The organism is Natronomonas sp. CBA1123 (assembly GCF_009741925.1).
GTDB lineage: Archaea > Halobacteriota > Halobacteria > Halobacteriales > Haloarculaceae > Natronomonas.
In genome coordinates, this window is the sequence record NZ_WPCC01000004.1 from 54,293 (window position 1) to 109,562 (window position 55,270).

57 protein-coding genes and 2 pseudogenes (2 of these 59 cut by a window edge) are annotated in these 55,270 nt (G+C 64.9%); 36 read left to right on the forward strand and 23 right to left on the reverse strand.

Annotated elements, in window-relative coordinates:
- Nucleotides 1–487, reverse strand: partial view of an electron transfer flavoprotein subunit beta/FixA family protein gene (locus tag GJ631_RS03450; RefSeq protein WP_156707803.1) — the 5' portion only. The gene continues 308 nt to the left of window position 1, outside the view; 487 of the gene's 795 nt are visible here — the first part of the coding sequence; its start codon is at nt 485–487; the stop codon falls past the left edge of the window.
- A gap of 116 nt (nt 488–603) precedes the next feature.
- Complete coding sequence (locus tag GJ631_RS03455) at nt 604–1,776, reverse strand: hypothetical protein (RefSeq protein WP_156707804.1); 1,173 nt, start codon at nt 1,774–1,776, stop codon at nt 604–606.
- Between the two features lie 154 nt (nt 1,777–1,930).
- Between GJ631_RS03455 and GJ631_RS03460 the strand changes: the two genes are divergently transcribed.
- Nucleotides 1,931–3,133, forward strand: a complete 1,203-nt coding sequence (locus tag GJ631_RS03460) for a hypothetical protein (RefSeq protein ID WP_156707805.1) — start codon at nt 1,931–1,933, stop codon at nt 3,131–3,133.
- Nucleotides 3,134–3,169: 36 nt separating this feature from the next.
- Entirely contained in the window at nt 3,170–3,703 is a 534-nt protein-coding gene (locus GJ631_RS03465; RefSeq protein ID WP_156707806.1) for a type IV pilin, read from the forward strand.
- On the opposite strand, the gene GJ631_RS03470 is transcribed toward GJ631_RS03465, so the two are convergent.
- The gene (locus GJ631_RS03470) at nt 3,622–4,308 is read right to left on the reverse strand and encodes a methyltransferase domain-containing protein (RefSeq protein WP_156707807.1); all 687 of its coding nucleotides are present in this window, start codon (nt 4,306–4,308) and stop codon (nt 3,622–3,624) included. The two genes, GJ631_RS03465 and GJ631_RS03470, sit on opposite strands and share 82 nt — an antisense overlap.
- 153 nt (nt 4,309–4,461) lie before the next feature.
- On the opposite strand from GJ631_RS03470, the gene ahaH reads away from it, so the two are divergent.
- The 12 genes from ahaH (at nt 4,462) to GJ631_RS03530 (ending at nt 15,927) form a co-directional block, all read left to right on the forward strand.
- Nucleotides 4,462–4,794 (forward strand): ATP synthase archaeal subunit H, encoded by a 333-nt coding sequence (gene ahaH / locus GJ631_RS03475; protein ID WP_156707808.1) that lies wholly within the window; start codon nt 4,462–4,464, stop codon nt 4,792–4,794.
- A complete protein-coding gene (locus tag GJ631_RS03480; protein ID WP_156707809.1) occupies nt 4,781–7,030 on the forward strand; it encodes a V-type ATP synthase subunit I in 2,250 nt (749 codons plus the stop codon). The genes ahaH and GJ631_RS03480 overlap by 14 nt, the downstream gene beginning before the upstream one ends.
- A 177-nt stretch (nt 7,031–7,207) precedes the next feature.
- Nucleotides 7,208–7,480, forward strand: a complete 273-nt coding sequence (locus GJ631_RS03485; protein ID WP_156707810.1) for a F0F1 ATP synthase subunit C — start codon at nt 7,208–7,210, stop codon at nt 7,478–7,480.
- A 22-nt stretch (nt 7,481–7,502) separates the two neighbouring features.
- Entirely contained in the window at nt 7,503–8,084 is a 582-nt protein-coding gene (locus GJ631_RS03490; RefSeq protein ID WP_156707811.1) for a V-type ATP synthase subunit E, read from the forward strand.
- A complete protein-coding gene (locus GJ631_RS03495) occupies nt 8,081–9,142 on the forward strand; it encodes a V-type ATP synthase subunit C (RefSeq protein WP_156707812.1) in 1,062 nt (353 codons plus the stop codon). Before GJ631_RS03490 ends, GJ631_RS03495 begins: the two co-directional genes overlap by 4 nt.
- Nucleotides 9,139–9,459: a V-type ATP synthase subunit F gene (locus GJ631_RS03500; protein ID WP_156707813.1), complete on the forward strand. Its 321-nt coding sequence runs from the start codon at nt 9,139–9,141 to the stop codon at nt 9,457–9,459. Before GJ631_RS03495 ends, GJ631_RS03500 begins: the two co-directional genes overlap by 4 nt.
- Nucleotide 9,460: 1 nt before the next feature.
- Entirely contained in the window at nt 9,461–11,218 is a 1,758-nt protein-coding gene (locus tag GJ631_RS03505) for an ATP synthase subunit A (protein ID WP_156707814.1), read from the forward strand.
- Nucleotides 11,219–11,220: 2 nt separating this feature from the next.
- On the forward strand, nt 11,221–12,633 hold the full coding sequence (locus GJ631_RS03510; RefSeq protein ID WP_156707815.1) for an ATP synthase subunit B: 1,413 nt from the start codon (nt 11,221–11,223) through the stop codon (nt 12,631–12,633).
- Between the two features lie 45 nt (nt 12,634–12,678).
- Nucleotides 12,679–13,206 (forward strand): hypothetical protein, encoded by a 528-nt coding sequence (locus tag GJ631_RS03515; protein ID WP_156707816.1) that lies wholly within the window; start codon nt 12,679–12,681, stop codon nt 13,204–13,206.
- A 29-nt stretch (nt 13,207–13,235) separates the two neighbouring features.
- Nucleotides 13,236–13,925 (forward strand): V-type ATP synthase subunit D, encoded by a 690-nt coding sequence (locus GJ631_RS03520; protein WP_156707817.1) that lies wholly within the window; start codon nt 13,236–13,238, stop codon nt 13,923–13,925.
- Between the two features lie 170 nt (nt 13,926–14,095).
- The gene (locus GJ631_RS03525; protein WP_156707818.1) at nt 14,096–15,499 is read left to right on the forward strand and encodes a wax ester/triacylglycerol synthase family O-acyltransferase; all 1,404 of its coding nucleotides are present in this window, start codon (nt 14,096–14,098) and stop codon (nt 15,497–15,499) included.
- A 38-nt stretch (nt 15,500–15,537) separates the two neighbouring features.
- Nucleotides 15,538–15,927 carry a DUF6276 family protein gene (locus GJ631_RS03530; RefSeq protein ID WP_156707819.1) on the forward strand — a complete coding sequence of 130 codons (390 nt, stop codon included), beginning with the start codon at nt 15,538–15,540 and terminating at the stop codon, nt 15,925–15,927.
- A 174-nt stretch (nt 15,928–16,101) separates the two neighbouring features.
- Here the strand turns inward: GJ631_RS03530 and prf1 are convergent, their stop codons facing one another.
- Complete coding sequence (gene prf1 / locus GJ631_RS03535; protein WP_156707820.1) at nt 16,102–17,343, reverse strand: peptide chain release factor aRF-1; 1,242 nt, start codon at nt 17,341–17,343, stop codon at nt 16,102–16,104.
- Between the two features lie 90 nt (nt 17,344–17,433).
- Here prf1 and GJ631_RS19150 point away from each other — a divergent pair, with 90 nt between their 5' ends.
- Nucleotides 17,434–17,568, forward strand: a complete 135-nt coding sequence (locus GJ631_RS19150; protein WP_255453895.1) for a hypothetical protein — start codon at nt 17,434–17,436, stop codon at nt 17,566–17,568.
- Nucleotides 17,569–17,750: 182 nt separating this feature from the next.
- On the opposite strand, the gene argS is transcribed toward GJ631_RS19150, so the two are convergent.
- The 3 genes from argS to GJ631_RS03550 all read right to left on the reverse strand — a co-directional run bounded on the left by argS (nt 17,751) and on the right by GJ631_RS03550 (nt 20,816).
- Nucleotides 17,751–19,544 (reverse strand): arginine--tRNA ligase, encoded by a 1,794-nt coding sequence (gene argS, locus GJ631_RS03540; protein ID WP_156707821.1) that lies wholly within the window; start codon nt 19,542–19,544, stop codon nt 17,751–17,753.
- A 51-nt stretch (nt 19,545–19,595) separates the two neighbouring features.
- Nucleotides 19,596–20,093: an HTH domain-containing protein gene (locus tag GJ631_RS03545; RefSeq protein WP_156707822.1), complete on the reverse strand. Its 498-nt coding sequence runs from the start codon at nt 20,091–20,093 to the stop codon at nt 19,596–19,598.
- Nucleotides 20,094–20,318: 225 nt separating this feature from the next.
- Complete coding sequence (locus GJ631_RS03550) at nt 20,319–20,816, reverse strand: HTH domain-containing protein (RefSeq protein ID WP_156707823.1); 498 nt, start codon at nt 20,814–20,816, stop codon at nt 20,319–20,321.
- A 201-nt stretch (nt 20,817–21,017) separates the two neighbouring features.
- Between GJ631_RS03550 and twy1 the strand changes: the two genes are divergently transcribed.
- From twy1 to rnz, 6 genes are all read left to right on the forward strand, one after another.
- A complete protein-coding gene (twy1, locus tag GJ631_RS03555; protein WP_156707824.1) occupies nt 21,018–21,989 on the forward strand; it encodes a 4-demethylwyosine synthase TYW1 in 972 nt (323 codons plus the stop codon).
- A 146-nt stretch (nt 21,990–22,135) separates the two neighbouring features.
- The gene (locus tag GJ631_RS03560; RefSeq protein ID WP_156707825.1) at nt 22,136–22,837 is read left to right on the forward strand and encodes a DUF120 domain-containing protein; all 702 of its coding nucleotides are present in this window, start codon (nt 22,136–22,138) and stop codon (nt 22,835–22,837) included.
- A complete protein-coding gene (gene ribB, locus GJ631_RS03565; protein ID WP_156707826.1) occupies nt 22,821–23,546 on the forward strand; it encodes a 3,4-dihydroxy-2-butanone-4-phosphate synthase in 726 nt (241 codons plus the stop codon). The genes GJ631_RS03560 and ribB overlap by 17 nt, the downstream gene beginning before the upstream one ends.
- A gap of 331 nt (nt 23,547–23,877) precedes the next feature.
- Complete coding sequence (locus GJ631_RS03570; RefSeq protein ID WP_156707827.1) at nt 23,878–24,807, forward strand: branched-chain amino acid transaminase; 930 nt, start codon at nt 23,878–23,880, stop codon at nt 24,805–24,807.
- A 9-nt stretch (nt 24,808–24,816) separates the two neighbouring features.
- Nucleotides 24,817–25,296 carry a cupin domain-containing protein gene (locus GJ631_RS03575; protein WP_156707828.1) on the forward strand — a complete coding sequence of 160 codons (480 nt, stop codon included), beginning with the start codon at nt 24,817–24,819 and terminating at the stop codon, nt 25,294–25,296.
- 45 nt (nt 25,297–25,341) lie between these two features.
- Nucleotides 25,342–26,271 carry a ribonuclease Z gene (gene rnz / locus GJ631_RS03580; protein WP_156707829.1) on the forward strand — a complete coding sequence of 310 codons (930 nt, stop codon included), beginning with the start codon at nt 25,342–25,344 and terminating at the stop codon, nt 26,269–26,271.
- A 6-nt stretch (nt 26,272–26,277) separates the two neighbouring features.
- Here the strand turns inward: rnz and GJ631_RS03585 are convergent, their stop codons facing one another.
- Nucleotides 26,278–26,733, reverse strand: a complete 456-nt coding sequence (locus tag GJ631_RS03585) for a MaoC family dehydratase (protein WP_156707830.1) — start codon at nt 26,731–26,733, stop codon at nt 26,278–26,280.
- A gap of 109 nt (nt 26,734–26,842) precedes the next feature.
- Here GJ631_RS03585 and GJ631_RS03590 point away from each other — a divergent pair, with 109 nt between their 5' ends.
- On the forward strand, nt 26,843–28,831 hold the full coding sequence (locus GJ631_RS03590) for a DUF460 domain-containing protein (protein WP_370518546.1): 1,989 nt from the start codon (nt 26,843–26,845) through the stop codon (nt 28,829–28,831).
- A gap of 38 nt (nt 28,832–28,869) precedes the next feature.
- Here the strand turns inward: GJ631_RS03590 and GJ631_RS03595 are convergent, their stop codons facing one another.
- The 3 genes from GJ631_RS03595 to GJ631_RS03605 all read right to left on the reverse strand — a co-directional run bounded on the left by GJ631_RS03595 (nt 28,870) and on the right by GJ631_RS03605 (nt 30,673).
- The gene (locus GJ631_RS03595; protein ID WP_156707832.1) at nt 28,870–29,076 is read right to left on the reverse strand and encodes a hypothetical protein; all 207 of its coding nucleotides are present in this window, start codon (nt 29,074–29,076) and stop codon (nt 28,870–28,872) included.
- Nucleotides 29,077–29,130: 54 nt separating this feature from the next.
- A complete protein-coding gene (locus GJ631_RS03600; RefSeq protein ID WP_156707833.1) occupies nt 29,131–29,478 on the reverse strand; it encodes a hypothetical protein in 348 nt (115 codons plus the stop codon).
- A gap of 127 nt (nt 29,479–29,605) precedes the next feature.
- Nucleotides 29,606–30,673 (reverse strand): zinc-dependent alcohol dehydrogenase family protein, encoded by a 1,068-nt coding sequence (locus GJ631_RS03605; protein ID WP_156707878.1) that lies wholly within the window; start codon nt 30,671–30,673, stop codon nt 29,606–29,608.
- Nucleotides 30,674–30,938: 265 nt separating this feature from the next.
- Between GJ631_RS03605 and eif1A the strand changes: the two genes are divergently transcribed.
- On the forward strand, nt 30,939–31,232 hold the full coding sequence (gene eif1A / locus GJ631_RS03610; protein WP_156707834.1) for a translation initiation factor eIF-1A: 294 nt from the start codon (nt 30,939–30,941) through the stop codon (nt 31,230–31,232).
- 52 nt (nt 31,233–31,284) lie between these two features.
- The gene (locus tag GJ631_RS03615; protein WP_156707835.1) at nt 31,285–31,671 is read left to right on the forward strand and encodes a DUF2237 family protein; all 387 of its coding nucleotides are present in this window, start codon (nt 31,285–31,287) and stop codon (nt 31,669–31,671) included.
- 18 nt (nt 31,672–31,689) lie between these two features.
- Here GJ631_RS03615 and rio1 read toward each other — a convergent pair whose 3' ends face one another.
- Nucleotides 31,690–32,559: a serine/threonine-protein kinase Rio1 gene (gene rio1 / locus GJ631_RS03620; protein ID WP_156707836.1), complete on the reverse strand. Its 870-nt coding sequence runs from the start codon at nt 32,557–32,559 to the stop codon at nt 31,690–31,692.
- A gap of 119 nt (nt 32,560–32,678) precedes the next feature.
- On the opposite strand from rio1, the pseudogene GJ631_RS19415 reads away from it, so the two are divergent.
- Both GJ631_RS19415 and GJ631_RS03630 read left to right on the forward strand, forming a co-directional pair.
- Nucleotides 32,679–33,190: pseudogene (locus GJ631_RS19415) on the forward strand (metallophosphoesterase).
- Nucleotides 33,187–33,687 carry a GNAT family N-acetyltransferase gene (locus tag GJ631_RS03630; protein WP_156707837.1) on the forward strand — a complete coding sequence of 167 codons (501 nt, stop codon included), beginning with the start codon at nt 33,187–33,189 and terminating at the stop codon, nt 33,685–33,687. Before GJ631_RS19415 ends, GJ631_RS03630 begins: the two are co-directional and overlap by 4 nt.
- Before the next feature lie 10 nt (nt 33,688–33,697).
- Here GJ631_RS03630 and glmM read toward each other — a convergent pair whose 3' ends face one another.
- The 3 genes from glmM to GJ631_RS18450 are packed head-to-tail and all read right to left on the reverse strand — an operon-like array spanning nt 33,698 to nt 36,826.
- Complete coding sequence (glmM, locus tag GJ631_RS03635) at nt 33,698–35,041, reverse strand: phosphoglucosamine mutase (protein ID WP_156707838.1); 1,344 nt, start codon at nt 35,039–35,041, stop codon at nt 33,698–33,700.
- Between the two features lie 46 nt (nt 35,042–35,087).
- Complete coding sequence (locus GJ631_RS03640; protein WP_197424808.1) at nt 35,088–36,353, reverse strand: RuBisCO large subunit C-terminal-like domain-containing protein; 1,266 nt, start codon at nt 36,351–36,353, stop codon at nt 35,088–35,090.
- Entirely contained in the window at nt 36,350–36,826 is a 477-nt protein-coding gene (locus tag GJ631_RS18450) for a hypothetical protein (RefSeq protein ID WP_197424810.1), read from the reverse strand. The genes GJ631_RS03640 and GJ631_RS18450 overlap by 4 nt, the downstream gene beginning before the upstream one ends.
- 98 nt (nt 36,827–36,924) lie before the next feature.
- On the opposite strand from GJ631_RS18450, the gene GJ631_RS03645 reads away from it, so the two are divergent.
- A complete protein-coding gene (locus tag GJ631_RS03645) occupies nt 36,925–37,473 on the forward strand; it encodes a pre-rRNA-processing protein PNO1 (protein ID WP_156707840.1) in 549 nt (182 codons plus the stop codon).
- A 14-nt stretch (nt 37,474–37,487) separates the two neighbouring features.
- Here GJ631_RS03645 and GJ631_RS03650 read toward each other — a convergent pair whose 3' ends face one another.
- Nucleotides 37,488–39,074 carry a GMC family oxidoreductase gene (locus GJ631_RS03650; RefSeq protein ID WP_156707841.1) on the reverse strand — a complete coding sequence of 529 codons (1,587 nt, stop codon included), beginning with the start codon at nt 39,072–39,074 and terminating at the stop codon, nt 37,488–37,490.
- Between the two features lie 198 nt (nt 39,075–39,272).
- Between GJ631_RS03650 and thsA the strand changes: the two are divergent.
- Nucleotides 39,273–40,951: pseudogene (thsA, locus tag GJ631_RS03655) on the forward strand (thermosome subunit alpha).
- A gap of 309 nt (nt 40,952–41,260) precedes the next feature.
- Here the strand turns inward: thsA and GJ631_RS03660 are convergent.
- Genes GJ631_RS03660 through GJ631_RS03670 form a run of 3 tightly spaced genes read right to left on the reverse strand, consistent with a single transcriptional unit; the run spans nt 41,261 to nt 44,220 of the window.
- A complete protein-coding gene (locus GJ631_RS03660) occupies nt 41,261–42,505 on the reverse strand; it encodes a hemolysin family protein (protein ID WP_156707842.1) in 1,245 nt (414 codons plus the stop codon).
- A 42-nt stretch (nt 42,506–42,547) separates the two neighbouring features.
- A complete protein-coding gene (locus GJ631_RS03665; RefSeq protein ID WP_156707843.1) occupies nt 42,548–43,645 on the reverse strand; it encodes a DUF2157 domain-containing protein in 1,098 nt (365 codons plus the stop codon).
- A 41-nt stretch (nt 43,646–43,686) separates the two neighbouring features.
- Nucleotides 43,687–44,220: a CDP-2,3-bis-(O-geranylgeranyl)-sn-glycerol synthase gene (locus GJ631_RS03670; RefSeq protein ID WP_156707844.1), complete on the reverse strand. Its 534-nt coding sequence runs from the start codon at nt 44,218–44,220 to the stop codon at nt 43,687–43,689.
- Between the two features lie 87 nt (nt 44,221–44,307).
- Here GJ631_RS03670 and GJ631_RS03675 point away from each other — a divergent pair, with 87 nt between their 5' ends.
- Nucleotides 44,308–45,144 carry a proline dehydrogenase family protein gene (locus GJ631_RS03675; protein WP_156707845.1) on the forward strand — a complete coding sequence of 279 codons (837 nt, stop codon included), beginning with the start codon at nt 44,308–44,310 and terminating at the stop codon, nt 45,142–45,144.
- Here GJ631_RS03675 and GJ631_RS03680 read toward each other — a convergent pair whose 3' ends face one another.
- Nucleotides 45,145–45,783: a DUF502 domain-containing protein gene (locus tag GJ631_RS03680; protein ID WP_156707846.1), complete on the reverse strand. Its 639-nt coding sequence runs from the start codon at nt 45,781–45,783 to the stop codon at nt 45,145–45,147.
- Nucleotides 45,784–46,032: 249 nt separating this feature from the next.
- Complete coding sequence (locus GJ631_RS03685) at nt 46,033–46,626, reverse strand: conditioned medium-induced protein 4 (RefSeq protein WP_156707847.1); 594 nt, start codon at nt 46,624–46,626, stop codon at nt 46,033–46,035.
- A gap of 96 nt (nt 46,627–46,722) precedes the next feature.
- Here GJ631_RS03685 and GJ631_RS03690 point away from each other — a divergent pair, with 96 nt between their 5' ends.
- The 5 genes from GJ631_RS03690 to GJ631_RS03710 all read left to right on the forward strand — a co-directional run bounded on the left by GJ631_RS03690 (nt 46,723) and on the right by GJ631_RS03710 (nt 51,606).
- Nucleotides 46,723–47,310 carry a biotin transporter BioY gene (locus GJ631_RS03690; RefSeq protein WP_156707848.1) on the forward strand — a complete coding sequence of 196 codons (588 nt, stop codon included), beginning with the start codon at nt 46,723–46,725 and terminating at the stop codon, nt 47,308–47,310.
- Nucleotides 47,307–48,005: an energy-coupling factor ABC transporter ATP-binding protein gene (locus GJ631_RS03695; RefSeq protein ID WP_156707849.1), complete on the forward strand. Its 699-nt coding sequence runs from the start codon at nt 47,307–47,309 to the stop codon at nt 48,003–48,005. The genes GJ631_RS03690 and GJ631_RS03695 overlap by 4 nt, the downstream gene beginning before the upstream one ends.
- Nucleotides 47,999–48,712: an energy-coupling factor transporter transmembrane protein EcfT gene (locus tag GJ631_RS03700; protein WP_370518547.1), complete on the forward strand. Its 714-nt coding sequence runs from the start codon at nt 47,999–48,001 to the stop codon at nt 48,710–48,712. The genes GJ631_RS03695 and GJ631_RS03700 overlap by 7 nt, the downstream gene beginning before the upstream one ends.
- A 99-nt stretch (nt 48,713–48,811) precedes the next feature.
- Nucleotides 48,812–50,983, forward strand: coding sequence for a heterodisulfide reductase-related iron-sulfur binding cluster (locus tag GJ631_RS03705; RefSeq protein ID WP_156707880.1), 2,172 nt, complete (start codon nt 48,812–48,814; stop codon nt 50,981–50,983).
- Nucleotides 50,984–51,066: 83 nt separating this feature from the next.
- A complete protein-coding gene (locus GJ631_RS03710) occupies nt 51,067–51,606 on the forward strand; it encodes a hypothetical protein (protein ID WP_156707850.1) in 540 nt (179 codons plus the stop codon).
- A gap of 14 nt (nt 51,607–51,620) precedes the next feature.
- Here GJ631_RS03710 and GJ631_RS03715 read toward each other — a convergent pair whose 3' ends face one another.
- Complete coding sequence (locus tag GJ631_RS03715) at nt 51,621–52,925, reverse strand: hypothetical protein (protein ID WP_156707851.1); 1,305 nt, start codon at nt 52,923–52,925, stop codon at nt 51,621–51,623.
- Nucleotides 52,926–53,079: 154 nt separating this feature from the next.
- On the opposite strand from GJ631_RS03715, the gene GJ631_RS03720 reads away from it, so the two are divergent.
- Nucleotides 53,080–54,312, forward strand: a complete 1,233-nt coding sequence (locus GJ631_RS03720) for a digeranylgeranylglycerophospholipid reductase (protein ID WP_156707852.1) — start codon at nt 53,080–53,082, stop codon at nt 54,310–54,312.
- Between the two features lie 45 nt (nt 54,313–54,357).
- Nucleotides 54,358–55,011 (forward strand): hypothetical protein, encoded by a 654-nt coding sequence (locus GJ631_RS03725; RefSeq protein ID WP_370518548.1) that lies wholly within the window; start codon nt 54,358–54,360, stop codon nt 55,009–55,011.
- Here GJ631_RS03725 and GJ631_RS03730 read toward each other — a convergent pair.
- Nucleotides 55,006–55,270, reverse strand: partial view of an L-threonylcarbamoyladenylate synthase gene (locus GJ631_RS03730; protein ID WP_370518549.1) — the final stretch only. It continues 323 nt past the right edge of the window; 265 of the gene's 588 nt are visible here — the last part of the coding sequence; its start codon lies beyond the right edge, outside the window; it ends in the stop codon at nt 55,006–55,008. The two genes, GJ631_RS03725 and GJ631_RS03730, sit on opposite strands and share 6 nt — an antisense overlap.

Consider the following 55,270-nt stretch of genomic DNA (forward strand, 5'->3'; position numbering starts at 1 on the left):
CGCGGTGGACGGAGGCGACGCCTGCCTCGATGTCGAGGTCGAGGGCGTTGACGACGGCGGCCCACTCGAAGCCGATGCGGTCGGCCAGTGCGACGCCGGTCGCGCCGTTTGCGTCGTCGCCGGCCTGGACGCCGGTGAGGACGAAGTCGGGGTCCTCCTCTTCGACGACGGCGGCGAGGATGTCGGCTTTCGACTCGACGTCGAGGAACTGGGCGTTCTCGAGGGAGTCGTCCCACACGCGGAGCGCGCGGTCTGCGCCCTTCGCCAGCGCCATCCGAACGGTCTCCTCGGCGCGTTCGGGGCCGATGGTGACGGTGACGACCTCCACGTCGTCGTTCTCCTCCGAAATCTGTACGGCTTCCTCAACGGCGTAGTCGTCCCACTCGTTGAGATCATACTCGAGGGAGCCCTCGTCGATGTCGAGTCCCGAAATCTGGAACTCGTCGTCGACCTCGGCCACCTCTTTGACGGTGACGAGTATTTTCATAGCGGCTAGTCACCGGATATGACGACTGTCCGTGGTTAAACGTTTCCGAATCGTACGGCGTTTGTCACAGGTTAAGAATCCGTTGAACAGTGTTTAACCGCCCGACAACGTGGCGGTCACGCTTCGTCGTCGTCGAACTCGCCGAGCTGTTCGTCGGGGAAACTGATGAGGTTCTCCCGCCCGATTCGGAGCTTCTCGATGCGGCCGGCCTCGTCCATCGACGACAGCAGCTGTGACACCTTCGCGTTCGACCAGCCGGTCTCCTTGACGATGTTGGCCTGCTTCATCCGCCCGCCGTTCCGTTCGAGCAGTTGTTCGACCCGCTCCTCGTCGGAGAGGAGTTCCGGGTCGGTTGGCGGCTCGGGTTCGTCGCCTTCGTCGGTCGCGGTCTCGTCGTCGGTGCTGGTACCGACACCTGCCGTTTCGTCGCTTTCGGTGGTCGTCGTCGCCGATGGGCCGTCGGTCGCTGACGGCGTCGCCTCGACGCCGCCGTCGGTTTCACCGTCCCGACGTTGCCACAGCAGGTACAGTCCCAGCAGCAACGCGGCGGCGCTCAACACCACGGCGCCGAAGAGCAGCAGCGTCGAGAGCTGGATTCCGCCCGGTCCTACTGGCGTCTCGGTGTCGGTACCTCCGGGGCCGCCGTTTCCGGGCTCGTAGACGATATCGAAGTACCCCGGCTCGAACGTTTGCGGGCCGTCCCACCGAAGCTCCCCGGCCCGCGGGGCAATCGGGGAGGTACTCGGGCCGCCGTACCCCGGCGGGGATTTCAACACGAGCGTCTGTCCGTCGCTCAGGCCCGGGAGCCACGTCCCGTTTGTGGTGTTGAACGAGTCCTGGAGGTACAGCGTCCCGCTCGTGTCCTGTCGAGCGAACGATGTCCAAGTAAACGATAGCCGGAACTCACCGCGCTGGCTGATGACTTCTCCGTCCTCGGTTTCGTTGACGATGACTGCGTTCCGGTCGGTGGAGTCCTGCGGAATCCGCATCTCCCGGCCGGTCGCCGCCGACGTCTCTTCGGCGGCGCGTCGGAAGGTCTCGACGCCGAGGTCGAAGTCGCGTTCGCCGCTCTCGAAGGCGTTGGCGAACGATTGGAACTCCTCTATGTCCTCCTCGTCTTCCAGCGGGACGACTGCAACGACGGTCCAGCGGGCGTCGCCGTCGTCCTGTAGTTGCACCTCCAGACGGGTCTCCTCGGTCGTGGCCGGCTGTGCGGCTGCCGGTGTGGCACCGACCACGAGCGCGGTCACGAGGAGGGCACACAGCAGGACGGGAACCCGGCACCGCATATTAGGTTCGATGCACGCCCACGCGGGAAAACGCTTTCCATCACGAGATAAAACGTCTCCGCGGCGTATGAAGCGTTTCGAGGGCTCTGCGCTCCGTACAGCCGTCGGTGTCGAGTGGGCTGGATTTTTACTCGCCGGCGCCGAGAGCCCGAGTATGAACGGTTCCCGCGCCGTCGTGTTCGCCCTCCTCTGCTGTCTCGCCCTGGCGTCCGGCGTCGCCGTTCACGCCCAAACAGAAGGTGAGTCGACGATGTCTGTCACCGGCGACAACGGCACCGCGGAGTATCTGGCACCGTCGCCGTCTGCTGTCGACCGAAGCGAGAGTTCGACGGCGACGCTGGACGTTGCGGGTGCGGTCGGCGGCAACGCCATGGAACTCCAGACGACCTACCAGCGTGTCAATTTCCAGCGGGCGTATCGGAACGCCGAATCGGACACCGAACGTCGCATGGTCCTCCGGAACGCTGCCGAGTGGTATTCCGAGCGGACCGACCGACTGGAACGACGACAGCGAACCGCGATACGGCAGTACGGTAACGGTGCAATCGATTCCCAGGAGCTGTTCCGAACGCTGGCCGCCGTCGACCGGGGCGCTACTGCGATGGAGTCGAACGTCGGCTGGTTCGAAAACAACGCCGACGACCTCGGAATGAGCAGCGTCCAGACGCAACTGAACACCGACCGCGTTCGGCTGCTTACGCTCCAGGGCCCGCTCGGGGGCGCCCTCGAGTCGGCGTTCAAAGGCGAGCGAACCTTCGTCGTTCACACCGAAGTGAGCGGCAACGCGACCGTCCTTTCGACGGTCGACCCCGACGCGACCGGAGGCCAAACGTACGTCCGGGAGGCGCACGACCCCTCGGCGCGGTCCATCGGCGTCCCCGACACCTACGACGGTGACCTCTCGCCGGCACTCGACCGCGTCGAGACGCTGTACCCGTGGGTGACCGACAACGGGTCGCCGACGGTCGATTTCCTCGGCCCCGACCGCGCCCGACTCTATCGCTTCGAGTACGACCACCCACACGGAACGCTCCGGACGTACCTCGACGGCGGTTCGGAAAACATCGTCACGGAAATCCAGCGCATCGACCCCGAAGCGGTGCCGACCGACACCGTCGAAACCGTCGACGGTGACCTCCTGCTTCGGGTCAACACGACCCGCGCCGGCGGCCCCTTCGGCGTGACGGTGTTGAACGAGACGAGCGGTGAACCGGTCCCCGCAGCGGTCGAAATAAACGGCCGACAGGTGGGCGGCACCGACGGTGAGCGGGTCTGGACCGTCGGCCCGCGGGGCACCGTGACGGTCAACGCCACCCACGACGGCCGGTCGCTGTCCGTCACGACGACTCTCGAGTAGCGAACGTTCTTATCGGAAGCCGAGGGAACGGGCGGTATGACCGACCGCGCCGCCGCTCCCGTCGTCGGAGTCGTCCTCCTGGTCGCGGTGACCGTCCTCGCGGCGACGGTCGTCGGAACGGCACTTCCCTCGGAACTCTCGACGCCCGCCCGAACGGCAGCTTTCGATGTCGAGGCCGACGACACCGGCCGAGTGACCGTCACCCACCTCGGTGGCGATGCCATCGACCCCACCGAGCTTCGGGTCCGAATCCGCGTCGACGGCGAACGGCTTTCCGAACAGCCGCCGGTCCCGTTCTTTTCGGCGCGTGGATTCGAAAGCGGGCCGACGGGGCCGTTCAACAGCGCCACGCACGGCACGTGGCGTGCCGGCGAATCCGCGAGTCTCCGCGTGGCAGGGACGAATTCGCCGACGTTGGGAGTCGGTGCGACCGTAGAGGTACGCCTCTACGTCGACGGGACGCGAATCGCCGTCGAGACGGCGACCGTTCAGGCTGCTTCGACCGGGTCGCTGTCGACGGTCGCCTCCTCTTCGGTTTCGGGGGCGTCCTCGTCGTCGTCAGGCACGTAGGCGACGGTCGTAATCGCCCGCGGAGTTCCCGGTGCGCGCTGTTGGATGTGGTGTTCGAACTCCTCGAAGCCGGCTTCGGCGAACATCCGGTCGGCCTCCGCCTCGTCGTAAAACAGCATGATGGTGTCGGCGAGTTTCTGGAACAGCGTCGAGTTGGGGTAGTCGGGGCCGACGACGAGCACCGGCTGGCCGGGCTTGGTGACGCGGCGGGCCTCCCGCAGCGCCGCGACGGGGTCGGGCCAGTACTCGATGGAGCCGGAGGACCAGTAGGCGTCGAAGCTGTCGTCGGCGAAGGGGAGTCGTTCGGCGTCGCCGCGGTGGAACTTCACGCCACCGCGCTTGCCGAACTTCGCGAAGGCCTTCTCCAGTTGGTGGGCCGACTGGTCGAGTCCCCACACGTCGTCGGTGTACCCCAGCAGTCCCTCGGTGGCGAAGCCGGTGCCACAGCCGACGTCGAGGACGCGGTCCCCCGAATCGAGGTCGAGCCACTCCAGGGCCTCGTCGCGCATCTCCTCGTTCCAGATGAACGGGTTGATGGTGTCGTACACCTGCGAGAGGTACTTGTAGAAGAGCCGCGCACGCGCTTTGTCTTCGAGGAGTCCCATTGACCGCCCTTTGGGGCGGTTCGGTCATAATTCCCCTGTTTCCGGCCGGTCGTGGTCCACGAGCGCTCGAAGAGACAGTTGGCATCGAACCGCGCGAAAAGCCGTTTCGCAACTACCAAATAGGCGCTTTCCGAAGCATCCGATGATATAATCATGGCCAGGCCAGAGGTTCTTGACCGAATCAAGGAGGCCGAGCGGGAGGCTGACGAAATCGTCGCCGACGCGAAGGATGCGCGAGAGGAGCGCATCGCGGAGGCGCGCGAGGAAGCCGACCGCATTCGCGAGCAAGCCCGCGAGGACGCCGCCGACCACAAGGAGGCGGAACTCGCCGAGGCGCGTGAGGAAATCGAGGCCGAACGCGAGGAACTCCTCGCCGAAGGCGAGTCCGACCGTGAGGCCCTCGAAGCGCGCGCCGACGAACAGCGCGACGAGGTGGTCGAATACACCGTGGAGTTGTTCACGGAGGCGGTGAATGCTCAGACCTAAGCAGATGAGTCGGGTCTCGGTGACGGGATCCAAGCGCGTGATGGACGAAGCCGTCGAGGCCGTCCACGACCTGAACCTGTTGCACGTCACCGAGTACGACGGCGGCTGGGAGGGGTTCGAACCCGGTGACCCAGTCGAGGGCGCCGAAGACGCCGCCGAGAAACTCGTCACCGTCCGCTCGCTGGAGAGCATCCTCGACATCACCGAGGAGGACGCCGGTCGGACGCGAATCATCGAAGACGACGAACTCGACGAGGAACTCGAGGCGACCCGGAATCGGGTCAACGAACTCGACGACCGCCGCTCGGAGTTGGAGGACGAACTGCGGGATATCGACGAGAAAGTCGACGCAGCACGTCCTTTCGCCGAGTTAGGTATCGACCTCGACTTGCTCGCCGGCTACGACTCGCTGACGGCCACCGTCGGCGAGGGCGACACCGAGACCATCCGTCGGACGCTCATCGACGCCGACGAGGTCGACGGCTTCGAGCTGTTCGAGGAGAGCGGCTACGTCGCCGTCTTCGTCTATCCCGATGTCGACCTCGAGGACGTGCTGGTCGGTGCGGCGTTCACCCGATACGAGGTACCGGAGTTGGGCGACGGCGACGAGGCGACGAGTCCCGAGAAGTACATCGACGACCTCGAACACCGTCGGCAGAAGGTCGAGTCGAAGCTCGAAACCGTCGAGAACGAACTCGAAGACACCAAACACGAGGTCGCTGGCTTCCTGCTGGCCGCCGAGGAGAAGCTCTCCATCGAGGTCCAAAAGCGGGAGGCACCGCTGACCTTCGCGACGACGGAGAACGCCTTCGTCGCCGAGGGGTGGATTCCGAGTGACCGATACGCCGACCTCGCCGAGACGCTGCAGTCGGCCGTCGGCGACCACGTCGATGTTGAGGAACTCGAACAGGCGAAGTACGACGACGACGGCCACGCCCACGAACGCGAGAGCGTCGGCGGCTCCGGCTCTGCGGGCTCCGAAAGCGGCGAGGCGGTCGCGGCCGACGGCGGCACCGCGATGAGCGGTGGCGAACCGCCGGTCGTCCAGGACAACAGCGGGGCGGTGAAACCGTTCGAAGCGCTCATCGAAGTCATCAATCGACCGAAGTACTCCGAGCTCGACCCGACGTTCATCCTGTTCCTGACGTTCCCGCTGTTCTTCGGGTTCATGATTGGCGACCTCGGCTACGGGTTGCTGTACGCCGGAATGGGCTATCTGCTGATGAGTCGATTCGAGTCGGAGACGATTCGCTCGCTCGGTGGCGTCGGCATCTACGCTGGTGTGTTCACGGCCATCTTCGGCATCCTGTACGGGGAGTTCTTCGGGCTTCACCAGCTCGGTGGAATCCTGTGGGACGGCCACCCGCCGATTCACAAGGGGCTCCAGCCGCACTACATCTACTACGCTTACGCGTGGCTGTTGGCCAGCGTCATCGCCGGCGTACTCCACCTCGTCGTGGGTCGCGTGTTCGACTTCGTCAACAACCTCGAACACGGCTTCGGCGAGGCGTTCATGGAGAGCGGGTCGTGGATTATCCTCACCCTCGGCGTCTGGTGGTGGGTGTTCAGTACGTCCGCGCTCGGCCCGAAACCGAACTTCATGTTCAGCGTCTTCGCCGCCGAAGGGATGACCAACCCCGCAACGGGTGAGGTTATCACCGAGGGCGTCGCGTTGCCGCTCGGCTTCAACGGCTTTGCGCCAATCGAACTCGTGACGCTGCCGGTCGTCGGAACGCTGACGCTGCAGGTCCTCGCCATCCTCGTCGGGTTGGCGATGGTGTTGAAAGTCGAGGGCGGTATCGGCCTCGTGGAGTCGATTACCCAGGCGTTCGGGCACGTCGTCTCCTATACGCGTATCGCCGCTGTCCTGCTGGCGAAGGCCGGTATGGCGCTTGCGGTGAACCTGCTCGTCTTCGGCGCGTACCTCCACGACGGTGAGTTCCACCTCATCTTCTTCGCGGAGGCGGCCGAAGTCGCGGAGGCAGAAGCCGCAGGGGAGGTCATCTTCGGTGGGCTCCTCAACGCCGAAGGCGGTGCGATGCTCGTTCTCGGCATCATCTTCGGTATCGTCGTGCTCGTTCTCGGACACCTGCTGGTGTTGATTCTGGGCATCACGTCCGCAGGCCTGCAGGCGGTCCGTCTCGAGTACGTCGAGTTCTTCGGGAAGTTCTACGAGGGCGGCGGCAAGAAGTACACGCCGTTCGGCTACGACCGGACCTACACGACCGAGGACTGAGGCCTCGGTCGTCGCCGCGGTCGCTGCGCTGAGACATCGCATAGCGTTCAGGTTGAGTACTGTTCTCACACGTGAGTGAGGGGCGCTCTCCGTGTCGTTTGGGAAGTTTTATGAACTCAGTGCGAACATATCCGTCTGTTCGGATAGCAGTCAATCCACCCGACGGAAAATCAAACCATGTTTGAACTTGCTACGGTCCTGGGCAGTGTTGCACCGGTTCTTCAGAGTGGAGCAGAAGCAGGCGGTCCTGCGCTCGACGCGACGGGGGCGGCGGCCCTCGCAGTAGGGCTCGCGGCGCTCGGTGCCGGTATCGCCGAGCGAGGTATCGGCGCGGCGGCGATGGGCGCCATCGCGGAGAACGAGGACCTGTTCGGTCGCGGGCTCATCCTGACGGTGCTGCCCGAGACGCTCGTCATCCTGGCGCTGGTCGTCGTGTTCCTCACGCTGTAAACCGCACCCGATTTTTAAACCAATGAGCCTTGATACGGTCGTAGAGGACATCCGAGACGAAGCCCGCGCGCGTGCGGAGGACATCCGTTCGGAGGGCGAAGAGCGTGCCGAGGAGATAATCTCCGAGGCCGAGCGCGACGCCGAGGAAATCCGAGAGGAGGCCGAACGCGATGTCGAACGCACTATCGAACAGGAGCGCGAGCAGAAGCTCTCTAGTGCGAAACTCGAGGCCAAACAGAAGCGCCTCGAAGCCCGCCGCGAGGTTCTCGAGGAGGTCCGCGACGACGTAGAAGCACAGATCGCCGCCATCGACGGTGACGAACGCGAAGAACTGACGCGGGCGTTGCTGGACGCCGCGGCCGAGGAGTTCGAGGACGCCGACACCGTCGTCGTTCACGGCCGTGCCGACGACGAGGAACTGCTCGAGACGGTCGTCGAAGACTACGATGGCTTCGACGTGGGCGAACCGACCGACTGTCTCGGTGGCGTCGTCGTCGATGCCGAGGAGTCCCGCGTTCGCGTGAACAACACGTTCGACTCCGTCCTCGAAGAGGTCTGGGACGACAACCTGCGTGATATCAGCGCACGGCTCTTCGAAGAATGAGCGTCAAAACCGAAGGGAGCTCGAACTACGAATACGTCACGGCACGAGTGCGCGCTCGCCGGGCGAAACTGTTCGGCGACGACGACTACCGGAAACTGGTCCGGATGGGGCCCGGCGAGATAGCCCGCTTCATGGAGGAGACGGAGTACGAAACCGAGATGAACGCCCTCGGTGCACGGCACTCGGGCGTCGACTTGGTCGAGTACGCGCTGAACCGGAACCTCGCGAAGCACTTCGAGGACCTGCTGCGGTGGTCCGAGGGGAGTCTGTACGGCTACATCGCCCGCTATCTCCGGAAGTTCGACGCGTGGAACATCAAGACGGTCATCCGTGGCATCTACACGGACTCCGACCGGAGCGACATCGAGGACGACCTCATTCGCACCGGCGAGTTCTCCGAGCGCCTGCTCGACCGCCTCGTCGACGCATCGAGCATCGAGGAGGCCATCGAACTGCTGGACTCCACCATCTTCGGCGGGCCGCTCGAAGACGCCTACAGCGACTTCGAGCGTGACGGCGTGTTGGTGCCGTTGGAGAACGCGGTCGACCGCGCCTTCTACGGACACCTGCTCGACGATTTGCCGAGCGCCGAACCGGACTCCCCGACGGCGCTGGTCCGTGAGTTCCTCGAAGCCGAAATCGACTTCCGGAACCTCCGGAACGGCCTGCGTATCGCACGCAGCGGCGCCGACATCGACCCCGCCGCGTACTTCATCGACGGCGGTCGACTGTTCGACCCCGAGGAGCTCCGGCAGTTGGCGAGCAACGACGAGGAACTCGTCGCCCGCATCCGGGAGGGCCCCTACGGGGACGACCTCGACGTGGCCCTCGAGGAACTGGAGGACGCGGACAGTCTCATCCAGTTCGAACACGCCCTCGACGCGGCGCTGCTGGAGTACTCCGGGAAACTCTCGAACCGCTATCCGCTGTCGGTGTGTCCGGTGCTCTCGTACATCCTCGCCAAGGAGCGCGAGGTCGAGAACATCCGCGCCGTCGCCCGCGGTCGGGAGGCCGGTCTCTCCGTCGAGGAAATCGAGGAGGAACTGGTGATACAATGAGTCAGGAAATCGCCGTCGTCGGCAGTCCGGACTTCACGACGGGGTTCCGACTGGCCGGCGTTCGTCGCTTCGAGAGCATCACCGACGACGAGAAAGACGAGCGTCTCGACGACGCCGTCGAGGAGGTACTCGACGACGAAGACGTCGGCATCGTCGTGATGCACGACGAAGACGTTGCGGACCTCTCACGTACAGTTCGACAGCGAGTCGAAACGAGTGTCGAACCGGTCGTGGTCACCTTGGGTGGCGGCACCGGTTCGGGCAATCTGCGGGAGCAGATCAAACGCGCCATCGGCATCGACCTGATGGAAGAATAACATGAGCCAAGCTACTGCAACTGAAACCACGAGTGAGGGCGTCATCGAGAGCGTCAGCGGTCCGGTCGTGACCGCCGTCGACCTCGACGCCCGCATGAACGACGTCGTCTACGTCGGCGAAGAGGGCCTGATGGGCGAGGTCATCGAAATCGAGGGGAACCTCACCACCATCCAGGTGTACGAGGAGACCTCCGACGTCGCCCCCGGCGAACCGGTCGCCAACACGGGCGAACCGCTGTCCGTCGACCTCGGACCCGGCATGATGGACAGTATCTACGACGGTGTCCAGCGTCCGCTGGACGTCCTCGAAGAGCAGATGGGGGCGTTCCTCGACCGCGGCGTCGACGCACCCGGCATCGACCTCGAGAAGACCTGGGAGTTCAACCCCGAGGTCGAGGAAGGTGACGAGGTGTCGGCCGGCGACGTCGTCGGCATCGTTCCCGAAACCGAGAGCATCGACCACAAGGTCCTCGTCCCGCCGGACTACGAAGGCGGCGAGGTCACCAGCGTCGAGTCGGGTAACTTCAACGTCGACGAGACGGTCGTCGAACTCGACAACGGCGAGGAGATTCAGATGCGACAGCAGTGGCCGGTTCGGGAACCGCGCCCCACCGTCGAGAAGGAGACGCCGACGACCCCGCTGGTTTCGGGTCAGCGCGTCCTCGACGGCCTGTTCCCCATCGCGAAAGGTGGGACGGCCGCCATTCCGGGCCCGTTCGGCTCCGGGAAGACGGTCACCCAGCACCAACTCGCCAAGTGGGCCGACGCCGACATCGTCGTCTACGTCGGCTGTGGCGAGCGCGGCAACGAGATGACGGAAGTCATCGAGGACTTCCCGGAACTGGAAGACCCCAAGACCGGCAAGCCGCTCATGTCTCGGACGTGTCTCATTGCGAACACGTCCAACATGCCCGTCGCGGCGCGTGAGTCCTGTGTGTACACGGGCATCACCATTGCCGAGTACTACCGCGACATGGGCTATGACGTCGCGCTGATGGCCGACTCCACCTCGCGGTGGGCCGAGGCCATGCGTGAAATCTCCTCCCGACTGGAGGAGATGCCCGGCGAGGAGGGCTACCCTGCCTATCTCGCCGCGCGCCTCTCGGAGTTCTACGAGCGGGCCGGCAAGTTCCAGAACATCAACGGCAGCGAGGGTTCGATTTCCGTTATCGGCGCCGTCTCGCCGCCGGGCGGTGACTTCTCGGAGCCGGTCACCCAGAACACGCTTCGTATCGTGAAGTGCTTCTGGGCGCTGGACGCCGACCTCGCAGAGCGTCGGCACTTCCCCTCGATTAACTGGAACGAGTCGTACTCGCTGTACAAGGAACAGCTCGACCCATGGTGGCGGGAGAACGTCCACGAGGAGTTCCCCGAAGTGCGCCAGTGGGCCGTCGACGTTCTCGACGAGGAGGCCGAACTGCAGGAAATCGTCCAGCTCGTCGGGAAGGACGCCCTGCCGGAGGACCAACAGCTCACGCTTGAGGTCGCCCGCTACATCCGGGAGGGGTGGCTCCAGCAGAACGCCTTCCACGACGTGGACACCTACTGTGAGCCGGAGAAGACCTATCTCATGCTGACGGCGATTCAGCACTTCAGCGAGGAGGCCTTCGACGCGCTCGAAGCCGGCGTTCCCGTCGAGGAAATCATCGACGTCGACGCCGTGCCGCAGTTGAACCGCATGAACACCCAAGAGGACTTCGAAGCCTACATCAGCGAGCTGAAAGACGACCTCAGCGACCAGCTTCGGGAGAAGTACTGACAATGCAGAAGGAATACAAAACTATCACGGAGATTAGCGGCCCGCTGGTGTTCGCCGAAATCGACGAGCCCGTCGGCTACGACGAAATCGTCGAAATCGAGACGCCGAGCGGCGAGACGCGACGCGGCCAGGTCCTCGAGACCACCTCCGAATACGTCGCGATTCAGGTGTTCGAGGGAACCTCGGGCATCGACCGCAATTCGTCGGTTCGGTTCCTCGGCGAGACCCTGCAGATGCCGCTGACCGAGGAACTGCTCGGTCGCGTGCTGTCGGGCTCCGGCGAACCTATCGACGGCGGTCCCGAAATCGAACCCGACGAGGAACGACCCATCGTCGGCGCCGCAATCAACCCGACGGCTCGGGAGTACCCCGAGGAGTTCATCCAGACGGGTGTCTCCGCCGTCGACGGCATGAACACTCTGGTGCGCGGCCAGAAGCTCCCCATCTTCTCTGGGTCCGGGCTGCCGCACAACGACCTCGCACTCCAGATTGCCCGACAGGCGACCGTCCCCGAAGAGGAAGACGGTGGCGACGACGAGGGCTCGGAGTTCGCAGTCATCTTCGGCGCGATGGGTATCACCGCCGAGGAGGCAAACGAGTTCATGGACGACTTCGAGCGCACGGGCGCACTCGAGCGGTCGGTCGTCTTCATGAACCTCGCGGACGACCCCGCAGTCGAGCGGACGGTCACGCCGCGACTGGCACTGACGACCGCCGAGTACCTCGCCTTCGATAAGGGGTATCACGTGCTCGTCATCCTGACGGACATGACCAACTACTGTGAGGCGCTGCGAGAAATCGGTGCCGCACGTGAGGAGGTTCCGGGTCGACGTGGCTACCCCGGCTACATGTACACCGACCTCGCGACGCTGTACGAACGCGCCGGCCGTATCGAGGGTCGGGAGGGCTCTGTCACCCAGATTCCCATCCTCACGATGCCGGGCGACGACGACACCCACCCGATTCCGGACCTCACCGGATACATCACCGAGGGCCAGATTTACATCGACCGTGACTTGAACAGTCAGGGTATCGAGCCGCCGGTGAACGTCCTGCCCAGCCTCTCTCGGCTGATGGACGACGGTATCGGCGAGGGCCTCACTCGCGAGGACCACGCCGACGTTTCCGACCAGCTGTACGCCGCCTACGCGGAGGGTGAGGACCTTCGTGACCTCGTGAACATCGTCGGTCGCGAGGCACTCAGCGAGCGTGACAACAAGTACCTCGACTTCGCGGACGCCTTCGAGACGGAGTTCGTCCAGCAGGGGTACGACACGAACCGCGACATCGACGAGACGCTCGACCTCGGCTGGGAGCTCCTCAGCGAACTGCCGAAAGAGGAACTCAACCGTATCGACGAGGAACTCATCGAGGAGTACTACGTCGAGACGGAAGCAGCCCAGACCGCGGACTGACTCCGCAGTCAACGACTTCTTTACAGGGTGGGGTGAAGGATTGGTATGTCGGAGAGCCTCCTCCAGCGGGTGCCCGAAGACGCCTCGACGGTTCTCGTTCGGTCGCCCGCCATAGAGGGGGTCACGCCGGTCTGTGCGGGACTGTCGGAGCGGTCCGAACGCGTTCTACTCGTGGGGTATGCCGGGTCGAACGTCGAGTCGCTTCGAACCCGACTGGCCGAACGCAGCACCGACCCGCCGCCAGTTCGGGAACTCGACGTCGGAACCGATGTCGAACCGAGTGATTTGACGGGACTAGGCATCGCCGTCGCCGAGTCGCTGCGGCCGGACACTGCGGTGTGTTTCGACTCACTGACGGCGATGTTGCAGTACGCCGACCGCGAGCGGGCGTTTCAGTTCCTGCACGCCCTCGGCGAGCGGTGTGCATCGGCCGAGGCGACGGCACACTTCCATCTCGACCCCGAGGCGGCCGACGAGACGACCACGGCGGCGCTGTCGACGCTCGTGGACGTGGTCGTCGACACCGAGGACGAAACGGTCTCGGTTCGGCCCGAACTAACTGAAAAAGATTAACCCGGTCGGGACACAAGCCCTCGACAAGAATGGCCAAGGACGTCAAACCGACGCGGAAGAACCTCATGGCTATCGAGGACCGCATCGAACTCTCCGAGCGGGGCCACGACACCCTCGAGAAGAAGCGAGACGGCCTCATCATGGAGTTCATGGACATCCTCGACCAGGCACAGGACGTCCGGTCGGACCTCGACGACAACTACGAGCGCGCCCAGCGGAACATCAACATGGCGCGGGCGATGGAGGGGGACGTGGCGGTTCGCGGCGCCGCCGCGGCGCTGAAGGAACACCCCGAAATCACCTCTCAGTCGAAGAACATCATGGGCGTCGTCGTCCCGCAAATCGAGTCGACGAAGGTGAAGAAATCCCTCGACCAGCGCGGCTACGGACTCGTCGGCACGTCGGCGCGCATCGACGAGGCCGCCGACGCCTACGAGGAACTGCTGGAGACGATTATCCTCGCTGCCGAGGTCGAGACGGCGATGAAGAAGATGCTCGACGAAATCGAGAAGACCAAACGCCGTGTCAACGCCCTCGAGTTCAAACTCCTCCCCGAGCTGCACGGTGCCCAGGAGTACATCGAGCAGAAACTCGAAGAGCAGGAGCGTGAGGAAATCTTCCGGATGAAGAAAATCAAGGCGAAGAAGGAAGAAAACGAGGCCGAGGAGGCCGCCGAAGCGGCCGAAGCCGAGGCCGAACCGGTCACCGCAGACGACTGACGCAACCGTTTTCGTCTCCGTTCTCGGGTGTGGTAGCGACGCCGACGTTCGGCGGCAGATTCATTGACCCCCTCTCCGAAGCCCGTTTCAGATGACACGTTCGAGGCTCGCTATCGACGGCCCACGAGTGACGAACCGAGCGGGAACGACTGGGGGGTTCGGCGGTATCGATGACTGAACGGGAACCGATTTCGGGTGCGGACAACGCGTGGCGGCGCATCGGGTCGGTGAACAACCTGACGACGATAACGGGGGTGCTGTGGTTCGACGACGCGATTACCTACGAGGAACTGGCCGACCGCCTCGAGGAGCGACTGCTCCGGTTCGACCGGTTTACCCAACGCGTCGCAGGCACCGACCGCCCGATGCGACGGCCCTACTGGGAATCCGTCGAGAACTTCGACATCGAGACACACATCACCCACATCGCGCTTCCGGAGCCACAGGACAAGGCGGTGTTTCAGCGCTTCGTCAGTTGTCTGATGAGCCAGCCGCTGGAGGAGTCCCGGCCGCTGTGGGAGGCGTATCTCATCGACGGGGCCGGTGGCGACGACGGCAACGCCGTCGCGTTCCGAATCAATCACAGCATCGGCGACGGCTTCGCGCTGATGTACGTGCTGTTCGGGTTGGTCGACGACCCCGACTCGGTCGAGATGCCGATGGGTATCATGCCCGACCCGCCGAGTGCGGACGCGTTCTCCGACGACTCCGGCGACGCAATCGGGAACGACTCGGCTGGAGGCTCGTCCGTGGAGGCGGGAAGCGATGAGGGAGGCGACGGGTCGGGACTCTCCCTCGGTCCCGACGGCCCCTTGGAGGCGGCCCGTCTCGCGGGGAAAGCCGTCAAGACCGGCTGGAATCTGCTGACACAGGACGACGAGGCCGAGACCTCACTTCGGGGTGACATCGGGACGGCCAAGCGAGCGGGGTGGACCGAGGAAATCGACCTCGAGACGGTCCGTGCCATCGGCCGAGCCAACGACGCGACCATCAACGACGTGCTGTTGGCCGCTCTCGCCGGAGCGTTCCGTCGGCTTTTGCAGGAACGCGGTGAGGGGGTCGACGGACTCGAACTCCGGACGACGGTGCCGGTCAACCTCAAACCGTTGGACCAGCGGGATGCCTCGCTGGGGAACTACTTCGGACTCGCCTTCGTCCCGATTCCGGTCGGTACTGCCGACCTGAACGAGCGAATTCGCATCATCCACGAGCGGATGGACGCCCAGAAGGCGGGTCTCGAGGCGCTCATGATGTACCTGACACTGTCGGTCGGCGGACACTCGCCGGACCCCGTGTTGGACTGGCTGATGGAGCAGTTCGAGAACCGCGCGACTGGCGTGGTGACGAACGTGCCGGGCCCGACCGAAACCGTCGAATTCGCCGGCAAGGAGGTGACCGACGTGATGTTCTGGGTGCCACAGGCCAACGACCAGGGCATCGGTATCAGCATCTTCAGTTACGATGGCGGCGTCCGAGTCGGCATCGCGGCCGACGAGAACCTCCTCCCGGAGCCGTCGAAACTCGGAGACGCTTTCGAGCGGGAAATCGAGGCGTTGGCCGCCGACATCGAGTAAACCGGCACACACTACTGTGCTTTCCTCCTACGTCGGGTATGGAGTGTCCTGCATGCCGAGCGCGGATGGTGTCGTTCGCCGTCCCCCTGGAGTATCGCGAACACGTTCCGGAGTCCTCGGACTGTGCGGCGCTGTGTCCCGAGTGTCTGACGCTCGTGGCGGCAAACAGCGCCAGTGACGACCCACGATTCGACCGCATTTCGAGTGCCTTCCCCGACAACGAAGCGGCGGTTCCACTGGCGCTGGCGGTCGGATTGCTCGACTCGCTGGCGCTTCACCGGACGGCGTTACAGGAGTTGCTCCCGGCGGTCGAAGCCGCGGGCGTCGACCCGCTTCTGGTTCTCGACCGACTGGACGCACAGGGTGGTGTCCAACCGGAGTTCGACATCAGCAGACGCAGGCATCAACTTCAGCAACTGCTGGATTGAGAGAAATATTCAAATACTAGTTTTCACTTTGTGATGGGATGCGTCACGCAGTGACGTAATAAATGCGAACGACTAACCTTCGAGGGGGTGGGTTGCACCCTCACTTCGGGGCGGGGGAGTCGGCCGACGCGTGGGTAGTCATGGGGGACGGCTGTCCGCGTCGGCTGTCGGGCCTTAGACGCCCGTCGAGTAGCGGAGAATGCCGGCGATACCACCGAACGCCGTGAGCAGTTGCTCGCCCTTCTCGAAGTCGGTGGAGATGAACTTCGCATCCGACCCGCGCTGTTCGGCGAGGTCCATCAGGTGGTCGATGACGTCCTCACGTTCTTGGACCTCTCCCTCGGTTCCGTCCTCGCAGGTGTGACTCGGCGTGTCGGCCCGCCGGTCGACGACTTCGAACTCCTCGCGGCCGCCGCAGTCGTAGACGACCACGTCCTTCCGGAGGTCTTCGCTGATGAGCAGGCGGTCGACGGCACCCATCATGAGGTTCTGTCGGGTGGCCTCGAAGCCGTAGGTGGCCTTTTGGCCGTCGTGGAGTTGCTCGAAGAACTCCTCCATCTCGGATTTGTCCTTCATCACCTCGGTTTCGGCCAGCACGTCCTGGGCGGCGTCGACGAGGTCGTACAATCCGGATTCGTCCGTGTAGGAGACGTCGAACTTCCCCAACACCATGTCCTGCAGTTCGTGGTGGAGGTAGTCGCCGTCGAGGAACTCGTCTTTCGTCGGCGAAGGACCGCCCACGAGGATGCCGTCCATCTCGTGGCGCTTGGGGACGAAGAGGTCGTCGGCCATGCCGGCGACCTCCTGATAGAAGTTGTCGATGGCTTCTAGCCGCAGACGGGCGAATCGCTGGGCTGACTGGCCACCTTTTCGCTGCTTGCCGGGGACCAGCGACGAGGCCGATTTGACGGGTTCGACGCGTTTGCCCTTCAGCCACCCGACGTTGGCTTCCCGTCGGTCCAACACGACGAGGCCGTACAGGCCCTTGTCGCCGAGCATCTCCGCCAGCGGTTCGGTGAGGAAGTGCGAGTCACAGTGATACCGGAACGACTCGATGGGGTCCGGTGGCGATTCGAGCACCTCGGTGACCATGTCGGTCTGGCCGCCCCCGGCGTCGACGGCGCCCGAGAAGATGACCATCCCGTTTTCGGGAGGATGGACATCGTAGTACTTCAGACGGTCTTTGATGCTGGTGAGGGCGTCCTGTACTGCCGTTCGAGTCTGTTTGGACTTGATGTTGGACGCTTCGCTGTGCTCTTGGGTGACGTGGGCGACCACGTCGCTAATTAGCCTGTCTTCGGGGATGTAGATGGAGACGAGTTGGGTTCCGGAACCCGAGTAGTCGTCGAGTTCCTCGATTACCTTCTGAAACTCGTATTTCTGCTTGTCCGAGGGGTCCCCCTCGCTTTCGCTCATTGCAGTTGGTTTGCGCCCCCGGAAATAAAACTCCGTCCTTTGTGGGAGCAGAGAGTAAGGCCTATCAGGCCACTCCGCACACATCCCGATATGTCACAGAGCGAGGAGAGTTCGGTTCGACTGTCGTGGATCGCCATCTTCCTGCTGCTCGCGCTCGGCCTCGGGGCGGCCGCCGTCCTCGCCGTCGGGGGCAGCATCCTGCCGACGGTCGCACCGCTGGTGTGAGGAGACATCTGCCGTACTGATTGCGGAGTGCGGCATACTCCCAATGTTGCCGTAGCATACGGCGCGCGAAGCGCGCCGTTTCACCGGACGCGAACGTAGTGAGCGTCCGGCCTTTTTTCATCGAAGTTTTTTCGAGGAGAGGTTCGCGCGGAGCGCGAACCCGACGATGAAAAAAGTTCGGGTTACATTGATTCGGGCGCTTCCACACCCAGAATATCGAGCGCGTTGGCGACGGCGTGTTTCGAGGCGGCGACGAGCGCGAGTCGTGCGGCCCGCGTTTCGGCGTCGTCGGCAGTGAGGACGGGACACTCCCGGTAGAAGGCGTTGAACCGGTCGGCGAGTTCGCGGGTGTAGGTGGCGACCTGGTGGGGTTCGAGGTCCGAAGCGGCCGACTCGACGACGCCGGGGAACCGCGCCAGCGAGCGGATGAGGTCGCGTTCGGAGTCGGTGGTGAGAACCGAGGTGTCGGCGACCGGTTCGAGTTCGTCGGCTTCGTCTGCTCGCGGCTCGTCGCCGCTCGCACTTTCCGAGGCGCGTCGCGCCTCGTCCAGAATCCCACAACAGCGCGCGTGGACGTACTGGACGTAGGGCGCCGACTGGGCCTCGAAGTCCAGGGCGCGTTCCCACTCGAAGGTGATGCCCTTCGTCGGCTGTTTCGAGACGATGTCGTAGCGGACGGCGCCGATGCCGACCTGTCGGGCGATGCGTTCGACGTCGGCTTCGTCGAGGTCGTCGTCGCGGAGGCGGTCGTCCATGCGGTCTTCGACCTCCTCGCGCGCGCGGTCGATGGCCTCGTCCAGCAGGTCGTCCAACTGGACGCCGGTCCCACGGCGGGTCGACATCTTCCCTTCGGGGAGGTTGACGTAGGAGTAGATGACGTTCGACAGTCGGTCCGTGTCGTTGCCGAGCAACTCCAGTGTCTCCCCGAGCTGTTCGGCCTGTAGCTTGTGGTCCTCGCCCAACACGGTGACGGCGCGGTCGTAGTTGTCGAACTTCCACTCGTGGTGGGCCAAATCGCGGGTCGTGTACAGCGAGGTGTCGTCGGCCCGGAGGAAGACGAGGTTCTTCTCGATGTCGTCGAAGGTGAGTTGCCAGGCGTCGTCCTCGTAGACGGCGCCGTCGAGTTCCTTCAGGCGGGCGACGACGTCGTCGGTCGAACCGTCGCGCATGAATCTGGTCTCCTTGACGAACTCGTCGAAATCAGCGGGGAGGCGTGCGAGACACTCCTTCATCCCGCCGAGGACGGTGTCGACGACTTCGCCGACGCGCTCGTAGGTCTCCTCGTCGCCGGCTTCCAGTCCCTGAAGGATGGCCTCGATTTCGGCTTCGGCTTCCTCGACTTCTTCGGGGTCGGCTTCTTCGAGGAAGGCGTTGCCCTTCCGGTAGTAGCGAACCATCCGGTACTCCGCGCGGTCCCGTGCCGGTTCGGGGAGGTCCTCCTCGTCGAAGCGCTCGTAGGCCCACGTGAAGACGGCCATCTGTCGGCCGGCGTCGTTGACGTAGTAGTGACGCTCGACGTCGTAGCCGGCGTAATCGAGGGCGTTGGCGACGGCGTCGCCGATGATGGGGTTGCGCGCGCGCCCGACGTGGACGGGTCCGGTCGGGTTCGCGGAGGTGTGTTCGACGACGACGGAGGTGTCGCGGTCGGGGAGTCGGCCGAAGGCGGCGTCTCCGCCGGCCTCCAGCGTGTCGGCGAAGTACGACTCGTCGGGCAGGAAGTTCAGATACGGCCCCTGAACGTCGACGCGGTCGAGGTAGTCGTAGTCGTCGGGGTCGATGGCGTCGGCGAGTTCGGCCGCCACCTTCGGCGGCGGTGCTTCGGCCCGCTCGGCCAGTCGGAAGGCGACGCTGGAGGCGAAGACCGCCTCGACGTCTTCCGGTGGCTCCTCGATACCGAGGTCGTCGGTCGGGTAGTCGTTGGCCGCGAGCGCCGTCTCCAGCGCCGTCGCGACCGACTCCCGGAACGCAAGGAACATACCCGACGGTTGACGAGCGGCCGATAAAGGGGTTTCCGAACGGACCCGCGGTCAGGGTCGGACGTTCTCGACGCTGTCGCCGGCAGCTAGTGCGTTCAAACAGTCCTCGATGCTCTCGTGGGTGCCGTCGTTCCAGCGGGGGTACAGTCCAGTCAACTCGCCGTCTTCGCGGATGGCGACACAGACCGGTGGGAACGTGACCACGCGGTCGACGCCGTCGGTTCCCCGTTGTGTTTTGAAAAACGGGTCCAGCGATTCCCAGCCGACCGACTCGACGAACTCGTCGTAGGCGGCGGTGGGTTCGAGTCCGGTAGTGTCGCCCCCCGGCGACCGCTCGGGCACCGTCTCGACCCGTCGGTCGGTCACGACGCCCGCCTGCTCCAGCAGGTCGAACCCCTCGAGGGCGCTCGACACCCTGTCGGAGGCAGCGTCCGGAACGGTCTCGCGGACGTAGAGGGTCAGCTCCGCCGACAGTGGCTCCCGGTCGACCATCCTGATTATTGTTGGCTCACCGCCGGATTTTCCACCCATATCGAGTCCTCTGAGCATATCTCTACATCAGCCGACCAATGGAAAAGCATTCTTAACCAAGAACTAAAGAAATAAGCGGGAATAACGATTCAAACGTTTCTAAATGGCTCTCAGATGTTGTGAGTGGGCTCTGTTCAACATCAGAAATAAACGTTCGAATCCGAAGATGTGGACTGAACGTCGGAGCCTACTGGCGCAATCGGAACGAACGAAAAGGTACGTCGGGGCTCGAAACGGTGGGATTCAGGCGACGTTCTCGACGCGGTCGCCCATCGCGAGGGCGGCCAGACAGTCCTCGACCGACTGGGTTGCGCTGCCGTCGCGCTTCGGGTACAGACCGGTCAGTTCGCCCTCGTCACGAACCGTGATACAGATGTCGGGCATGGTGACGGTGCGTTCGTGGTCGTCGTCACCGGTTTCGGCCTCGAAGAACGGTTCGAGTGCGTCGGTGCCGACCGACTCGACGAACTCGTCGTAGGTGGCGACGACCTCGTTTTCGGGGCCGTCGGTCGGCGCGTCGACCTCGGTCGGCCACGTCACGACGGTGACGCCGTCGACGACCTCGGCGGCTTCGAGCCGGTCGAAGCCCTCGCGGACGGCGCGGAACCGCTCGTGGCTCTCCGACGAGAGGGATTCGGCGACGTAGACGGTCACGTCACCGTCGAACGCCTCGCGTCCGGCCGCTTTGATTATCATCGGTTCGTCGTCGCTTTCGCCCCACGTATCGAGCCCTCTGAGCATGTCTGTATCTTTTCATCACCACGCAAAAGGGTTCTGTAGAAAGCATACAAATTGTATTAGGAGTTCGTGTGAACACTGACCAAAGCACGGCTGTAGTGAACGTACGTATCACGACCCGTGAAAACGTGTGTCGAACGTCGTGACATGACTTCACACACGACGAACCACGGCCTTTAGGCCTTCGTCGGTGTATGTGCGGGTATGCCCAAGCAGGTCAGCGACCCTGACTATCACTCGGAGAACCACACCGCCGCCCAGACCTGCGGGTGGACGGCCAACGCCCTGCGCGGAGAGGGCCGCTGTTACAAGAACCACTTCTACGGCATTCAGAGCCACCGCTGTATCCAGATGACGCCGGTCGTCAAGTGCAACGAGCGCTGTGTGTTCTGTTGGCGCGACCACGCCGGCCACGCCTACGAACTCGGTGACGTGGAGTGGGACGACCCCGAAGCGGTCGTCGACGCCTCCATCGACCTCCAGCGAAAACTCCTCTCGGGCTTCGGCGGCAACGACGACGTACCCGAGAAAGTGTTCGAGGAGGCGATGGAGCCCCGACACGTCGCCATCTCGCTGGACGGCGAACCGACGCTGTATCCCTACCTGCCGGAACTCATCGAAGCGTTCCACGACCGCGGTATCACGACGTTCCTCGTCTCCAACGGGACTCGCCCCGAGGTGCTCGCGGAGTGTGACCCCACGCAGTTGTACGTCAGCGTCGACGCCCCCGACCGGAAGACCTTCGGCGAGGTCGTCAAAGCCGTCGAAGACGACGCCTGGGACAATCTCATCGAGACGCTGGACGTACTCGCCGAAAAAGACGAGACCCGGACGGTCCTTCGGACGACGCTTCTGAACGGCTACAACATGAAGACGCCGGAGTGGTACGCGGGGATGTTCGACCGCGCCGACGCCGACTTCGTCGAGATGAAGGCGTTCATGCACGTGGGCAACTCCCGGGACCGCCTCGACCGCGAGGTGATGCCCGACCACGAGGACGTCGTCGCCTTCACCGAAGCGGTCGGCGAGTACATGCCCGACCACCCGGTCGTCCGCGATGTGCCGGCCTCCCGGGTCGCTCTCCTCGCACACGAAGAGGACACGTGGGTGCCGGAACTGAAAGGCGGCTCGGACTTCTGGACCGAGGGCTCCTACGCGAAAGGGACCAGCGACTGACAGCAACCGTCGCCGGCCTCGTCACGTATTTACGTCGCGGACTCCGAATTAACGCTGTAAACCGTTCTCGGCGTGCGCACCGTTCCAAATCTGTTATGCATGCCATTTCCGTTACGGTTAAGGGGCAATACTCCCTACCGGACGGTATGTCACAGACGACCGAGCGCGTGGGACACGACGAGTTGGCGACGCTGAAACTCGTCGCCCTCGACGGCGCGCTCGAGGGTCGGGCGACGGTGACGTGTGCGGCACTCGCCGACCGTCTCGACGCATCGAACCAGACCGCCTCCCGGCGGCTCCAGCGGCTCGAAGACGCCGAGTTCATCGAGCGCGACATGACCGGCGACGGCCAGCGAATCGCCGTCACCGAAGTCGGCGAGCGGGCCCTCCAGCGGGAGTACGCCGACTACCGCCGACTGTTCGAGGGCGACGCCGACGTGGACCTCTCCGGCGTCGTCACGAGCGGGATGGGCGAGGGTCGCCACTACATCTCCCTGTCGGGGTACATGGAGCAGTTCCGCGACCGACTCGGCTACGAACCGTTCGCCGGCACGCTCAACGTCGAATTGGACGACGAGAGCGTCCGCGCTCGTGCCCGCATGGACGCTCTCGACCCCGTCGGCATCGACGGCTGGGAGGACGACGACCGAACGTACGGGCCGGCCTTCTGCTGGCCGGCGACGGTCGAAACCGTCGACGGCACCCGCTACGAGACTGCCCACGTTATCGCCCCGGAGCGGACCCATCACGGCACCGACCAACTCGAAATCATCGCCCCCGACCGCCTCCGCGACGAACTGGGTCTGAACGACGACGACCACGTCACCATCCATGTCTCAGAGCAGTAACACCACGCGCGTCCGCCGCGGCGTCGATTCGGCCATCGCCGCCTTCGCCGCCGGCGAGCCGGTGCTCGTCCACGACGCGGCGGACCGCGAGGGCGAGGTCGACCTCGTCTACCCGGCGGCCGCCGTCACCCCCGAAGCCGTCGCCCGGATGCGAAACGACGCGGGCGGCCTCATCTGTGTCGCGTTGGCCGACGACGTGTGTGCGGCGTGGGACCTCCCCTTCGCACAGGAACTCATCGACCACCCGACGGCGGCCAGCCACGACCTCTCCTACGACGAGCGGTCGTCGTTCTCGCTGACGGTGAACCACCGCGACACCTTCACGGGCATCACCGACGAGGACCGCGCGCTCACCATCTCGGAACTCGGTTCGGCCGCGGGGTCAGTCCGCCGTGCGACGACCGTCGCCGGGGACGGTGCCGAGGAGTCGGTCGCCGCCGATGCCGAGGGGTTCGCCGAATCGTTCCGCTCGCCAGGCCACGTCCACCTGCTTCGGGCCGCACCGGACCTCCTCGACGACCGGGAGGGCCACACGGAACTCGGCATCGCGTTGGCCGACGCCGCCGGCGTCGAACCCGCCGTCGTCGTCTGTGAGATGATGGACGACGAATCCGGCGGCGCGCTCTCGCCGGCGGCGGCCCGCGCCTACGCCGACCGCAACGGCTTCACCTACGTCGAGGGGTCGGAACTGCTGGCGCGGCTCGGATAGGTGGTTTCGGCTTGCTTCGGACACCCGAAGAACACGAGTCGGCGGAATAAGAATTCAAGCATCCGCGAGGGAGCGGAGTCGTTCGAAAGCCCGCGCTGTGCGCGAGCTTTCGTGATGACGAGAGAGCTGCGCTCTCTCAAACCACGACCGAGCGGTTCTCCGGCGGCTTCGCCGCCGGTAGCGATGAAGCGACCACCGCGCGCCGAAGGCGTGCGACGGGAGCGAATCGCTATTTTTCATCGACGTTTTTGCCGGTCGCTCGCCCCCGGCGAGCGACCGTGCAAAAAGGTCGTTGTCAAGACTCATTACGGGGGGCGCCCACAGACGGAGTATGTCTTTCGAGGAGATGGACGTCGACACCATCTGGCAGAACGGGGAGTTCGTCGACTGGGACGACGCACAGACACACATTCTGACCCACTCGCTGCACTACGGGACGGCGGTGTTCGAGGGTGCGCGGTGTTACGACACCGCCGACGGCCCGGCGCTGTTCCGCTGGGAGGAACACCTCGACCGCCTGTTCGATTCCGCGAAGGTGCTCGACCACGACATCGACCACACGCGCGAGGAGATTACCAAGGCGACGCTGGAACTCATCCGCCGACAGGAGCTAGAGTCCTGTTACATCCGGCCGCTCGTCTACTACGGCTACAACTCCTTGGGCGTCTCGCCGAAGGACTGCCCGACTGAGACGATGGTCGCCTGCTGGCCGTGGGGGGCGTACCTCGGCGAGGACGCAATCGAGAATGGCGTCGACGTGATGGTCTCCTCGTGGCGGAAACACGCCTCCAGCCAGATTCCGACGAACGTGAAGGCGACTGGCCCGTACGTCAACTCGATGCTGGCCGGCGAGGAGGCTCGTCGCAACGGCTACGTCGAGGCCATCGTCCTCAACAAGGAGGGCAACGTCGCGGAGGGCCCCGGCGAGAACATCTTCATGGTCAACGACGGCGAGATTTACACGACTGGCCTCTCGGAGTCCATTCTCGACGGCATCACCCGCGAGACGGCCATCCAACTGGCCGAGGACCTCGGTTACACCGTCCACGACGAGGCCTCTATCGCTCGCGGACAGCTCTACACCGCCGACGAGCTGTTCTTCACCGGCACTGCCGCCGAGGTGACGCCCATCCGGAGCGTCGACGACAAGGAAATCGGCAACGGCTCCCGTGGCCCGGTTACCGAGGAGATTCAACAGCGGTTCTTCGACCTCGTCAACGGCGAACTCGACGGCTACGACGAGTGGTTCCACTACGTCTGAACCGGAACGATGGGCCCCATCAACGAAGCCGACCTCGAGTGGTCCGAAACCGACCGCGGGGAGACGCGGTTCAAACGCAAGCAGCTGGCTCAGGCCGCCGACGGCGAGGAGTTGGGCTGTAGTCTGTACGAACTCCCGGCCGGCCACCGCTCGTGGCCGTATCACTACCACACCGGCAACGAGGAGGCGCTGTACGTCCTCTCGGGGACCGGAACGATCCGTCTGGATGGCGACACGTACGACCTTGAGACGGGCGACTACGTCGCCTTCCCGGCCGACGAGTCCGGCGGCCACCGCGTCGTCAACGACTCCGAGGGGCCGCTCCGCTATCTCGCCGTCTCGACGATGAACGAACCCGACGTGACCGTCTATCCGGATTCGGGGAAAATCGGGGTCTTCGCCGGGTCGCCACCCGGCGGCCGCGAGGAGCGGTCGGTCCACGGCTACTACGACCGCGACGACGACGTCGACTACTGGGACGGCGAGTAGCCCGGCATCGAAGGCGGTATGTAAACGCCGCCACTTTCCCCGTGTATGTCGCTGTGTGTGACGTTCCTCGGAACCGGCGGGGCCGTGCCGACGACCCAGCGGAACACGAGTTCGGTGTTCTGCCGTCGGGAGGGCGAGCGGTTCCTCTTCGACTGCGGGGAGGGAACGCAGCGACAGATGATGCGGTTCGGAACCGGTTTCGGCGTCTCGCACATCTTCGTCTCGCATCTCCACGCCGACCACACCCTCGGGATTCCGGGGCTGTTGCAGACGATGGACTTCAACGAGCGAACCGAGCCGCTGGCGATTCACGTCCCATCGGGCCAACAGCGCCGCATCGAGCGGTTGGTCGGCTCGACGGGCACCGACCCCTCGTTCCCGATTCGCGTCCACGGCGTCGACGACGGCGACGTGGCACTCGACGCCGACGACTACGAAATCCGAGCGTTTGCGACCGACCACGACACGCCGTCGGTCGGCTACGCCCTCGTCGAGGACGACCGCAAGGGCCGATTCGACCGCGAGCGCGCCGAGGAGTTGGGGGTCCCCGTCGGCCCGAAGTTCCAGCGACTCCACGCCGGCGAGGACGTGGAACTGGAGGATGGAACGGTCGTTCGTTCCGAGGAAGTCGTCGGCGACCCCCGGCCCGGTCGCACGCTCGTCTACACCGGCGACACCCGGCCGAGCGACCGGACGGCCGAGGTGGCCGCCGACGCCGACCTGTTGATACACGATGCGACCTTCGCCGCCGACAACGCCGAGCGTGCGGGTCGGACCGCCCACTCGACGGCCGCCCAAGCCGCCGAAATCGCCGCGGAAGCGGGGGCGAAACGCCTCGCGTTGGTCCACGTCTCCTCGCGGTACGCGGGCAACGTCTCGCCCATCGAACGCGAGGCTCGGGAGGTGTTCGGCAACGAGGCGTTCGTCCCCGACGACGGCGACGAACTCGACGTGCCGTATCCGAACGCGGAGTAGACGCCGTTACTCGTCGGCCTCGCGGCGGCGGAACATCCCGTCGGCCTTCCACTCGATGACGGCTTCGCCGTCGTCGTTGTAGCCGGTCAACTTCGAGCGGACGTGCCCCATCTCGGGGCGACTCTCGGAGACGCGTTTCTCGAGGATTTCAACGTCGACGTGCAGCGTATCGCCGGGGTACACCGGCTGCTTCCACTGGAGGTCGTCGATGCCGCGGGCTCCCATCGACGTTTCGGCGTCGAGAAAGCCGTCGACGAGCAGGCGCATACATATCGAAGCGGTGTGCCACCCCGAGGCCGCAAGCGAGCCGAAGATGGACTCTTTCGCCGCCTCCTTGTCGGTGTGGAACGGCTGGGGGTCGTACTTTTCGGCGAACTCCAACACCTCGTCTTCCGTGACTTCGTAGCTGCCGTCGAGTTCGTACGTCGCTCCGACTTCGATGTCCTCGAAATACCGTGGCATTACCGAACGGTCGGTTCGGGGGGACAAAAAGCCGCACCCCGCGGCGACGTGGTCGCGTTTCGCTGGCTTCGGCACGGAGTTTATACTCACTCCTCCCCTACACGCGGCCGTGAGCACGCGAACGAGTGCCCTCGATTCCCTCATCTTCGGCGTCGACATCCAGAGCGGCGACGTTCGGGGAGACGCCCCCTCGTATGCGGTGGTCGCCTTCGACGGCGAGTCCATCGAGCGCGACGTGGTGTCGGGCCGAAAGCTTCGCCGGCGAATCCAATCCGAAGCGCCGGCCATCGTCGCCACCGACAACACCTACGAACTCGCCGAGGACAAGGGCGCACTCGTACACTTCCTCCGAGAGCTACCGTCGGAGACGAAACTGGTGCAGGTGACCGGCGACGAGCGGCCCGAACCGCTCTCGCGTGTCGCCGCCAGACACGGCGTTCCGTACGCGAAGCCGCCGATGAAGGAGGCCGAAGCGGCGGCGCGACTCGCCGCCCGCAACGTCGGCTACGAGGTGTCGGCGTTTACGAACACGACGACTGTGAAGGTCGCCCGCGGCCGGTCGACCGGCGGTGGTGGCGGCTGGAGCGAGGACCGCTTCACTCGCCGCATCCACGGGTCGGTGAAGACCGTCGCCCGAGAGGTCGAGTCGAAACTCGACGACGCCGCCCTCGAGTTCGAAAAGGAGGTCACCGAGAAGTACGGCGGCTACTCTCAGGCGCTGTTCGAAGTCGAGGCGACACCCTCGGAACTCCCTGTCTCGGCGCGGCGCTCGGGCGACACGCGAATCGAAATCGAACGCGAGCGCCGCGACGGCATCGAGTATCGCCCGCTCGCGAAGCGTCGGGATTTCGTCGTCGTCGGCATCGACCCCGGGACGACGACCGCGGTGTCGCTGTTGGACCTCGACGGGAATGTCCTCGACGTGTGGTCGACCCGCACTGCCGACACCGCCGAGGTCATCGAGTGGATTATCGAGCACGGCCGACCGGTCATCGTCGCCGCCGACGTCGAACCGATGCCCGAGACCGTCGAGAAGATACGCCGCAGTTTCGACGCCGCGGGCTGGATTCCCGGGACCGACCTGCCGGTCGACCGCAAACTTCACCGGACTCGCGAGGAGAGCTACGACAACGACCACGAACGGGACGCGATGGCGGCTGCGCTGTTCGCCTTCGACAGCCACGAAGACCAGTTCGACCGCATCGCCGAGAAGACGCCCGCGGGGTTCGACCGCGGGGAGGTGACGGCCCGCGTCGTCGCTGGCGAAGAGAGCGTCGAGGCAGTTCTCGATGACCTCTCCGAGGACGAGGAGTCCGACGAGGAGTCGACCGACCACGACCCCCGAGAACTCACCGCCGAGGAGAAGGAAATCAAGCGACTAGAGGCCCGCATCGAGCGCCTCGAGGGCCACGTCGAGGACCTGAAAGACACCATCCAACAGAAGGACAGCCGGGTGTCGGAACTAGAAGAGGAACTATCCGAGTCACGGCGCGAGGAGCGTCGGGAGGCCCGCGAACGCCGCGAAGTGACGCGGTTGGAACGGGAGAACGAACGACTCAAACGCGAACTCGCCGAGGCTGAACAGGCAAACGAGGAACTCGACGGCAAACTCGAACGGCTCAAGGAGTTGTGGAAACTCGACCACTCGAACTTCGCGGACGTGGCCGCCGAAAAGCAGGGCCTCGTCCCGGTCAAACCCGTCGAGCAGTTCACGAAAGGCGCCCTCGAAGCCGCCGAGGAGAGCTACGGGCTCGCGCCCGACGACGTGGTGTACCTCCGGGACGCCAGCGGCGCCGGCCGGGCGACCGCCGAGCGACTGGCCGACTGCGAGCCGCGGGTCGTCCTCCGTGACGGCCGGCTCTCGGAGCAGGCCGACGAGGTGTTGTTCGACCACGGGATTCCCGTCGGGCCGGCCGACGACGTGACGATACAGGAAATCGACGAACTCGCCGTCGCCCGCGAGAGCGAAGTCGAGTCGGTCATCGACGAGTGGGAGGACCGCGCCGAACAGCGCCGACGCGAGAAGAAATCCGCGAAACTCGACGAGGTCATCAGCGAACATCGCGCGCGTGACCCAGCGGCCGACAGCAGTGGCTGATGGGTTTCTGAAACGTCACCTCGGGTGGCAACCTCGCCTCAGAGGTCGTCGTAGCTCATCCCCATCGATTCGAGGAACGTGCCGAGGAGACCGTGCCCGAGGAGGACGCCCCCCGCCATGACGACCGTCGCCGCGAGGGCGGCCCGACGGTTCTCACGGCCGAGTAGCACCATCCCAACGACGACGAGTACAGCCCCCGCGATACCGGTGTCTCCGAGCGCATCCGTCAGTTCTTGGGTACTCATACCAGTGGGTGTACACGGGGGATACCTAAAGAGCCGGATTTCCCGACGGCGCGGTCACGACGGCACGACGAGCGCGAGCAGATAGAGGTTCCACCCCGTCACGGAGACGCCCAGCAGTGCCAGTCCGAGCGGCACCCCGACGCGGTAGGGCCGCTGGACGACCCGCCAACAGAGAAAGCCGCCGCCGAAGATGAGGGCCTTCGACGCCACCATCCCGCCGAGTCCGTACCGTTCGACGAACACCGAGGTGACCGGGCCGAGTTCGAACAGTTCATCGATGCCGAGACCGACGCTCGTCGTCACTACGTCCCCGACGCCGAAAAAGAGGACGGCGAGCGCCCACAGAAGCAAGTGGCTCACCTCGGAGTGTCCGTTGAACGTCGGAAGCGAACGCCGGGACATGCTCACCGACGACGGGAGCAGTGGGGTTGGTAATCCGCTCCCTACGACCGGCGACCGAGAAGTAGTCGTATCTTAGCGACGCTCCGACTCGTCGTAAGCACACTCAAAAACGGAACGGCGGATGCGGTTAGAACTCGTTGCAGACGGGGATGCCGACCGTATCGAAGTCGCCCATCGAGGCGATGGTGTCGGGGACCTCCTCCAGCGAGATGGTCTTCGAGACGATTTTGCCGGGGTCGATTTTACCCTGCTCCATCATCGAGAAGATTTCCTCGTACTCGTGGGGCGGCATGCCGAAGGAGCCGATGAACTCCCGTTCGTCCATCACGATGCTGTCGACGGGGAGCGACACTTCGCCTTCCTCCTCGCTCGTGGTGAGGCCAATCTGGAGGTTCTGACCGCCCTTCGCCAGCGAGTTCACGGAGTTGCGGCAGGTCTCGGCGATGCCGAGGGCGTCGACGCTGACGTCGGCGCCGCGGCTCTTCGGGGTCTCGCCTTTGACGGCTTGGGGAACGTCCTGTACTTCGGTCACGTCGATGGTGGCGTCGGCGCCGAGTTCCTCGGCTTTCAGCAGTTTGTCTTCCGAGAGGTCGACGGCGATGACGTTCGCACCGAGGGCGTCGGCGATGTGGACCGCGGAGAGCCCGACGCCGCCACAGCCGTGGACGGCGACCCAGTCGCCGGCGGTCACGTCGACGCGGTGGACGAGTCCGTGGAACGCCGTCGCGAACCGACAGCCGAGGCCGGCGACCTCGACGGGGTCGACGCCGTCGGGGAGTTTGATGACGTTGTGGTCGGCGTTCCGAACCGGGAACTCCTCGGCGAAGGCGCCCGGCTGGAAGGAGACGAACCCGAGCGGGATGACTCGCTCACAGATGTTCGCCCGGCCCTGCTTGCAGAACCGGCAGGTGCCATCGGAGAGGTTGAACGGGACACAGACGCGGTCGCCCTCGCTGAAGTTCTCGACGTCTTCGCCGACGTCCTTGACGATGCCGACGGGTTCGTGGCCGAAAATGAGGCCGGGCGTCGGCATGACGCCGACCCAGTCCCAGTCGCCCTGCCAGGCGTGCCAGTCGGAGCGGCAGACGCCGCAGGCCTCCGTCTCCACGACGATGCCGTCCGGGTCGGGTTCCGGTCGGTCGACCTCCTCTACTTCCATCGGCTCCTGTGGCTCCTGGAAGACCACGGCACGCATCGACTCCGCCTCCTGCTCCGCGTCTGCGGATTTGCTCATAACGCGCGAACACTACCCCTCCACCGATTTAATCCTTGCCACGGTATATTAACGGGCCACGATTGGGAGGGCGCGGTGTTATGTGGGGAACGGTGACGGTGTCGATGATGTGGCAATTATTGCCGGATAATGGCGATTTCGTGGTTCGGTAGCGGTTGGCGCGCGGACCGAACTGGAAAGCGCTCTGCTTGAAAGAATTAAAGGGCTCCCTATCCAACCGACGGGTATGAGCGACAACGAGGGACGCAAGAACCTCAGGATGCCCGACGACGACGAGGTGTTCGCCGTCGTCACGAACATGCTCGGGGCCAACCGGGTGAAAGTTCGCTGTATGGACGGCAAAGAGCGGACCGCACGCATCCCCGGCCGGATGCAGAAGCGCATCTGGATTCGCGAAGACGACGTGGTGTTGGTCGAACCGTGGGACTGGCAGGACGAGAAGGCCGACGTGGTGTGGCGCTACGAGAAACAGGACGCCGACCAACTGCGCGAGGAAGGCCACATCACCGACAGCGTCTGACTGCGCTCTCTTCGCCGAGGGAACTTTTGTCGCCGGCGCACGTTCTGTCGGTATGCCCGAACTGAACGTCCTCGGTGAGCCGCTCGAACCGTGTAGCACCGACCCCGAAACGGGGTTCCAGCGGGACGGGCGCTGTTCGTGCCACGACGCCGATATGGGTCGTCACGAACTGTGTGCGGTCATGACCGAGGATTTCCTCGAATTCAGCCGCGAGCAGGGAAACGACCTCGTAACGCCGCGACCGGAACTCGACTTCCCGGGACTCTCGCCGGGGGACCGCTGGTGTGTCTGTGTCCCCCGGTGGGTCGAGACGCTACAGGCGGTTCGAAAGCGACACATCCCCGAGACAACGGTGCCACCGGTCGTGTTGGAAGCGACGAACGAGGCGGTGTTGGATACGGTTGATTTGGAGACGCTCCGTCGCCACGCCTACGAGTGATGCCCGTCGAAGCGGACTCTACTCGCCGCCGCCGCCCGGCTCCGGTTCGGCCTCGGTGACGTACTCCAGTAAGTCGTCGTCGCCCACCTCCAGTCCCTGTCGGCGGAAGAACGCGGCGACGTTGTGGCAGTCCCGTTCGAGGAACTCCCGGGCGTTGGGGTGGTGAACGGTGACCGCCTGGCCCAAATCGAGCAGGCACAACTCGCCGTCGTGGACGACGATGTTGTACTCCGAGAGGTCGCCGTGGACGAGCCCCGCACGATACAGCCGTCGGGTGTACTCCCGAACGACTTCGTAGGCCGTCTGTGGATTCTCGACGTGGACCTCGTTGAGACGTTTGGCGCGGTCGTTCTCGCCGCCGAGGTACTCCATCACGAGGACGTTTCGCTCGACGGCCAGCGGTTCGGGCACGCGGACGCCCGCCTTGCGTGCGCGCATGAGGTTCGCGTACTCCTTTTTGGTCCAGGCGACGACGACTTTCTTCTTGTCGGAGCCGATGCCCTCGAAGCGGGGGTCGCCGTCGAGGTAGTCCCGCATCTGCCGGAAATCGGAGGCGTTGATGCGGTAAACCTTCACCGCCACCTCGCCGTCCGGCCCGAGGGCGGTGTAGACGTTGGCCTCCTTGCCGGTCGAGATGGGGCCGCCGAAGGCGTCGATGTAGCCGTCCTGAACCAGTTTGTACAGCGCACCGAACGTGGCGTCGTCGAACACCGACGCCTCGACTTTGAACTGTTCGGTGTTCTTGATGCGTTTCCGGAACTCGAGGAACTCACGGTCCTGCTTTCTGGCGGTACGGTCGGCTTCCGTGTCCGACACGTCGAGTTCTTCCCACTCGTCGCCGAGCCCCTCGGACTCCTCGGGCTCTAACAGGCCGTACTCCTCTGTCATTCGTCCCGGGGTACGCCGCCCCGACGGAAAGCGTCACCGGTCGTCGCGGTCGTGGTTCGACAGTCGAGGCACTCCAGGTCCCCGGTGGCTTCTTTTCGGCGTGCGACGAACGGTCACTCATGTACGTCGGCATCATTTCCGATACCCACGACAACGTCCCGGCGGCCGACGCCGCGATGGACGCCTTCGTCGAGCGCGGCGTCGAGGCAGTGATTCACTGCGGTGACTTCGTCGCCCCGCCGCTGATTCCGCACCTCGACCGCGAGGGCATCGCAGTCCACGCCGTCCGCGGCAACAACGACGGCGAACGCGAGGGGCTCGTCGACGCCTTCGAGAGCCTCGACGGCGGCACGCTACACGGTGCTTCGCGGAACTGGAGTTCGATGGTCGGAGGTTCGCCGTCCTCCACGGCGAACAGCGACCGGTCATCGAGGCGCTGGCGTCGTCGGGAGCGTACGATTACGTCTGTCACGGCCACTGGCACGTCCGCGAGGAACGGTCCGTCAATGACACGACGGTCATCAACCCCGGTGCACAGTTCCCGACGGTTCCCGACGAGCACCGTACGGTGGCTGCCGTCGACACCGAAAGCGACACCGTCGAGTTCCTCGACGTGACGGAGTCGGTATGAGCGTCGAGATACGCGAGGCGACGGCCGACGACGTGGCGGCCATCCGCGAGGTCGCGAGGGACTCGTGGTACGCGGCCTACGGCGGCGTCCTCGACCCCTCGACGGTCGAGGGTGCCCTCGGGGAGTACTACGACACCGAACTCATCGAGGCGGGCGTCGAACACGACGACATCGCCTTCTTCGTTGCCGAAAGCGGAGACGAGGGGAGCGTAATCGGCTTCGCCAGCGCCGAACAGACGTGGGCCGACGAGGTGGAGTTACACACCATCTACGTCCATCCCGACCGCTGGGGAGAGGGCGTCGGGGCAGCGCTGCTCGACCGCATCCGTCGGTGGGCGACCGAACAGGGCGTCGACCGCATCGCGTGTTCCGTCCTCGCCGAGAATTCGGTCGGCATCGGGTTCTTCGAAGCGTCGGGCTTCCGCCGCGGCGCCGAAGCGAAGGGTGAAATCGCCGGCGAACTCCACGACGAATACGAGTTCGAACTCGACCTCTGAGCGGCGGTGGTTACTCTTCGACCCGTCGCCGGACCGAGTTCGCCAGTTCGGCAGCCTCCTGTGGCGTCTTCGCTTCGGCGTAGACGCGGACGTACGGTTCGGTCCCGCTCGGACGGACGAGCGCCCACGATTCTTCGAAGTCGACGCGGTAGCCGTCCAGCGTCGTCTCTTCGCCGTTGGCACTCGCAGCCCACGCCTCTGCTCGCTCCATGATGGCCGCCCGCTCGCTCTCGCCGTCGTAGGGGACGTTCTCGCGTTCGAAACTGTACCCCCGGTGCGGTTCGAGGAGGGCACTCGCCGGGCGGTCGGCGAGCAACTCGAGGAACCGGGCCGCCACGTAGCCGCCGTCGCGGCCCAACCGATGGGCCGGGTACACGATACCGCCGTTGCCCTCGCCGGCTATCGGGACCGAGACGCCCGCCTCCCGGAGTTCCCGCGTGCGACTGAGTACGTAGGTGTTGCCGATGGGGGTGTACTCGACGGTGCCACCTGCGGCCTCGGCGACATCGCGGAGTCGCAGAGATGCGTTACACGTGGTCACGACCGTCTCTCCCTCGTCCAGCTCCGCGGCGGCGAGTGCCGCAAACGCCGCGTTGCCGTCGACGAACGCTCCTGATTCGTCGACGAACACCACGCGGTCGGCGTCGCCGTCGTGGGCGATACCGAGGTCGGCGTCGGAGGAGGCGACGAACGACAGCAACTCCGTCAACTCGTCTTCGACCGGTTCGGGGTCGCGGCCGGGAAAGGCCCCGTCGGGTTGGGCGTTGAGCGTCTCCACCTGACAGCCGAGACGCCGGAACAGCGCCGGCGAGGTGAGCGCACCGGCGCCGTTTCCGGGGTCGACGACGACGGTCGGTGCGGCCTCGCGTATCGTCTCGCGGTCGACCGACTCGACGACGCTTTCGACGTACTCGTCGGCGGCACTCTCGACGGTCCGTGACTGCCCGGTCGACTCGGGGGCCGCCGCCGAGACGCTCTCTTCGGCCAGCGACGCGACCGCCTCGACTGCTGTCGGTTCGAGAACGGAGCCATCGCGGCCGACAAGTTTCACGCCGTTGTGGTCGGGTGGGTTGTGCGAGGCCGTAATCTGGAGGCCCGGTATCGACCGCGTTTCGACGTAGTGCTGTAACGCCGGCGTGGGGACGACCCCGAGACGGTCGACGGTCGCCCCGACGTTTTCGGCGCCGGCGGTCGCGACGTGGTCGAACATCTCGCCGGTCGTCCGGGTGTCACGGCCGATGGCGACGCGGTCGGCCTCCCAGTAGGCCGTCGCAGCGCGTGCGAGTTCGAAGACGCGCTCGGCCGTGACGGTTCGGTTGGCGACCCCTCTGATACCCATTCGTCCGAAACTCATCGCCGGCGCTACGCGGAGCACCCACTTGGGTGTCCGGTTCGGTCGGTCAGGCGTTCTCGTCGAGCCACGTCTGCATGGCCTCGTATTGCCCCGACTGGTCGCTGACGACGCGGTGAACGTCGTCGTCGGTGATTCCCGCGAGTGTCGCGTCGATGGCCTCCCGACAGGCGCGTACCCCGCCGGCGACGGACGAGAGCAGGTCGTCGCTCGGATACGAGTAGATGGCCGACCCGACGACGAACAACTGCTCCGTGTCGTAGTCGGGTTCGTCGACACTCCCCGTCCCGATTTGCATGTTCCGGTGGATGTTCTCGGGGCTGACCTGGTGGGAGACGACGGGGAGCGTCCGTTTGAACTCGCTTCCCAACCGCCGCCGATTGCCGCGAAGGACGCTCTTGCAGGTGTAGATGTGGCTCCGAGAGCGGGAGTGGTCGCCGGCGACGTTGCCGGTGTGGGCGGAGTCGGCGCCGCTGAGTCGGAAGAGTTTCTCGAGGACGTCCAGCGCGATGCCGTGATTCGTCTGTGTGTAGACGCCGTGGCCGGCCCAGTGTGCGTGAATCGGATACTGGAACTCGTCGTCGTCGGCGATTCGCTCCATGTGGTCGAACCCCGAGGAAACCGGCGACTGCATCAGGACTATCGACTCCTTCACGTCCGAGAGGTCGATTTCGGGGTCTGGGCCGGTCGTGAGGCGTTTGAATCGCTGGGTTTCGCCGGTGACGTTGAGGACGTACAGCGGGCGTCGTCCGGTTTCGGATTCGATTTCGCGGAGCGCGGAGACGATGGCTCGGATGCGGTCCTCCAGTGGACAGTACGCCGGCGAGACGAACTTGATGTCCTCTTTGACGACGTCGACGCCGTTGACGCCCGCCTTCACGGCGATGTCGTGCATCCGTTCGGGCGTCAGTCCGGCCGGTTTGAGGATGAGCCCGAGCATCGGGCGGTCGTCGACGCCGGCACGTTCTCTGAGGGTTTCGATGCCGTACTGGGGTCCGGGGAACCGCTTTACGAACTCCGGCGGGAAATCGATGCCAGTGATTTTTATTTCGGAGACGTAGCCGGCGTCGAAGAGGTCTCCCCCGATGTAGTTGAGGAGCTGTGACGTGCTCGCAGTGATGTTTTCGACCGGGAAGGCCACCTCGACGGTCCGGTCGCCGTATCTCGTGACGCTCGCCTCGTAGTCGCCGTCGACTTTGTCACCGAACCCCCAGCGGTAGTTGCCGAGCGACTGTGATTTCGCGATTTTCTCGCCGATTCGGTGAATGTTCGCGTCGTCGTCCCCGATACGGTATTCGACCAGTATGTCGCTCATAGGCGCTCGACCACCTCGTCGATGCGCGCTTCGAGCGACTGAATCTCGTTGCGGAAGTTCCCGACGCGGCTTCGGTCGATGTCGGCGCGGTCGGTCGCTATCAGCTGCTCTCTGAGGAATCGCTGCTGTGTGCTGATGCGCTCGATGTCGTCGTACACCGCGTTGAGTTCCCGCTGGAGGTCCTCGGAGAGCAGCGAGAACGTCCCGCTCGAAACGCCGGACTCGTAGCTGCCGGTCGGAAAGGCTATCGTCGGCGGTACTTCCCCCTCCCAGTTGCCGATGTTCTCGCTGATTCCCCCGAGCTCGCCGGCGATGGAGTCGCGAAGTCGCTGCCGGTCGTCCCGTTCGCGCTCGGCCTGTAGGTGTCGTTCGCGCCGCGCCGAGAGTTGATGCCCCAACAGGGCCCCCATCCCGACCGCGAGGAAATCGGCGATGTACACCGGTGATATCAACCAGTCCACCACGATGTCCATTACCGAACACGATAGTAAAACAGTTTCCTGCAACCCCCGTGTGATGCGACAACGTCCGAACCGGCGAACGCTTAAAAACCGCCACCCTAATCGGGGGTATGAAACACGTCAGGATTCCGGAGGACCGAATCGGCGTTCTCATCGGCGAAGGGGGTGCGACCATGCGGGAAATCGAGTCCCAAGCCGAGGTCCGTCTGGACATCGACTCCGAGACGGGGTCGGTGAAAGTCGAGACCGTCGGCGACCCGATACTCGGCCTGAAGGGCCCGGACATCGTCAAGGCCATCGGCCGCGGGTTCGCCCCCGAGGACGCGATGCGCCTGCTGGACGACGACATGCAGTTGTTCGAACTCATCGACATCGAGGCCGCCACCCGGAACAAGAAGGACCTCCGTCGGAAGAAGGGCCGACTCATCGGCGAGGGCGGCCGGACCCGAGAACTCATGGCGGAACTCTCCGGCGCGGACGTGGTCATCTACGGGTCGACGCTGGGTATCATCGGCAAACCCCAGCAGGTCGACGCCGTCCGCAGCGCCGCCGAGATGATTCTCGACGGCGCGCCTCACGGCGCCGTCTACTCCTTCCTCGAACGGCGTCACAACGAGATGAAGTCCAACGACATCGAGTACCACCAGTTTACGGGCTGAGTCGGTCCCTCGATTTATTTCGAGCGAATCATATTTACCGCTTTCTCCGCTATCATCATCGTAGGTGCGTTGGTGTTGCCGCCGACGAGCGTTGGCATCACCGAGGCGTCGACGACTCGGAGTCCCTCGACGCCGTGGACGCGGAGTTCCTCGTCGACGACCGCGTCATCGCCGTCGCCCATCTTGCAGGTGCCGACCGGGTGATACACCGTGTGGGCCGTCTCACGGACGTGTTCGCGCAGTTCGGCGTCGGTGGTCGCTTCCTCGCCGGGCCAGATTTCCTCGCCGCGAACGTCGTCGAAGGGCTCTGCCTGCAGGATTTCGCGGGCCCGACGGATGCCCTCGACTAACACCTCCATGTCCCGGTCGTCGTCGAGGTAGTTCGGGTCGATGACGGGGTCGGCGAAGGGGTCGTCGGAGGCCAGCGAAATCGACCCGCGACTCTCCGGGCGGAGCTGTGTCGCACCGACCGAGAGGCCGTGGCCTTCTTCGGGGTTCTCGAAGCCGTGTTCCATGAAGTAGCCGGGCGCGAAGTGGAACTGGAGGTCGGGGGCTTCGAGGGCGTCGTCGGTCCTGATGAAGCCGCCCGCTTCGCCGACGTTGGAGGTGAGATGCCCTCGCTTCAACAGGAAGTACTTCGCGAGGTCCCGGATTCGTCCGGCGTCGTCGAGTGTTCCGGGTTCGGTACACTCGTAGACGGTGAAGGCAAAGAGGTGGTCCTGAAGGTTTCGACCGACGCCGGGCAGTTCGGCCTGCACCTCGATACCGTGGTCGGCGAGATGTTCTGGGTCGCCGAGTCCCGACAGCATGAGCAGTTGCGGGGAGTTGATGGCGCCGCCGGAGACGAGCACCTCCTCGACGGCTTCGGCCCGGAGGCGCGTGCCGTCCTGTTCGTACTCGACGCCCGAGGCGCGGTCGCCGTCGAAGGCGATTTCGGTGGCGTGGGCGCCGGTCTCGACGGTGAGGTTCGGCCGGTCGAGATGCGGCGTCAGGTAGGCGGCCGCGGCGCTGTGGCGTTTGCCCTTCTTCTGGGTGAGGTGATAGAGGCCGACGCCCTCCTGTCGGGGACCGTTGAAGTCGGCGTTCCGCGGGTGGCCGACATCGGTCGCGGCGTCGACGAACGTCCGAGAGAGGTCGTTCGGCGACTGGGGGTTCGAGACGTTCAGCGGGCCGTCGGTGCCGTGGTAGTCGCCGTCGCCGGGTTCGAACGTCTCGTTGCGCTTGAAGTAAGGAAGGACGTCCTCGTAGGCCCACCCGTCGTTGCCGCGGTCGGCCCACTCGTCGTAGTCGTCGGGGTGGCCCCGGATGTAAATCATCGCGTTGATGGAACTGGACCCGCCGAGGGTCTTCCCGCGCGGCCAGTACAACTCTCGGTCGGCCAGACCGGATTGGGGTTCGGTGTAGTACTCCCAGTCGACGTCGCTTTTGAACAGTTCCGGGAACGCCGCCGGGATGTGAATCTCGCGTTTCTCGTCGGGTTCGCCGGCCTCCAACAGGAGGACGGAGGTGTCCGGGTCTTCGCTGAGACGCGACGCGAGGACACAGCCGGCCGACCCGGCGCCGACGACGACGTAGTCGTAAGCCGCTGTCTTGGTTGCCATACACTGCCACACTCGCGGGCGCGTGATAAACCGTCGGACAGCGGCACGCCGCGTGGAACCGCTTCGAAGCCATATATAAACATTTCCCGACACCTGTTCACACACCCGTCCGCCCCCCGTACGGGGGTTTTCCGCCTCCGTTTCAGCAACCTTTATATAGAACCACAGACAATCATTCGGACGACTATGGCACAACAGATGGGCAACCAGCCGATGATAGTTCTTTCCGAGGAGAGCCAGCGAACCTCCGGAAAGGACGCACAGTCGATGAACATCACCGCCGGGAAGGCGGTCGCCGAGTCGGTACGCACCACACTCGGCCCGAAAGGGATGGACAAGATGCTCGTCGACTCGACGGGCAACGTCGTCGTCACGAACGACGGCGTCACCATCCTCAAAGAGATGGACATCGAGCACCCGGCGGCCAACATGATCGTCGAAGTCGCCGAGACGCAGGAAGAGGAAGTCGGCGACGGTACGACCACGAGCGTCGTCATCGCCGGTGAACTCCTCTCGAAGGCCGAGGACCTGCTGGACCAGGACATCCACGCGACCATCCTCGCACAGGGGTACCGACAGGCCGCCGCCGAGGCCAAGGAAATCCTCGAGGACATCGCCATCGACGTCGACGCCGACGACAGCGAGGTTCTGGAGTCCATCGCCGCGACCGCGATGACCGGCAAGGGCGCCGAAGCCTCGAAGGACCTGTTGGCCGAACTCGTCGTCGACGCGGTGCAGGCCGTCGCCGACGGCGACGACATCGACACGGACAACATCAAAGTCGAGAAGGTCGTCGGCGGTGCCGTCGACGAGTCCGAACTCGTCGAGGGCGTCATCGTGGGCAAAGAGCGCGTCCACGACAACATGCCGTACTTCGCCGAGGACGCCAACATCGCGCTGCTGTCGACGCCCATCGAGGTCAAGGAGACCGAAATCGACGCCGAGGTCAACGTCACCGACCCCGACCAGCTCCAGCAGTTCCTCGACCAGGAGGAACAGCAACTCCGCCAGATGGTCGACCAGCTGAAGGAAGTCGGCGCCGACGTCGTCTTCTGTCAGAAGGGCATCGACGACATGGCCCAGCACTACCTCGCACAGGAGGGCATCATCGCCGTCCGCCGTGCGAAGAAGTCCGACATGAAGGCGCTGGCCCGCGCGACGGGCGGCCGTGTCATCTCCAACATCGACGACATCACCGAGGACGACCTCGGCTTCGCCGGCAGCGTCGCCCAGAAGGACATCGCTGGCGACGAGAAAATCTTCGTCGAGGACGTCGAGGAGGCCAAAGCGGTCACGCTCATCCTCCGCGGCGGCACCGAGCACGTCGTCGACGAGATCGAACGCGCCATCGAGGACTCCCTCGGTGTCGTCCGCACCACGCTGGAGGAGGGCAAGGTCCTCCCCGGCGGCGGTGCCCCCGAAATCGCGCTGGCCCTCGGCCTGCGTGACTACGCCGACTCCGTCGCGGCCGCGAGCAGCTCGCCGTCGAGGCCTTCGCAGACGCCGTCGACGTGATTCCGCGCACGCTCGCCGAGAACGCCGGCCTCGACCCCATCGACTCCCTCGTGGACCTCCGCAGCCAGCACGCCGACGGCGCCGACGCCGCCGGCCTCGACGCCTACACGGGCGAGGTCATCGACATGGAAGACGAGGGCGTCGTCGAGCCGCTCCGAGTCAAGACCCAGGCCATCGAGTCCGCCACCGAGGCGGCCGTGATGATTCTCCGAATCGACGACGTCATCGCCGCGGGCGACCTCAAGGGTGGCTCCAGCGACGACGGCGACGACGACGAGATGCCCGGCGGCCCCGGCGGCGGCATGGGCGGCGGCATGGGCGGCATGGGCGGTATGGGCGGCGGCATGGGCGGCATGATGTAAACCCACTTTTTGCACTTCCCTCGCGGCCCTCCGGGCCGCTCGGTCAGCGTGGCGGCTTCGCCGCCACGGTATAAGGTCGCGGGCTCTGCCCGCGACCCAGGCAAAAACTTGGGGAAAAATAGCGAGGCGGCGAAGCCGCCTCGGACTGTTGAACGGTGCCTCCGGCGCCGTGAAACATAGCGACTCGTTCCCTCCGGTCACTCGTCGCTACCCGAACTCGGCCTTCGGCCTCGTTCGGGAGAACCGCGCGCCTTCGGCGCGCGGATGCCCAAGAGCCCATCCGCACCGCCTTCCGAACGCTTCTTCCTTTTATTTCCCGTCCAGCGACGCCTCCGGCTCGTGTTCGACGTGGACGCGTCGAACGCGGTTGTCATCGACGCTCCGAACCGTGAGTCGGGCGTCGGCTACGTCGAGTACGTCGCCCGGTTCCGCCGGCCGGCCCAACCGCTCGGCGAGTAGGCCGGCGACCGTCTCGCCGGCTTCCGGTAAGTGCGTCCCGATTTCGCCGTTGATAGCCTCGGTCGAGGCCGTCCCGCGGACGGTCGCTGTCGTCGGCGAAAGTCGGACGACCGCCGCCTCTTCACCGATGTCGAATATCTCGCCGACGATTTCCTCGACGATGTCCTCGACGGTGAGAAGGCCTTCGACGGAACCGAACTCGTCGTAGACGATGGCTAACTCGGTTCGACTCGCCTGCAGTTCGGCCAACACCTCGTCGATTTCCCGCCCTTCGAAGACGTGGAGTGCGGGGTTGGTCAGCGACTGAAGCGAGGCGTCGGCCGGCGCGTCGACGAGGTCACGGATGTCGACGTAGCCGAGAACGCGGTCGAAGTCGCCCTCGTACACCGGGAGGCGAGTGACCCGCTCCGAGCGACACGCGTCGATGGCGTCTTCGACGCTCGTGGCGGCGTCGACGGCGACAACGTCGACCCGTGGGACCATCACGTTCCCGACGGTCGTCGTGTTGAACCGGAAGATTCGCTCTATCATCGCCTGTTCGTCGACCCCGACGATGCCGAGTCGCTCGGCGGTTTCGACTAACGCGACGATTTCCTCGCGGGTGACGTAGGGCCGTTCGATGTCGCGGCCGCCGCCGGTGACGCGGTTGATGGCGTCGGTAATCGACTCGAAGACCACCACGACTGGGTACAGCGCCGTCTGAACCACCTTGACCGGGCGAGCGACGCGGAGCGCGACGGATTCGGGGTTCCCGACGCCGTAGGATTTCGGGACGATTTCGCCGAAGACGAGGACGACCGTACTGGCGAACAGCGTCGCGAGGACGACGCCGAGGCCGCCAGGGAAGCGGTCGACGAACAGCGCCGTCGTCAGCGAGGCGATGGCCACGTTGACGACGTTGTTGCCGACGAGAATCGTGACGAGCAGTCTGTGGGGGTCCTCCCTGAGCGCGACCAGCACGTCGCCGCCCGGTTCCGTCGCGAGCGTTCCGAGTCGGTGTTCCTCAAGTGAGAACAACGAGATTTCGCTCGACGAAAAGAAGGCACTCACTGCGACGAGACCGACGATTGCGAGGAGTCCCGCGGCCAAGAACATACCACACGGTGCGTGCCCGTCCACATAAGCCCCGCCGCCGGTCTAGATTCTGGACAGCAGCGAGCGCCGGCCCCGCTCTAAGGCGACGCCGGCGGCCAAAAGCAGCAGGCCGGCGACGACGAGCGCGACCGACCCCGACAGCGCGTCGACGACCGTCGCCTCGACGAACGACAGCGACTGCAACAGCGCCCCGATTACGGCGAGGTCGATGTAGGCCCGCGAGCGGCGGCGATACCCGAGATAGCCGGTCGTGGCGAGGCCGGCTACCGCAGCGGCGTGTACCCCGAGGAAGGCGACCAACCCGGGGACGGTGTCGGGGGCCGCAGTCGCCAGCGCCGTCACGACAGCGAGGGCGACGACGGCGAAGCCGGCCCAGCCGCCGGCGTCCCGGTTGCCGGCGGCAAACAGCCACCCGACGCCGAGGAGTGCACCGACGGCTGTGCCGCCAACGACCGCTGGCGGGCCGAAGGCGTACAGTTCGAACTGCCCTTCGAGGGTGGTCATCACGACCAGCGTTCCGAGAGCGAAGGCGACGCCGCCGACGCGGTAGGTCCACTGGACCGCCCCCTCGCGTGTGTGACCGAGTGCGAACAGCGCGACGCCGAGCAATCCGACCGCAGGCGCGGGGTCGTCCGGCGACGACAGCGTGAGCACCAACGCGAGAACGACGGCGAGGCCGATGCCCGCGGCGACCCGGGACCCCAGCGCGTGGGCGGTCGGCAGGATGGCGACGGTCCACCCGAACAGCAACCACTCCGACCCAATACCGAGGATCAACAGGTCGTCGAAGAGGAACAGCGACGGCCCGACCAACACAGCCCCGAGGACACAGAGTGCTTGGCCGATTCGCGGGACCGACCGGTCGTAGGCGACGATACCCGACACGTACGCAAGCGCCGGCCCGGCGACGAGAACCGCCATCCGCGCCGCACGCGGCAGGTCCTCCCAGTTCGTCGCGAGAAACAGGACGACACCGGCGAACACGAGGGCGGCGCCGACGAGCGACAGTGCGACGACGACCCGCGAGCGTCCGGCCGATTCGTCCTCGTAGCGGGCCAGTATCGCCTCGGCCTGGGATTCGTCGATGATTCCTTCCCGGACCCACTCGTCGACTTCTTCCTGGAGGGCGTCAGGGTCCATGTGGTTGATTCACACGACCGACGGTGATAAATCCGGGGTGATTACCACGGTTCGTCCTTCAGGCCGAACGCGTAGGCGATGGCGTTCGTGCCGACGTGGAGGATGGGCGTGAGTACGATGACGGCGACGATGACCGGGAGGGTGAACGTCTCGCGGAACCAGCCAAACGAGAGGATGGCGGTCAACAGCAGGGCGACCACGACGAAGTCGAGTTGGTCGACGACGGGGAAGACGGCGCCGCGTTCCCGGCCGGTCCGGCGCTTGGCGAAGGAGGCAAGGATGTCACCGAGCATCGCGCCGAAGGCGAGGCCGAAGGCAGCGAGGAGGGGGAACACGGGGAGGCCGAGGCTGGCGACGCCGTTCAGCGCGTTGAGCAGGAGTGCGACGACGATACCCGCGGCAGTCCCGAAGGCGGTCCCGCGCCACGTCTTCCCGTCGCCGAGAATCCGTTTGCCGTCGTCGAGTCGACGGCCGCCGTCGATGGGCCGTCCCCCGCCGGCCAACACGGCGACGTTGTTCGGGATGTAGGCGGGCAGCATCGCCCACACGGCGACGACGAGAGTCTCGACTACCATATCCGGCCTCCACTCGGCACGAGTATAAGACCGGGGGATTCCGCTCGCGGGGGTACCCTCTTGAGGCGGGCGGGAGTACTCGAACGTATGCTACCGCCAATCGCCCGGCGGTTCGTCGCCGGCGAGTCGCCCGCGACCGCGATGGACCACGCGCGCCGACTCAACGACGACGGAATCGGCGCGATACTCAACCTGCTGGGGGAACACTACGACACGCGGCCGCCCGCCGACGCCGACACCGACGCCTACTGCCAACTGCTCGGGGAACTCGGCGATAGCGACCTCGACGCCTGTATCTCGGTGAAACCCTCCCAACTCGGCCTCGACATCCATTCCGGCATCTTCCGTGAGAATCTCGAGCGCATCGTCGAAGCGGCCGCCGCCGCCAACGCCTTCGTCTGGATGGACATGGAGGACCACACGACTACCGACGCGACGCTCGAGGCCTTCGTCGCACAGGCCGAAACGTATCCGCGTATGGGACTGTGTCTGCAGGCGAACCTCAAGCGGACGGCCGCCGATATCGAGCGTCTCGCCGACGTACCGGGGAAGATACGGCTGGTGAAAGGCGCCTACGACGAACCGCCGGAAATCGCCTACACGGACAAACCGCGAGTGAACGAGGCCTATCGGGAGTACCTCGAGTTGGCGTTCCAGGAGTTCGACCGCGGCGTCGCCGTCGGGAGCCACGACCCCGAGATGATAGCCCACGCCGCCGACCTCCACGCGGAGTACGGCACGCCGTATGAGGTCCAGATGCTGATGGGCGTCCGCGAGGACGCCCAACGAGAGTTGGCCGCAGAGGGCGTCACCGTCTACCAGTACGCTCCCTACGGCGACCGCTGGCTGTCGTACTTCTATCGGCGGCTGATGGAGCGCAAGGAGAACGCGCTGTTCGCGTTGCGGGCGATTCTCACCGGCTAATCAGTCGTCGGCGGCCTCGTCGTCGGCCCGAGGGGCCGGCGACTCCTCGGTCACGTCGATTTGGATGCTCTGCTCTCGGTTCTCGCCGAAGCCGGCGCTGAGGATGCGCGTCAGGGCGTCTTCGACCTTCTCGTCGACCTCCTCGTAGCGGTCCGGTTCGACCTCGACGACGAACCCCGTCGTGATGTTCGGTGCGGTCGGCAGAAACAGCACGTCCTTGCCGTCGTCGGTCGTCTTGCCGGTTTTGAAGGCGGTCATCCGCATCCCGTTCCACGTTTCGAGCTTCACCGGCGTCTGGAGGTCCTCGGGGCCGGAGACGGCGGTTTCGACGGCCATCTTCGAGGCGTTGTACACGACCCGCAGCCCCGGCAGGCGGTTCATCACGTTGTCGAGTGACTGTTCGAGGAGGTCGCCGACGGTCGTTCGCATCAGATAGCCGACCGAGAGAACCAACAGCGCGAACAGCACCAGCGTGACGATAACGCGGACCACGACGGGCTGGTTCGCGAGCGCTTGCTCCAACAGCGGCAGATTGGCTATCGATTGGTAGATGAAGGCGACGACGTACGCCGTCACGAGCAACGGCACCAGTACGATGAGCCCGCTCGCGATGTCACGCTTCCACGAGGGCGGCAGCATTCGTCTCAACATTTCCCCGACGCGTATTCAGCGCTTCGACCTGACGACGCAGGCGTGGCGACTATCCGACGCTCCCGCGGGCTTCGAGCATCGACGCCGCCCGTTCGGCCCATCCGCTGTAGTGAAAACTCTCGGCGACGAACCGTTCGCACATTGGACGGCCTTCGCCGGGGCGGCGTTTCTATCTTCGTCTCACGGAAAGCCGACGGACCGACTCCGTCGCGAGCATCGTGTCGGTGAGGGCTGTCCTCAGAACTGTACGTTGGTCTCCATGCCCTCGGTCGCCTCTTCGAGGCCGTCGTCCTGTACGTCGGTCGTGAGCTGTTGGCTCAGGTCCGCCGTGGCGACGAGGTCCTCGAACTCGCTGCGGAACCGGCCGCTGACGCGTCGATGTTCGTCCTGTGCTTCCACGACGTGCCGATACCGCCGGACTGTCGACTCGGAGACGCCGAGTGTCTCGGCGATGTCGCCCGTCGTTCGGTCCTCGGCGAGGAGTTCGCGGAACCGCTCGAAGTCGAACGGCGCGTCGGTGTCGTCCTCCCGGAGGAGGTGTAAATCGAGGCGGGCACGGACCACTGTCCGCTGGTCTACATCCAGCACCTCAGCGATGTCCCCATCGGAGTCCCCGGCGTAGAACCGCTCTATGACCGCCACGAGCGCCTCGTCGTCCAGCGACGTGTCGAACCCACAGACTTCCCGCATCTCGGCGACGATGGCGGCGAGGCCCTCGGTTGACGTCTCGCCGGTGAGCGAGCCACGGGACTCGGACTGCCGCTCGGTGACGGTGTCCTCGTCGGCAATATCGACGAAGATATCCCGTAGCTCCTCGGTTTTTTCGTCCATCTCGACTACGTATTAAGCGGGGCTGTGCACATAAGCCTGTTCCCGAACGCGCCGTCGACCGATACACAAAAGAGGGTTGACGAACTCGCAGGGAGTATGGCTAACACATCGACAACCGATGTCGACCTCGTCGGCTCGGAGATGACGCTGAACGTCGCCCGCGTCGCCCTGTTCGCGGCGTTGATGGGCGCATTCGCCTACGTTTCCTTCCCGAATCCGCTGGTTCCGAGTGTTCCGGTGACGCTGCAGGTACTCGGCGTCTTCCTCGCCGCCATCTTCCTCGGACCCGTGTGGGGGGGCGCGGCGATGGTCGTCTACCTGCTCGCGGGCGCGCTGGGCGTGCCGGTGTTCTCCAGTGGGTCCGCCGGGTTGGGTTCGTTCTTCGGTGCGACCGGCGGGTATCTGGTGTCGTACCCCTTCGCTGCCTTCCTCGTCGGGGCCGTCATCCACGGCGGTTTCGAACCGGATGCTCCGAAATCCGTCTCGGTCGGCCGTCTCATCGTCGGGATGGCACTCGCGGTCCCGGTCGTCTACGCCTTCGGCATCCCCGTCTACTGGTACTACCTCGACGTGACGTGGACGACGGCCATCGTCAACGCCGGACTGCTGTTCCTCCCGGCCGAGGCCGTAAAAATCGCTGCCGCCGTCGGCATCGTCCACAGCGACCGCCTCAACACCGCATGATTCGGACTGAGGGTCTCGTTCACCGCTACGGGGAGACGACGGCCCTCGACGGCGTGTCGCTGACCGTCGACGACGGCGAGTTCCTCGTCCTCGCGGGCGCCAACGGTTCCGGAAAGACCACGCTGGTCCGACACTTCAACGGCCTGTTGGAACCGGACGACGGCGAGGTGTTCGTCAACGGTCGACCGGTCGACGAGGACCTCGTCGCCGCCCGGACGGCCGTCGGCATGGTGTTTCAGAATCCCCGGGACTGTTTCGTCGCCGCCACCGTCGGCGCGGACGTGGCCTTCGGCCCCGAGAACCTCGGTCTTTCGCGGTCGGATATCGACGAGCGGGTCGAGACTGCTCTCTCGGCGGTCGACATGGCCGACCGGGCCGACGAGCGCCTCGACCGCCTCTCCGGGGGCGAACAGGCCCGCGTCGCCATCGCTGGGGCGCTGGCGATGAACCCCGACCACCTCGTGTTGGACGAACCGTTCGCGGGGCTGGACTGGCCGGCACGACGGGCCGTCCTCGAACACCTCGATTCGCTCTCGGCGGCGGGGACGAGCATCGTCGTCGTCACCCACGACCTTCGGGACGTACTCGGGCGGGCCGACCGTGTCGTCGCGCTCTCGTCGGGGACCGTCGCCTTGGATGCCGACCCGGAGACGGCCCGTGACCGACTCGCCCAATTCGACGTGCGACCGTGCTGAGTTACGAACCCGGCGACTCGCTCGCCCACCGTCTCGACCCGCGCTCGAAACTCGCCGTCCAAATCGGCTTCGTCGCGGTCGCCTTCGCCTACACGACGCCTCGCGGTCTGGCCGTGCTGACTGCCGTGACGGTCGGCATGCTCGCCGTCGCCGCGACGCCGCCGTGGACCGCCCTCGCGGAGTTGAAGTACGTCCTCCCGCTGTTGGCGGCCGCGCCGGCCGTCGAGGCGCTGACGCTTGGGTCCCCGTGGGTCGTCGTCGCCGACGCAGTCGCGCCGGCACTCGCGGCCTACCGTATCCTGTTGGTGTTGGCCGTCAGCGCCGCCTACGTCCGGACGACGCCCGTTCGGGAGTCTCGCGCGGTCGTCCAGCGACACGTCCCCGGCCGAACCGGACAGTTCCTCGGGATGAGCGTCGCCTTCGTCTTCCGGTTCTTGCCCGTCCTGCAGGCCGACCTCGCCCGGATTCGCGACGCCCAGCGTGCGCGTCTCGGGACCGAACGCCCCGTCCACGAGCGCATCGCGTCGGTGTTGCTGTCGGCGCTCGACGGCGCCTTCGACCGCTCCGAGCGGTTCGCCGACGCTCTGCAAGCCCGCTGTTTCGCGTGGAACCCGACACTGCCCGCGCTTCGGTTCACGTGGCTCGACGGGCCGGCGCTCGTCGTCGCCGGTGGCTTCCTTCTCGCCGCCGTCGTGACAGTCGTCTGAACGGCCGATGGAAAGCCAAATTTTGCCACAACAGCGCCCTACGGCGGTTCCGTGTAACAAAACTTAAGCGGATACGCCCCTGCCTATTGCCGTATGTCCATGGCGCTTCAGGCGGGAAGTGAGGTCACACGGGAGACCTACTGGCTCATCGGTCCGGTCCAGAAGGCGGTCTTCTACTTCCTCGCCACGTTGACGGTACTCGTCCTCGCCATCGGCGTCTATCAGCGCTTCGCGCGATACGCCGAAGGCACCGAGGACTGGTTCGACCGGCTCGACGACCTGCCCGGACGGGTCGTCAGCGCGGCGAAAATCGTCGCATCGAACGAGAAACAGTTCAACCGCGATTTGGTCGGCGGCCTCATGCACGCCTTCATCCTCTGGGGCTTTCTGACGCTGCTCATCGCGACGACCATCCTCTTCATCGACATCGACTTCTACCGCATCGTCGTCGGTGATTCCTTCTTCGTCGGTGACTTCTATCTCTCCTACTCGCTCGTGACCGACGCGCTCGGTCTGCTGTTCGTCGTCGGCCTCGCCATCGCGCTGTGGCGGCGCTACGTCACCCGAAACGACCGCCTGTGGGGCAAACACACCAACTGGGAGGACGCCTTCCTCGTGTGGTCGCTGTTCCTCATCGGCGTCGGCGGGTTCCTGCTCGAGGGGCTCCGCATCCTCGGAAACGGTTTCCCCGCCCACGAGACGGTGAGTTTCGTCGGCTGGGCGACGGCGCTGGGCCTGCAGGGCATCGGGATGGACGCGGCGATGGTCCGGACCGTCTACCCCGTCGCGTGGTGGTCCCACACCCTCCTCGCGTTCGTCTTCCTCGCGGCGATTCCGTACGCCAAACCGTTCCACATGATTTCGTCGTTCGCCAACATCGTCGCCCGCGACGAGAAGGCCGGCGCGCGACTGCCGGGCGTGCCCTCGGACCTCGATGCGACCAACGCCGAGTCCATGGACGACTTCACGTGGAAGGAGATGCTCGACCAGGACGCCTGTACGAAGTGCGGTCGCTGTTCGTCCGTCTGTCCGGCTAAAGCCTCCGGCCGGCCGCTGGACCCCCGCGACGTGATTCTCGACCTCAAGGAGTATCGGGAGTCGCTGGACGCCGGCGGCGACACCGAGGAAATCATCGCCGACGGCGGCGTCATCGACACCGAGACGATGGAGTCCTGTATGGCCTGTATGGCCTGCATGGACGCCTGTCCGGTCGAAATCGAGCACCTCAAGTCCTTCACCCGGCTGAACCGCCAACTCGTCGACCAGGGCGACGTTCGCCCCCAGATTCAGGACGTCTTCCAGAACGTGATGACGAAGGGCAACACCTTCGGCGACTCGCCCTCGGACCGCGGCGACTGGGCCGACGAACTCGACTTCGAGGTCACGGACGCCCGCGAGGAATCGGTCGACTACCTCTGGTACGTCGGCGACTATCCCTCCTACGACGAGCGCAACAAGAAAGTCGCTCGCTCGCTGGCGAAAATCTTCGAACACGCCGACGTGGACGTGGGTATCCTCTACGAGGACGAGGTGTACGACGGCAACGACATCCGCCGCATCGGCGAGGAGTTCCTCTTCGTCGAGCAGGCCGGCACGCTCGTCGACACCTTCCAGGAGTGCGATTACGACACCATCGTCTGTACGGACCCCCACTCCTACAACACGTTCAAAAACGAGTACCCCGAGGTCGACTTCGAGGAGTTCGCCGACGACCCGATGATGGAGTTCGCCATCGAAGGCTACTGGAACGCCGACGGCGACATCGACGTGTATCACTGGACCCAGGCCGTCGAGGAGCTGGTCGATTCGAACGTCCTCGGCCTCTCCGGAACCGAACTCGACTACACGGTCACCTATCACGACCCCTGTCACCTCGGCCGGTTCAACGACGAGTACGAGGCGCCGCGTGAACTCGTCCGTGCGACCGGGTGTGACCTCCACGAGATGCCGCGCAACCGCGAGAACTCCTTCTGCTGCGGTGGCGGCGGCGGCGGTCTCTGGATGGACCTCGAAGAGGAGACCAAACCCAGCGAGGAACGCCTCCGGGAGGCGCTGAACGACACCGAGGCCGGCGAGGCCATCGAGAAGTTCGTCGTCGCCTGCCCGATGTGTATGACGATGTACGAGGACGGTCGCAAGACCGGCGGCTTCGAGGACGACATCGAAATCGTCGACGTGGCGGAACTCATCGTCGAGGCCCTCGAATCGAGCGGCGCGACGATTTCGGCGTCGGCCGAGACGGGCACCGACGCCGCGCCCGCCGACGACTGACGGCGTCCCGTTTACTGCCGGTGGTTACTGGACGACAACCGTTCCAACAGATGTTTGATACTGTGGGGGGAACACGACTGTAGATGACTGACACCGGGTTCCCCGAGGGTGAGTTGGGGATTATCGTCATCGGTAGCCTGCTTCACAGGGACGAACTCGGTTACCTGTTCGATGGGCTCCCGGACCGCTCGGCGCGGGTACGACTCGACGGCTATCGACGGGTGTTCGATGCGGTTGCTGACCGTCGTGAAACGGTCGGGGACCGCCGTGCCGTACTCAATCTACATTCGGCCGACGCGTGGTGCAACGGCGTCTTGGTGACCGACCTCTCTCCACGTGAGTTCGGTATCTATGCCCGACGGGAAACCACCTACCGGTTCGAAATCGTCGATTCCGATGCTGTCACGTGCTACGAACACGAGTCGGTTGACCCCCCCGACGAAATCATCGTCGCCAGCGACGCACCCAGCCACGCCGACGTAAAGCCCATTCCGTCGTACGTCAAAACCTGCCTTTCGGGTGCTCGCCAGTGGGGCGAGACGTTCTACGACGAGTTCCTCGAGACAACCGCCGTCGCCTCCGGGGAATCCCTTCGGTCGTATCTCGACATCGACCGAAAATAATCGTCGGGAGCGTTCTATATCTCGCACTCCTGTCGCTTTTGATACAGGAGTACCCATATCAGGAGTATCGAAATCGCGAGAAACACGCCCACGACGACGACGTGTTGAAGCACCGAGATGGCTGGTTCGGTTACGTACGGGGAACTCACCGCGGAGACGTATCCGGATATTGTACTGAAAAACGGCTCGCCGGCGACGAGTGCGGCCAGGATGCCCAAAATGGATAGCGACACCTGCTTGCCCATCGTGTACTTCATATTTCGTCTAACTTTCACCAAATCCTCGATACACGCGTTCACCGCCTTCCGTTCCGTCGACGGCATGTAGATGTGGTTCGAGGAGTGGTTGCCGGTCAGGATGCCGCCATCGTCTTCATTCTCGGCGGCTTTCGACATCTCGTCACTCGTCGCGCTCTCGGCTTCGACATCGACGCTGTCCGGGAGATCGAGACACTTGACGTTGTGTTCCGTTCCGCCCCACTCGATGACGACGCGGTCGCCGCTGTCGATTCCAAGCAGGTTTCGGGTGTCCGGTTCGACCCGAACGATGCGCCGCTCTTCGTCGATATCCAACCCCGGGCGAACTTCGAGATTGATTCGGTTGTAGCCGACGAACAGTGCTCCAATCGAGTGCCACAACTGGTCGGTCAGCGTTCTGTCGGGCAAACTCGCCTCTACCGGGTCTCGGATTCCGAGTTCCTCACCCCATCCCTCTTTGCTCCGTTCGTCGACCGAAATGACGCCGAGGGAGTCGCGGTTCACGTTTCCGACGGCTATCGTTCCCCTTTCGAGCCGTCCCATCCCCTCTACGCGAAGGCTCGCCCGATTTCCGTTCATCGGATTGTACACCTCCACGGTGTCACCGTCGGTGAACTCCAGTTCCTCGAGTTCCCCCTTGTTTATGTAGCACGTCGACAGCCCCGTATCCTTCTCGACCGGGAGGCGGACGGGAACGAACAGTCGCGTCTCGTCACCGGGAGACCTTGCGGTCGAGTGCGGCCGAACGTCGACTTTTCTCGTTCCCGACGTTCGCTGTTCGAAGATTCGCTCTTGATACGACCCCTTCAGCAACCCCTCCGGCTTGTCGGGTGTCGGTTCGAACCCGTCGGCGAACGGGAGCAGGTACACCGTCTCCCCTTCGCCCCACTCCCGGCCGTTCGGCGTGACATCGACGTAGCTGTACGGTGCGACTCCCAACTCCTCGCGTATCAACTCCGAAGGGAGAATGAGCGCGTGCTGGAATTGGTCCTGATATCGGTGGAAATCGGATTGTTCGAAGTCCTCGATTTCGCCGACGGAAACGGTTACTGGTCCTGTCACTTCGCCCCCACCGAAGCCATTACCGAGTGTTCGGTTTCCTCCCCACTTATTTTTGACCCAACCTCGTGCGTGATAGCGGCCTTCGGTTCGGAAAACGCCCGCCGAATCCTCTCCATTCAGGAAAACTCATTACGGAAACGCGTGAGGAACCCGTATGCGCGAGCGCTTTGACGTGGTCATCGCCGGGGCGGGTCCGGCCGGCGGGCAGTGTGCACGCGACCTCGCCGCGAGAGGGTACGATGTCGTCGTGTTGGAGACGGAACCCGAAGACGAGTTCCCGCGTCAGAGCAACAAATCCACCGGCGGGACGTTCCCGTCGATGATGGCGTCGTTCGGAATCCCCGACGACGTGGTGATGCAGTTCACCGACGACGTGGTTATCGAATCGCCGAACGACCACTTCGCCCGCGAACGGCCGGGTGCCGTCCTCGATTTCGGCGCGTTCAAGGAGTTCCTCGTCGAGGACGGCCGACAGCGCGGCGCGGAGTACTACTTCGACGCCCGCGTGTCGAAACCCATCGTCGAAAACGGTGAGCCGGTCGGCGTGAAGTACAACGGCTCCGAGGAAGTGTACGGCGACGTGGTAATCGACGCGACGGGACCGGCCGCGCCGCTGGCGAAGGACCTCGGCGTCACCGACCTCTCTCGGCAGAACCACGCCATCGGCATCGAATACGAGTTCGAGGGCGTCGACCTCGACCACGAGGGGTACGCCGACCTGCATCGGTCGATGATGCTGCGGCTCGACCACGAGTACGCTCCCGGCGGCTACTCGTGGATTTTCCACACCGGCGGCGACACCGCGAAGGTCGGGCTCTGTTACATACGCAACGACAGCTACCAGCGCTACGCCGAGGTCGACCGCACCATCGACGGCTATCTCGACCACTGGCTCGACACCGACCCGCGCTTCGAGAGCGCCGAGCGCATCGAGGGCCGGCAACACCGCGGGTCGGCACACATCCAGCCGCCGACGAACCTCAGTACGGACAGCTTCATGGCCATCGGCGACACCGTCCCGACAATCGACCCGCTGTGGGGCGAGGGAATCAACAAGTGCATGCAGTCGGGGCGTGCGGCCGCAAAAACCGTCGACAGCTGTCTGACCCCGTCGAACCCCGACACCTCAGCCGACGCCATCTCGCTGTACGACGAGCTGTGGCACGACGAGGTGGCACCGGACATGGACTCGCGACTGCTGATGACGGAGATGCTGTATCTCGCCCCGAACGACCGCTACGACACCCTGCTGAGTGACCTCAACCGCCTCGACGACGAGACGCTCCAGCGAGCCAACGCCGGCGAGAAGCGGGCCATCCTCAAACTCCTCCACGCCAGCGACGTTCCGCTGCTCGCCCGACTGGCGAAACATCGACGCGGCCGGTAACCCGACGAGCGAGGGTTCAAATACGGAGAGGCGACCAGACGCCCCGTGGAGACGTTCAGCGACCTCGCGACGGCAGCGTACTGTCCGCGAAAACTGTACTACCGTCGGCGAGACGACGACCGCGGCCCACCCGAGGAAGTCGAGCGAATCAGAGCGCTCGCGACGCGCTACGAGGAACTCCTCGATTCGGCGACGGACCTCTCGGCGGAACCGATAGCGACCACGCCGACGCAGTACCGCTCGAATCTCGGCAGCGCGAAGGCCCGACTCGACTGCTGGGAGGCGCTCGTCGACCCCCTGAAGACGGACGTGCTACTGGAGGGAAAGGACTGTCGTGGCATCGCTCACAAACTGCTCGAAGACCCCGCCGTTCCGGTCGTCGTTTCGGCGGGTGAACCGCCAGAGCGCGGCGTCTGGGAACCGCAGTCGGTTCGAGCGACCGCGGCGGCGAAGGCACTGGCCTGGGAGCGAGCGGAGCCAATCGAGCGCGCGTTCGTCGAGTATCCCGCCTACGGCCGCATCCGCGAGATTCGGCTCACGACGCGCCGTAAGGCCACCTATCGGCGGGCGCTCCGAACCGTCCAATCGCTCGACGGCCCACCGCCGCGTCTGCACGACGACTCGCGATGTGGTCCCTGTGAGTACCGCGAGCAATGCGGGGTGAAAACGCAGTCGCTGCGGTCGCGGCTTCCCCTATAGGTGTTCGTCCAGCCACGCTTCGATGTCGTCGGCGTGCGCCCCCCGACGGACGATTTCGCCCGCAGAAACGTCGACGACTGTACTCTCAGTACCGGGGGTTTCGCCGCCGTCGATGACGACCGCCCCTTCGCGGATTGTGGCGTCGATTTCGTCGACTCGGCGGGCGCTCGGTTCGCCGCTCCGGTTGGCACTCGTCGCGGTTATCGGGCCGGTGCGACGCGCGAGGTCGCGGGCGACGTCGTGGTCGGGGACCCGGATT

Excerpts from the sequence above, each read along its gene's own strand:
- GJ631_RS03455 (WP_156707804.1), bottom strand. The coding sequence starts at position 1,776 with ATGCGGTGCCGGGTTCCCGTCCTGCTGTGTGCCCTCCTCGTGACCGCG.
- GJ631_RS03460 (WP_156707805.1), top strand. The coding sequence starts at position 1,931 with ATGAACGGTTCCCGCGCCGTCGTGTTCGCCCTCCTCTGCTGTCTCGCC.
- GJ631_RS03465 (WP_156707806.1), top strand. The coding sequence starts at position 3,170 with ATGACCGACCGCGCCGCCGCTCCCGTCGTCGGAGTCGTCCTCCTGGTC.
- GJ631_RS03470 (WP_156707807.1), bottom strand. The coding sequence starts at position 4,308 with ATGGGACTCCTCGAAGACAAAGCGCGTGCGCGGCTCTTCTACAAGTAC.
- ahaH (WP_156707808.1), top strand. The coding sequence starts at position 4,462 with ATGGCCAGGCCAGAGGTTCTTGACCGAATCAAGGAGGCCGAGCGGGAG.
- GJ631_RS03480 (WP_156707809.1), top strand. The coding sequence starts at position 4,781 with ATGCTCAGACCTAAGCAGATGAGTCGGGTCTCGGTGACGGGATCCAAG.
- GJ631_RS03485 (WP_156707810.1), top strand. The coding sequence starts at position 7,208 with ATGTTTGAACTTGCTACGGTCCTGGGCAGTGTTGCACCGGTTCTTCAG.
- GJ631_RS03490 (WP_156707811.1), top strand. The coding sequence starts at position 7,503 with ATGAGCCTTGATACGGTCGTAGAGGACATCCGAGACGAAGCCCGCGCG.
- GJ631_RS03495 (WP_156707812.1), top strand. The coding sequence starts at position 8,081 with ATGAGCGTCAAAACCGAAGGGAGCTCGAACTACGAATACGTCACGGCA.
- GJ631_RS03500 (WP_156707813.1), top strand. The coding sequence starts at position 9,139 with ATGAGTCAGGAAATCGCCGTCGTCGGCAGTCCGGACTTCACGACGGGG.
- GJ631_RS03505 (WP_156707814.1), top strand. The coding sequence starts at position 9,461 with ATGAGCCAAGCTACTGCAACTGAAACCACGAGTGAGGGCGTCATCGAG.
- GJ631_RS03510 (WP_156707815.1), top strand. The coding sequence starts at position 11,221 with ATGCAGAAGGAATACAAAACTATCACGGAGATTAGCGGCCCGCTGGTG.
- GJ631_RS03515 (WP_156707816.1), top strand. The coding sequence starts at position 12,679 with ATGTCGGAGAGCCTCCTCCAGCGGGTGCCCGAAGACGCCTCGACGGTT.
- GJ631_RS03520 (WP_156707817.1), top strand. The coding sequence starts at position 13,236 with ATGGCCAAGGACGTCAAACCGACGCGGAAGAACCTCATGGCTATCGAG.
- GJ631_RS03525 (WP_156707818.1), top strand. The coding sequence starts at position 14,096 with ATGACTGAACGGGAACCGATTTCGGGTGCGGACAACGCGTGGCGGCGC.
- GJ631_RS03530 (WP_156707819.1), top strand. The coding sequence starts at position 15,538 with ATGGAGTGTCCTGCATGCCGAGCGCGGATGGTGTCGTTCGCCGTCCCC.
- prf1 (WP_156707820.1), bottom strand. The coding sequence starts at position 17,343 with ATGAGCGAAAGCGAGGGGGACCCCTCGGACAAGCAGAAATACGAGTTT.
- GJ631_RS19150 (WP_255453895.1), top strand. The coding sequence starts at position 17,434 with ATGTCACAGAGCGAGGAGAGTTCGGTTCGACTGTCGTGGATCGCCATC.
- argS (WP_156707821.1), bottom strand. The coding sequence starts at position 19,544 with ATGTTCCTTGCGTTCCGGGAGTCGGTCGCGACGGCGCTGGAGACGGCG.
- GJ631_RS03545 (WP_156707822.1), bottom strand. The coding sequence starts at position 20,093 with ATGCTCAGAGGACTCGATATGGGTGGAAAATCCGGCGGTGAGCCAACA.
- GJ631_RS03550 (WP_156707823.1), bottom strand. The coding sequence starts at position 20,816 with ATGCTCAGAGGGCTCGATACGTGGGGCGAAAGCGACGACGAACCGATG.
- twy1 (WP_156707824.1), top strand. The coding sequence starts at position 21,018 with ATGCCCAAGCAGGTCAGCGACCCTGACTATCACTCGGAGAACCACACC.
- GJ631_RS03560 (WP_156707825.1), top strand. The coding sequence starts at position 22,136 with ATGTCACAGACGACCGAGCGCGTGGGACACGACGAGTTGGCGACGCTG.
- ribB (WP_156707826.1), top strand. The coding sequence starts at position 22,821 with ATGTCTCAGAGCAGTAACACCACGCGCGTCCGCCGCGGCGTCGATTCG.
- GJ631_RS03570 (WP_156707827.1), top strand. The coding sequence starts at position 23,878 with ATGTCTTTCGAGGAGATGGACGTCGACACCATCTGGCAGAACGGGGAG.
- GJ631_RS03575 (WP_156707828.1), top strand. The coding sequence starts at position 24,817 with ATGGGCCCCATCAACGAAGCCGACCTCGAGTGGTCCGAAACCGACCGC.
- rnz (WP_156707829.1), top strand. The coding sequence starts at position 25,342 with ATGTCGCTGTGTGTGACGTTCCTCGGAACCGGCGGGGCCGTGCCGACG.
- GJ631_RS03585 (WP_156707830.1), bottom strand. The coding sequence starts at position 26,733 with ATGCCACGGTATTTCGAGGACATCGAAGTCGGAGCGACGTACGAACTC.
- GJ631_RS03595 (WP_156707832.1), bottom strand. The coding sequence starts at position 29,076 with ATGAGTACCCAAGAACTGACGGATGCGCTCGGAGACACCGGTATCGCG.
- GJ631_RS03600 (WP_156707833.1), bottom strand. The coding sequence starts at position 29,478 with ATGTCCCGGCGTTCGCTTCCGACGTTCAACGGACACTCCGAGGTGAGC.
- GJ631_RS03605 (WP_156707878.1), bottom strand. The coding sequence starts at position 30,673 with ATGCGTGCCGTGGTCTTCCAGGAGCCACAGGAGCCGATGGAAGTAGAG.
- eif1A (WP_156707834.1), top strand. The coding sequence starts at position 30,939 with ATGAGCGACAACGAGGGACGCAAGAACCTCAGGATGCCCGACGACGAC.
- GJ631_RS03615 (WP_156707835.1), top strand. The coding sequence starts at position 31,285 with ATGCCCGAACTGAACGTCCTCGGTGAGCCGCTCGAACCGTGTAGCACC.
- rio1 (WP_156707836.1), bottom strand. The coding sequence starts at position 32,559 with ATGACAGAGGAGTACGGCCTGTTAGAGCCCGAGGAGTCCGAGGGGCTC.
- GJ631_RS03630 (WP_156707837.1), top strand. The coding sequence starts at position 33,187 with ATGAGCGTCGAGATACGCGAGGCGACGGCCGACGACGTGGCGGCCATC.
- glmM (WP_156707838.1), bottom strand. The coding sequence starts at position 35,041 with ATGAGTTTCGGACGAATGGGTATCAGAGGGGTCGCCAACCGAACCGTC.
- GJ631_RS03640 (WP_197424808.1), bottom strand. The coding sequence starts at position 36,353 with ATGAGCGACATACTGGTCGAATACCGTATCGGGGACGACGACGCGAAC.
- GJ631_RS18450 (WP_197424810.1), bottom strand. The coding sequence starts at position 36,826 with ATGGACATCGTGGTGGACTGGTTGATATCACCGGTGTACATCGCCGAT.
- GJ631_RS03645 (WP_156707840.1), top strand. The coding sequence starts at position 36,925 with ATGAAACACGTCAGGATTCCGGAGGACCGAATCGGCGTTCTCATCGGC.
- GJ631_RS03650 (WP_156707841.1), bottom strand. The coding sequence starts at position 39,074 with ATGGCAACCAAGACAGCGGCTTACGACTACGTCGTCGTCGGCGCCGGG.
- GJ631_RS03660 (WP_156707842.1), bottom strand. The coding sequence starts at position 42,505 with ATGTTCTTGGCCGCGGGACTCCTCGCAATCGTCGGTCTCGTCGCAGTG.
- GJ631_RS03665 (WP_156707843.1), bottom strand. The coding sequence starts at position 43,645 with ATGGACCCTGACGCCCTCCAGGAAGAAGTCGACGAGTGGGTCCGGGAA.
- GJ631_RS03670 (WP_156707844.1), bottom strand. The coding sequence starts at position 44,220 with ATGGTAGTCGAGACTCTCGTCGTCGCCGTGTGGGCGATGCTGCCCGCC.
- GJ631_RS03675 (WP_156707845.1), top strand. The coding sequence starts at position 44,308 with ATGCTACCGCCAATCGCCCGGCGGTTCGTCGCCGGCGAGTCGCCCGCG.
- GJ631_RS03680 (WP_156707846.1), bottom strand. The coding sequence starts at position 45,783 with ATGCTGCCGCCCTCGTGGAAGCGTGACATCGCGAGCGGGCTCATCGTA.
- GJ631_RS03685 (WP_156707847.1), bottom strand. The coding sequence starts at position 46,626 with ATGGACGAAAAAACCGAGGAGCTACGGGATATCTTCGTCGATATTGCC.
- GJ631_RS03690 (WP_156707848.1), top strand. The coding sequence starts at position 46,723 with ATGGCTAACACATCGACAACCGATGTCGACCTCGTCGGCTCGGAGATG.
- GJ631_RS03695 (WP_156707849.1), top strand. The coding sequence starts at position 47,307 with ATGATTCGGACTGAGGGTCTCGTTCACCGCTACGGGGAGACGACGGCC.
- GJ631_RS03705 (WP_156707880.1), top strand. The coding sequence starts at position 48,812 with ATGGCGCTTCAGGCGGGAAGTGAGGTCACACGGGAGACCTACTGGCTC.
- GJ631_RS03710 (WP_156707850.1), top strand. The coding sequence starts at position 51,067 with ATGACTGACACCGGGTTCCCCGAGGGTGAGTTGGGGATTATCGTCATC.
- GJ631_RS03720 (WP_156707852.1), top strand. The coding sequence starts at position 53,080 with ATGCGCGAGCGCTTTGACGTGGTCATCGCCGGGGCGGGTCCGGCCGGC.